The 44383-nt window shown below is 63.9% G+C and carries 44 protein-coding genes; 18 read left to right on the top strand and 26 right to left on the bottom strand.

The genetic code is table 11. The features are described from left to right. The 9 genes from WB785_RS09610 to WB785_RS09570 form a co-directional block, all read right to left on the bottom strand. A partial coding sequence (locus WB785_RS09610) for an acyltransferase family protein (protein WP_424078724.1) occupies positions 1-591 on the bottom strand: 591 nt, incomplete at its 3' end. A 279-nt stretch (positions 592-870) separates the two neighbouring features. Beyond that, positions 871-2031: an NDMA-dependent alcohol dehydrogenase gene (locus tag WB785_RS09605; RefSeq protein ID WP_424078719.1), complete on the bottom strand. Its 1161-nt coding sequence runs from the start codon at positions 2029-2031 to the stop codon at positions 871-873. Next, a complete protein-coding gene (locus WB785_RS09600; RefSeq protein WP_424078723.1) occupies positions 2031-3452 on the bottom strand; it encodes an aldehyde dehydrogenase family protein in 1422 nt (473 codons plus the stop codon). The genes WB785_RS09605 and WB785_RS09600 overlap by 1 nt, the downstream gene beginning before the upstream one ends. A 25-nt stretch (positions 3453-3477) precedes the next feature. After that, positions 3478-5184: a thiamine pyrophosphate-binding protein gene (locus WB785_RS09595; RefSeq protein WP_424078718.1), complete on the bottom strand. Its 1707-nt coding sequence runs from the start codon at positions 5182-5184 to the stop codon at positions 3478-3480. Positions 5185-5186: 2 nt separating this feature from the next. Then, entirely contained in the window at positions 5187-6431 is a 1245-nt protein-coding gene (locus WB785_RS09590; protein WP_424078717.1) for a CaiB/BaiF CoA transferase family protein, read from the bottom strand. After that, positions 6424-7359: an SDR family NAD(P)-dependent oxidoreductase gene (locus WB785_RS09585; RefSeq protein WP_424078716.1), complete on the bottom strand. Its 936-nt coding sequence runs from the start codon at positions 7357-7359 to the stop codon at positions 6424-6426. Before WB785_RS09585 ends, WB785_RS09590 begins: the two co-directional genes overlap by 8 nt. Further along, positions 7352-9208 (bottom strand): flavin-containing monooxygenase, encoded by a 1857-nt coding sequence (locus WB785_RS09580; protein WP_424078714.1) that lies wholly within the window; start codon positions 9206-9208, stop codon positions 7352-7354. Before WB785_RS09580 ends, WB785_RS09585 begins: the two co-directional genes overlap by 8 nt. Further along, positions 9205-10584 carry an aromatic ring-hydroxylating oxygenase subunit alpha gene (locus WB785_RS09575; protein ID WP_424078712.1) on the bottom strand — a complete coding sequence of 460 codons (1380 nt, stop codon included), beginning with the start codon at positions 10582-10584 and terminating at the stop codon, positions 9205-9207. Before WB785_RS09575 ends, WB785_RS09580 begins: the two co-directional genes overlap by 4 nt. Further along, positions 10584-11432 (bottom strand): SDR family NAD(P)-dependent oxidoreductase, encoded by an 849-nt coding sequence (locus WB785_RS09570; protein ID WP_424078711.1) that lies wholly within the window; start codon positions 11430-11432, stop codon positions 10584-10586. Before WB785_RS09570 ends, WB785_RS09575 begins: the two co-directional genes overlap by 1 nt. 156 nt (positions 11433-11588) lie before the next feature. On the opposite strand from WB785_RS09570, the gene WB785_RS09565 reads away from it, so the two are divergent. From WB785_RS09565 to WB785_RS09550, 4 genes are read left to right on the top strand one after another with little or no spacing between them, the layout of a single operon-like run. Further along, a complete protein-coding gene (locus tag WB785_RS09565) occupies positions 11589-13196 on the top strand; it encodes an SMP-30/gluconolactonase/LRE family protein (protein ID WP_424078710.1) in 1608 nt (535 codons plus the stop codon). After that, positions 13189-13929: a GntR family transcriptional regulator gene (locus WB785_RS09560; protein ID WP_424078709.1), complete on the top strand. Its 741-nt coding sequence runs from the start codon at positions 13189-13191 to the stop codon at positions 13927-13929. Before WB785_RS09565 ends, WB785_RS09560 begins: the two co-directional genes overlap by 8 nt. A gap of 13 nt (positions 13930-13942) precedes the next feature. Beyond that, positions 13943-15523: an AMP-binding protein gene (locus WB785_RS09555; protein ID WP_424078708.1), complete on the top strand. Its 1581-nt coding sequence runs from the start codon at positions 13943-13945 to the stop codon at positions 15521-15523. Between the two features lies 1 nt (position 15524). After that, positions 15525-16298 carry an SDR family NAD(P)-dependent oxidoreductase gene (locus WB785_RS09550; RefSeq protein WP_424078706.1) on the top strand — a complete coding sequence of 258 codons (774 nt, stop codon included), beginning with the start codon at positions 15525-15527 and terminating at the stop codon, positions 16296-16298. 16 nt (positions 16299-16314) lie between these two features. On the opposite strand, the gene WB785_RS09545 is transcribed toward WB785_RS09550, so the two are convergent. From WB785_RS09545 to WB785_RS09530, 4 genes are read right to left on the bottom strand one after another with little or no spacing between them, the layout of a single operon-like run. After that, entirely contained in the window at positions 16315-16779 is a 465-nt protein-coding gene (locus WB785_RS09545; RefSeq protein ID WP_424078704.1) for an SRPBCC family protein, read from the bottom strand. 11 nt (positions 16780-16790) lie between these two features. After that, the gene (locus WB785_RS09540; protein WP_424078703.1) at positions 16791-17522 is read right to left on the bottom strand and encodes an enoyl-CoA hydratase/isomerase family protein; all 732 of its coding nucleotides are present in this window, start codon (positions 17520-17522) and stop codon (positions 16791-16793) included. Continuing rightward, positions 17519-19159 carry an AMP-binding protein gene (locus tag WB785_RS09535; protein ID WP_424078702.1) on the bottom strand — a complete coding sequence of 547 codons (1641 nt, stop codon included), beginning with the start codon at positions 19157-19159 and terminating at the stop codon, positions 17519-17521. The genes WB785_RS09540 and WB785_RS09535 overlap by 4 nt, the downstream gene beginning before the upstream one ends. Continuing rightward, positions 19156-20859 (bottom strand): AMP-binding protein, encoded by a 1704-nt coding sequence (locus WB785_RS09530; RefSeq protein WP_424078701.1) that lies wholly within the window; start codon positions 20857-20859, stop codon positions 19156-19158. The genes WB785_RS09535 and WB785_RS09530 overlap by 4 nt, the downstream gene beginning before the upstream one ends. A 195-nt stretch (positions 20860-21054) precedes the next feature. On the opposite strand from WB785_RS09530, the gene WB785_RS09525 reads away from it, so the two are divergent. From WB785_RS09525 to WB785_RS09500, 6 genes are all read left to right on the top strand, one after another. Beyond that, on the top strand, positions 21055-22260 hold the full coding sequence (locus WB785_RS09525) for a DUF1214 domain-containing protein (RefSeq protein WP_424078721.1): 1206 nt from the start codon (positions 21055-21057) through the stop codon (positions 22258-22260). Next, a complete protein-coding gene (locus tag WB785_RS09520; protein ID WP_424078700.1) occupies positions 22257-23402 on the top strand; it encodes a sulfotransferase family protein in 1146 nt (381 codons plus the stop codon). Before WB785_RS09525 ends, WB785_RS09520 begins: the two co-directional genes overlap by 4 nt. Then, positions 23399-24055, top strand: coding sequence for a TetR/AcrR family transcriptional regulator (locus tag WB785_RS09515; RefSeq protein WP_424078698.1), 657 nt, complete (start codon positions 23399-23401; stop codon positions 24053-24055). The genes WB785_RS09520 and WB785_RS09515 overlap by 4 nt, the downstream gene beginning before the upstream one ends. 10 nt (positions 24056-24065) lie before the next feature. Continuing rightward, complete coding sequence (locus WB785_RS09510; protein ID WP_424078696.1) at positions 24066-24869, top strand: SDR family NAD(P)-dependent oxidoreductase; 804 nt, start codon at positions 24066-24068, stop codon at positions 24867-24869. 104 nt (positions 24870-24973) lie between these two features. Continuing rightward, entirely contained in the window at positions 24974-25762 is a 789-nt protein-coding gene (locus WB785_RS09505; RefSeq protein ID WP_424078695.1) for an enoyl-CoA hydratase/isomerase family protein, read from the top strand. Positions 25763-25779: 17 nt separating this feature from the next. After that, complete coding sequence (locus WB785_RS09500; RefSeq protein ID WP_424078694.1) at positions 25780-27078, top strand: acyl-CoA dehydrogenase family protein; 1299 nt, start codon at positions 25780-25782, stop codon at positions 27076-27078. 18 nt (positions 27079-27096) lie between these two features. Here WB785_RS09500 and WB785_RS09495 read toward each other — a convergent pair whose 3' ends face one another. Then, positions 27097-27882 (bottom strand): SDR family NAD(P)-dependent oxidoreductase, encoded by a 786-nt coding sequence (locus WB785_RS09495; protein WP_424078692.1) that lies wholly within the window; start codon positions 27880-27882, stop codon positions 27097-27099. A 366-nt stretch (positions 27883-28248) separates the two neighbouring features. Here WB785_RS09495 and WB785_RS09490 point away from each other — a divergent pair, with 366 nt between their 5' ends. Further along, a complete protein-coding gene (locus tag WB785_RS09490) occupies positions 28249-29967 on the top strand; it encodes a hypothetical protein (protein WP_424078691.1) in 1719 nt (572 codons plus the stop codon). 79 nt (positions 29968-30046) lie between these two features. Beyond that, positions 30047-30415: a nuclear transport factor 2 family protein gene (locus WB785_RS09485; RefSeq protein ID WP_424078689.1), complete on the top strand. Its 369-nt coding sequence runs from the start codon at positions 30047-30049 to the stop codon at positions 30413-30415. Between the two features lie 3 nt (positions 30416-30418). On the opposite strand, the gene WB785_RS09480 is transcribed toward WB785_RS09485, so the two are convergent. Genes WB785_RS09480 through WB785_RS09470 form a run of 3 tightly spaced genes read right to left on the bottom strand, consistent with a single transcriptional unit; the run spans position 30419 to position 32693 of the window. Beyond that, positions 30419-31240, bottom strand: coding sequence for an SDR family NAD(P)-dependent oxidoreductase (locus WB785_RS09480; protein WP_424078688.1), 822 nt, complete (start codon positions 31238-31240; stop codon positions 30419-30421). After that, a complete protein-coding gene (locus WB785_RS09475) occupies positions 31237-31653 on the bottom strand; it encodes a nuclear transport factor 2 family protein (protein WP_424078687.1) in 417 nt (138 codons plus the stop codon). The genes WB785_RS09480 and WB785_RS09475 overlap by 4 nt, the downstream gene beginning before the upstream one ends. Next, positions 31650-32693: a zinc-binding dehydrogenase gene (locus WB785_RS09470; protein WP_424078720.1), complete on the bottom strand. Its 1044-nt coding sequence runs from the start codon at positions 32691-32693 to the stop codon at positions 31650-31652. The genes WB785_RS09475 and WB785_RS09470 overlap by 4 nt, the downstream gene beginning before the upstream one ends. Positions 32694-32875: 182 nt before the next feature. Between WB785_RS09470 and WB785_RS09465 the strand changes: the two genes are divergently transcribed. The 4 genes from WB785_RS09465 to WB785_RS09450 all read left to right on the top strand — a co-directional run bounded on the left by WB785_RS09465 (position 32876) and on the right by WB785_RS09450 (position 35886). Continuing rightward, positions 32876-33784 carry an alpha/beta hydrolase gene (locus tag WB785_RS09465; protein ID WP_424078686.1) on the top strand — a complete coding sequence of 303 codons (909 nt, stop codon included), beginning with the start codon at positions 32876-32878 and terminating at the stop codon, positions 33782-33784. A 19-nt stretch (positions 33785-33803) separates the two neighbouring features. Beyond that, on the top strand, positions 33804-34226 hold the full coding sequence (locus WB785_RS09460; RefSeq protein ID WP_424078685.1) for a nuclear transport factor 2 family protein: 423 nt from the start codon (positions 33804-33806) through the stop codon (positions 34224-34226). 89 nt (positions 34227-34315) lie between these two features. Next, the gene (locus WB785_RS09455; protein ID WP_424078684.1) at positions 34316-35242 is read left to right on the top strand and encodes a class I SAM-dependent methyltransferase; all 927 of its coding nucleotides are present in this window, start codon (positions 34316-34318) and stop codon (positions 35240-35242) included. After that, the gene (locus WB785_RS09450; protein WP_424078683.1) at positions 35239-35886 is read left to right on the top strand and encodes a class I SAM-dependent methyltransferase; all 648 of its coding nucleotides are present in this window, start codon (positions 35239-35241) and stop codon (positions 35884-35886) included. The genes WB785_RS09455 and WB785_RS09450 overlap by 4 nt, the downstream gene beginning before the upstream one ends. Here WB785_RS09450 and WB785_RS09445 read toward each other — a convergent pair. Then, a complete protein-coding gene (locus WB785_RS09445; RefSeq protein WP_424078682.1) occupies positions 35839-36321 on the bottom strand; it encodes a DUF417 family protein in 483 nt (160 codons plus the stop codon). The two genes, WB785_RS09450 and WB785_RS09445, sit on opposite strands and share 48 nt — an antisense overlap. Before the next feature lie 170 nt (positions 36322-36491). Between WB785_RS09445 and WB785_RS09440 the strand changes: the two genes are divergently transcribed. Beyond that, positions 36492-37781: an amidohydrolase family protein gene (locus WB785_RS09440; protein WP_424078681.1), complete on the top strand. Its 1290-nt coding sequence runs from the start codon at positions 36492-36494 to the stop codon at positions 37779-37781. A 49-nt stretch (positions 37782-37830) separates the two neighbouring features. Here the strand turns inward: WB785_RS09440 and WB785_RS09435 are convergent, their stop codons facing one another. From WB785_RS09435 to WB785_RS09400, 8 genes are all read right to left on the bottom strand, one after another. Beyond that, positions 37831-38484, bottom strand: coding sequence for a nitroreductase family protein (locus tag WB785_RS09435; protein WP_424078680.1), 654 nt, complete (start codon positions 38482-38484; stop codon positions 37831-37833). Positions 38485-38534: 50 nt separating this feature from the next. After that, a complete protein-coding gene (locus WB785_RS09430) occupies positions 38535-38801 on the bottom strand; it encodes a hypothetical protein (protein ID WP_424078679.1) in 267 nt (88 codons plus the stop codon). 31 nt (positions 38802-38832) lie between these two features. Further along, the gene (locus WB785_RS09425; RefSeq protein WP_424078678.1) at positions 38833-39507 is read right to left on the bottom strand and encodes a DUF899 domain-containing protein; all 675 of its coding nucleotides are present in this window, start codon (positions 39505-39507) and stop codon (positions 38833-38835) included. A gap of 128 nt (positions 39508-39635) precedes the next feature. After that, positions 39636-40235: a TIGR03086 family metal-binding protein gene (locus WB785_RS09420; protein ID WP_424078677.1), complete on the bottom strand. Its 600-nt coding sequence runs from the start codon at positions 40233-40235 to the stop codon at positions 39636-39638. Positions 40236-40245: 10 nt separating this feature from the next. After that, positions 40246-41253, bottom strand: coding sequence for a sigma-70 family RNA polymerase sigma factor (locus WB785_RS09415; RefSeq protein WP_424078676.1), 1008 nt, complete (start codon positions 41251-41253; stop codon positions 40246-40248). A gap of 67 nt (positions 41254-41320) precedes the next feature. Then, positions 41321-42061, bottom strand: coding sequence for a DUF899 domain-containing protein (locus tag WB785_RS09410; RefSeq protein ID WP_424078675.1), 741 nt, complete (start codon positions 42059-42061; stop codon positions 41321-41323). Positions 42062-42109: 48 nt separating this feature from the next. Next, positions 42110-42856 carry an SDR family NAD(P)-dependent oxidoreductase gene (locus WB785_RS09405; RefSeq protein ID WP_424078674.1) on the bottom strand — a complete coding sequence of 249 codons (747 nt, stop codon included), beginning with the start codon at positions 42854-42856 and terminating at the stop codon, positions 42110-42112. Positions 42857-42873: 17 nt separating this feature from the next. Then, entirely contained in the window at positions 42874-43611 is a 738-nt protein-coding gene (locus WB785_RS09400; protein WP_424078673.1) for an SDR family NAD(P)-dependent oxidoreductase, read from the bottom strand. Between the two features lie 345 nt (positions 43612-43956). Here WB785_RS09400 and WB785_RS09395 point away from each other — a divergent pair. Further along, positions 43957-44383: hypothetical protein (locus WB785_RS09395; RefSeq protein ID WP_424078672.1), on the top strand; the 427-nt coding region annotated here is incomplete at its 3' end.

Below are 44383 nucleotides of genomic sequence, written 5' to 3'. Positions count from 1 at the left end.
CAACACCGCCAGGCGGACCCCGCCCAGCGTGGCCCACCGTTGCCGATGGCGTGCTCGCGCGGCCAACAGCACCGCCACCGCGACGAGCACGAGCGGCCAGATGATGTAGTACTGCTCTTCGACACCGAGCGACCATGCATGCTGCAATGGCGAAGGCGGAGCGCCCCGGGTGAAATAGTCGGTCTTGTCTGCGACAAACATCCAGTTGGCAACCCAGAAGAAGGCGGCGACGGCGTCATCGCGCAAGCCGGCGACGGCCTCGGGTGAAAAGAACTGCCGCCCAACCGCCACGGTCAGCACCATCAACACCAGTGCCGGGAGGAGCCGACGGGCCCGCCGAATCCAGAAGTCGCCCAGGTCAATACGGCCCCTACGGCCGAGTTCCTCAAGCAGTAGCGATGTGATCAGGAAACCGCTGAGCACAAAAAACACGTCGACGCCGAGGAATCCGCCCGCCATCCCGGGAATGCCGCCGTGACCGGCGAGCACCAGCGTGACGGCCACAGCGCGCACGCCATCCAGCGCGGGAATGCCGGGATGGCGCGACCGTCCATCACCGTCGTTACTAGTGGTGGAGGCCAGCCGACCCATATGCGGCGGAGCTACCCATCGACGCCGCCGAGCACAGCGAACCGGCGCGGGGTAAACCCCGGCCGGTCCCATACTCACCTCTTTAGTGCTCCGACCGCTCGCCTGGCCGGTGCTGTCGTTGCCGCCGATACGTCGCTGCCCCTCCCTGCTGATCAGGAGTCAGTTTAGGTGCGGTCAGACCGCATCAGGGGGAGGACACGACGCTGCGGCAGCCGAAATATGCTGCTACGCCGTGCCGTGGGCGAATTCCGATGGGCGGCGCCTGATGCCATTTCGGCTTTAGAGGCCGGCGAAATCGATGATCCCGCGAATGTTGCGTCCTTCGCGCAGGTCCGCGAACGCCTCGTTGATCTGGTCCAGCTGGTAGTGCCGGGTGACCAGCTCGTCGAGCTTCACAACGCCGGCCTGATACATCGACAACAGCTTTGGCACGCTAGTGCGCGGATTCAAGCCGCCGTAAAGAACTCCCTTGAGTTGCTTGGAAGAGAGCACCATCTCCTGCAGGATCAGCGGAACCAGGGGCTCACTGTACGGGGTGATGCCGGTGGCGACGCACGTCCCGCCCTTGCGAAGCAGTGTCATCGCCAACGCGATCAAGTCCACGTGCAGAACCCCAGGAGTCAATATGACGCGGTCGGCCATCACGCCCGCGGTGATGTCTTTCACCAGTGGTATCGCCTCCTCAGCGGAGGCGACGGCATGCGTGGCGCCGAAGATCTTGGCAGAATCCCGTTTGTACTCAACCGGATCCACCGCGACGATATAGGTTGCGCCGGCTGCACGCGCTCCTTGCAGGGCGTTCATTCCGACACCGCCGGTTCCGATGACGACGACGGTGTCGCCGGGCTCGGTGCCCGCCGAGACCGTCGCCGAGCCCCAGCCGGTGCTGACACCGCAGGAGACGAGTGAGGCGGCATGGAATGGGATCGCCTCGTCGATCTTGATCACAGACCTTTCCGTTAGCACCGCGTATTCCGCGAAAGTGCCGAGTTGCCCATAGGCCAAGAGGTTTTCGTTGCCGAGATGCCGGCGGCACGTTCCGTCGGTGGGCATCTCTCGCACGAACAGGCTCGCGCCGGAGTCGCAGATGTAGCTCTGCCCGTTGACACAAAACCGGCAATTCCCGCACGCGGGAATGAAGGACATCGCCACGTGATCCCCGGGCCGAACCGTCGTCACGCCCGGCCCGGTCTCTTCGACGACACCAGCACCCTCGTGACCACCGAGCAAAGGGAACCAGTCCGGTGCGGGCGTGCCGGTCGCGGCCAGCACCTCGGGGGTCGGCACCACGTCGCCGGTGATCAGATGGTCATCGGAGTGGCAAACGCCCGCAACGGCCATGCGCACCAGGACTTCACCGTCGCGTGGCGGGTCGAGCTCCACGTCGCGGATCTCCCAGTCCTCGCCGACGCCGCGCAGCACGGCGGCACGACACTTCATTAGGGCGCGTACCCCAAGGTGCTCTTCACCTCTAAATATTCGTGGAATCCGAATTCGCTCCACTCCCGACCATTGCCGCTGTGCTTGTAACCGCCGAACGCCGCGTTCATGTCGAAGGCATGGTTGATCGTCACCCAGCCTGCCCGGATCTTGCGGGCCACCTCACGCGCTTTGTCGAGGTCGGCACCGGACACATAACCGGCCAGGCCGTAGTCGGTGTCGTTGGCGATGTCCACGGCCTGATCGATATTGTCATAGCCCAGAATGCACAGCACGGGCCCGAAGATCTCCTCGCGCGCGATCGTCATGTCGTTGGTGACGTTGGCGAAGACGGTCGGCCTGACGTAGTAACCCTTGTCCAGCCCTGCTGGCCGGCCCGGACCACCCGCGACGACGGTCGCGCCTTCGTTGACCCCCTTCTGGATCAGGCGCTGCACCTTGTCGAACTGCGCCTTCGAGGCCACCGGCCCGATCGCCTCCCGATCGTCGGGGTCGCCCACCTTCACTTGCTCGGCGGTTTCCCGCGCGATGGTAATGGCCTCGGCCATACGCGAATTCGGAATGAGCATCCGCGACGGCGCGTTACAGCTCTGTCCTGAATTCGGCATCATGCTGACCACGCCGGCGCGGACGCTGTCAGCAAAGCCCGCATCGTCGAGGACGATGTTGGGGCTCTTGCCGCCGAGCTCCTGCGTCACCCGCTTCACCGTCGCAGCGGCATTCGTGGCCACGTCGACACCGGCGCGCGTGGAACCGGTAAACGAGACCATGTCGATGTCAGGATGGCTCGCCAAGGCCACACCGACGCCGGCACCGTCGCCATTGACGAGGTTGTAGACACCGGCCGGCACGCCAGCGGCATCCAGAATCTCGGTGAAAATGTAGGCCGAGAAGGGGGCCACCTCAGATGGTTTCAGGATCATCGTGCATCCCGTCGCCAACGCCGGGTATACCTTGACCGCGATCTGATTGAGCGGCCAGTTCCACGGCGTGATCAGCCCGCAGACGCCGATCGGCTCCTTGGCGATCAGTGTTGCCCCGTGCTGTTCGGAAAAGGGGAAGTTCTTCAGCACGTCGATCGCCGCCACCAGGTGACCGAGCCCGAGTTGGACCTGCGGGCCGGCTGCCAGCGAGGGTGGTGCGCCGATTTCCTCGTTGACCGCATCGGCGAGATCGCCTGCACGCTTCTGATATTCGGCGAGGATTGCCTCGAGCAGACCAAGACGCTGTTCGCGGCTGGTTTGTGACCAGTCGGCGAATGCGCGCCGTGCGGCGTTGACCGCCACGTCGACATCGGCGGCCGAGCCGAGCGAGATCTTCCCGGACACCTGCTCGGTTGCCGGATTCTCGACGTCAAAAGCATTGGGCCGCACCGGGTCGACCCAGCGGCCATCGATGTAGAACTTTAGGTAGTCGCGCATCACATTATCCTTTTCGAATCCATTGTTACTGGGTGCCTTCTGCATACCAAGTGCGGAATTCGTCATACTTGGGCATCTCCTCGGAATTGGCCTTCGGGTCGATGCAGACGTGCACGACGGCGGTCTTCCCGCTCGCGTAGGCCCGCCCGATCGCCGGGCCGATCTCGGCCTCCTTCTCGACGTACTCGCCGTGGCAGCCGAAGCCCTCGGCGACCTTGTCGAGGCGGACGTCTTTGCTCCAGTGCACGCCGGGCTGCGGCGACGGTTGGTCGAAGGTGCGCTTGTAGACGCCCACCTCCAGGCCCCACTGGTGGTCGACACCCACCACGCAAACCAGCGGAAGGTTCAGCCGCGCAGCGGTTTCCAACTCGGCGATGTGGAAAAGGAACGCCGAATCACTGGTCAGCAGCATCACAGGGCGTTTGCCGCCCTCGGCGACCGAGGCACCGACCGCATACGGCAGGCCCGTGCCGAGATGGCCGAAGTTCTGGTTCCAGATGACGTCGCGCGGTTTGGCCTGCGAGTACGTCCACTGGAAAATGACGGTTGCGCCGCCGTCGCGGACCATGATGCCCTCCTTCGGAAATGCTCGAGTGGCCTCGACGACGAACCGCGCCGGGTGTATCGGCGTCCGGCCGGTCGGCGCGTTCTCGGCGAGCTGCGCCAGCTCCGCCGCGTCCTCCTTGATCCAGCGGGCCAGGTCGTCCGACGGCGATCGCGGGCTGTCTTTCAGTGCCTCGACCAGTTGCGGCACGACCCCGCGAAGGTCGCCGACCAGGGGGATGTCGATGGGACGGTTGACACCGATGGCCACCGGATCCTGTTCGACCAGAATCCATTTGCGCTTGGCATCGTTCTCCGCCCAGTGGCGGGTCCTGCCGTAGTGGCTGGGCTCGCCGAGCTCCGTGCCGAGCGCGACGCACAGGTCGGACTTCACCACCGCCTCGACGGCCGCCGGCGAGAATCCGTAAGCGAAGGTGCGGTCCTCGAGACCGTCGATGAACGACGTGCCGCCAGAGGTCTGGATCACCGGGCACTGCATGAGGTCGGCCAACTTCTTGACCGCCGCACCGGTGCGCGAGGTGTGGACCGCGTGTCCGACCAACAGGATCGGGTCCTGCGCCGCGCGGATCAGCCTCGCCGCCTCGGCCACCTCGCGCTCGCCCGCGGTCTGGTTGACCAGCCGGTACCGGTTGGGCAGCAGCGGATCCGGGACGTCGAGCTCCTCGAGGATGACGTGCGACGGGTACTCGATGTAGGCCGGGCCGGGTGTGCCGGACATGGCCCGGCGGATCGCCTCGTGGATGATCTCGTCGGTCTGGTCGGCGTACTCGATGGATGCACTGTACTTGACGGACGCGGCGAAAAGCGGTTCCTGACGGACGAATTGGATGCGTCCGCGCCGCACCCGGCGCTCGGTGACGCGGGCGCGCTGGCCGCCGAGGAAAATTACCGGCGAGTTCTCCACTAGCGCGCACTGGATCGCGCCGGCGATGTTGGCCATTCCCGGGCCAAGTGTGCCGATGCAGAGGCCGGGGTTACCCGTCATGCGCGACACCGCCTCCGCCATGAATCCCGCGCTCAGTTCGTGATGCGGCGAGACCACGGACCAGCCGCGCGATTCCGCCTCCATGAACATGTGCACGAAGTTCGGGTCCGGGATGCCGAACAACGTGTTCACACCCTCGGCCTCGAACAAGTCAAGAATGCGCTTGTAGACGGGCACAGCCATCGTCAAAGTTCCTTTCCGTCGCGAACAGCCGCAAATTCGCCCGCTGGCAGCGGGTTTTCGGTGACCTTGCTGGCGGCACCTCCCGTTAGCCGGGGACGGCTCGCACCAAGTTCGGCGAGCACTTCTTCGGTATCGGCGCCGAGCTCCGGCGCCGGACCCGCAACGCGCCCCGGTGTCCGGGAGAACCATGTGGGTACCCCCGGGAAACGCACCGGTCCGTGCGGGGTGTCCAGAATCTCGAACATGCCGACGGCGTTGAGATGCGGATCGTCGAACAGCGCGCCGGGCGTATTCAGTGGCGCGGCGGGTATCTCGAGTTCGCGGAGCAGCGCTAACCACTCCTGGGTGGAGCGCTGTTTCAAGGTCTCGGCTACCAATCCGTAGACAGTGTCGATCTGGTCTGCGCGCTGTTCCAACGTCGAATACAGCTCACTGGCCCACGACGGCTGCACGGCGTTTATGAAAGCGTTCCAGTGCTTGTCGTTGTATATCAACGCGGCGATGTAACCATCACTGGTGCGATATGGGCGACGGTTCGGGGCGACCGTGCGCGGATACACCGCCGGCCCAAGGGGCGGATCGAACAGGGCGCCGTTGGCGTGTTCGACAAGCATGAACGAGGCCATAGTTTCGAACATGGCGACCTCGACTTCCTGCCCCTCCCCGCTACGCTCGCGGTGAAACAACGCCATGGTCGTCGCGTACAGCGCGGTCAGCCCGGCGACCTTGTCGGCCATGATGGTTCCGACGTAGTCGGCCTCACCGGTCAGTTGCTGTTGCACCGCCGGCAGGCCGCATTCTGCCTGGATCGTGTCGTCATAGGCGGGCCGGTCGCGATGGGGTCCGCGACGGCCGTACCCGTAGCAATTGGTGTAGATGATCGACGGGTTGATCGCGGCGACGTCGTCGTAGGCGAAACCGAGCTTGGCGATCGCTTTGGCGCGCATCGAGTGGATGAACACGTCCGCGGTCTCAACCAACCCGCGCAGCGCCTGCGTTCCGGCATCGGTTTGCAAGTCCAGCACGATGCTGCGCTTGCCGCGGTTGACGTTGACGAACACACCGCTCATGCCCGGCGCCGGGCCAACCGAGATGTAGCGGGTGTTATCGCCCTGTGGCGGCTCGACTTTGATCACGTCGGCACCCATGTCGGCCATGATCTGCGTGCAGTACGGCCCCATCACCATCGCGGTGAGGTCGATTACCCGGACACCGGCAAGCGGTCCCGTCCGCGTCGAGCTAGTCATGCAGTGCAGCTTGATCGCTGGAACGGTGCGCAAGTTCGAAGCTGTAGCGGATGTGCTGGCCGTGACCATCGGGCGCGACCGGAAAAACCAGCGGCGCCTCGATGTTTCGAATGCCATCCAGATAGGCGCCGACATCCTCGATCGTCCACGATGGCCGGCACACGCCCGGGCTTTCGGCAACGACCGCCCGGGCCACCCGACCCGCCAAGGCGATGAACATCTCCCCCGTCACCGAACAGGATTCGTGCGCAAGCCAACCCACCACGGGCGCAACCAGCTCCGGGCCCATCGGAGGGTAGGCCGAGGTGTCGATTCCGGCGGCCATTCGTGTCACCGCCGCCGGAACAATCACGTTGCTTCTCACGCCGACGTCGGCGCCTTCGAGGGCCGCCACATTGGCCAGCCCGATGATGCCAGCCTTGGCGGCCGCATAGTTGGCGACACCATGGTTGCCGTACAGGCCGCCGATCGACGACGTCAGCACGATTCGCCCGTAGCCGGCCCCGCCCATAATCGGAAAAGCCGGCCGCACAACGTTGAACGCGCCACGCAGGTGCACGTCGAGCACGGCGTCGAAATCTTCGTAGCTCATCTCCCGCAGTGAGCCGGGGCGGACGTTGCCGGCGTTGTGTATCAGGATGTCGAGGCGACCGTAGCTTTCGAGCGCGGTCTGGATAATCGCCTCGCCGCCTCCGCTGGTGGTGACCGACTCGGTACATGCGATGGCTTGCCCGCCGGCCGCCGTGATCTCATCGACCACCTGTCCAGCCGTCGCGGCATCCACCCCCTCGCCGGCAAGGCTGCTGCCCGGGTCGTTGACGACGACCTTCGCTCCGCGCGATGCCAGCAGTTGCGCGTATGCGCAACCTAGCCCTCGGCCGGCACCGGTCACGACCGCCACCCTGCCGTCGAATCTCAAGTCAGCCATTTGAGCTCTCAAGCACCAGACCGTGTAGGTCGCCTTTAGCACGCCATTCCTTGAGCAAGTCGTCGAACGCGTAGAAACCGGCGGAGTAGGGCTCCCCGAGAAACGAGCGGATGCCCTCTCCTCCTCCGCCGCCCTCGTTGTTGTAATAGCCTGGCGTGCAGGTCACTTCGAATGCCGAGTTGTCGATCGCGAGTTCCCGGATCGTGGTGACCCAGTTGTCCTGACCCTCCTGACTCGGTTCGACGGTAGTCGCACCACGCCTGATCGCTTCGGAAATGATGTAGGCGATGTGTTCCGCCTGCTGCTCGAACATCGCCGTGGTGTTGGCCGAAACGCCGCCCTGGAGGAAGCCGGTGTGGAACTGGTTGGGGAAGCCACGAGTGGTCATGCCGTGCAGCGTCTTGTAGTTGTCGCGCCAGTGATCGAAGAGCGACAGGCCGTCGCGGCCTTCGATCGCTTCCATCGCGTAGCGGCGGCTGATCTCGGTGGAGATCTCGAAGCCGCTGGCGAAGATCACGCAATCGACCTCGTATTCAACGCCGTTGGCGACGATGCCGTTCTCCGTGAGCCTTTCCACGCCCTTGGACTTCGACACGTCGATCAGCGTGACGTTGGGATTATTGAAGGTCGGCAGGTATTCGTCACTCGAGCACGGCCGCTTGCAGAGGAACCGGTAATACGGCTTGAGCGCTTCGGCGGTATCGGGGTCCTCGACGACGTCGGCGATCAGGCGCCGAAGCCGCTCCATGATCTTGTAGTCTTCCTCTTCGCGGATCGCCATGATCTGCTCGATGCCCAGTGACGCGGGGTCGTCGCAGGCGGCGATCCGCGCAGTCATGTTGCGTCCCAGCTCAGTCCAGAAGTCGCAAACCTGATCTGCCGCATCGAACACCACGCCCTCGAACGGCGACCATCGATGGAAATTGCGCTTGCGCTCCGCCTGCCACCCGGGTTTCAGGGACTTCACCCATTCCGGATTCGTAGGTTCGTTTCCTCGCTCGTCCACCGATGATGGTGTCCGTTGGAACACGTAGAGATGCTGGGCATCCCGACCCAGGTGGGGAACCAGCTGAACACCGGTCGCCCCAGTGCCGACGAGGGCGACCCGCTTATCGGCGAGCCTGCGCAGGCGACCGTTGGCGTCGCCGCCGGTGTAGTCGTAGTCCCAGCGCGCCGAGTGGAAGACGTGGCCCGTGAAATCCTTGAGGCCCGGGATCCCGGGCAGCTTCGGCCGGTTGTATGACCCCTGCGTCATCACCACGAAGCGGGCGCGGATGTCGTCACCGCGATTCGTCTGCAGCCGCCAGCGTTTGATCGAGTCGTCCCAGCGCACCGTGCGCACCTGGGTAGAGAAGATCGCCCCGTCGTACAGTCCGAAATGTTTGGCGATGCGGCGGCAGTGCTCGTAGATCTCCGCACCATCGGCGAACTTCTTGCTCGGCATGAAGTCGAGCTCTTCGAGCATCGGGATGTAGCAGTACGCGTCATTGTCACACTGGATTCCGGGGAAGCGATTCCAATACCAGACCCCGCCGAAGTCCCCGCCCATCTCGACGACGTGTACATCGTCGACGCCGGACTTCTTGAGGTAGGCGCCCGCCAGCAGACCGGCGATGCCACCGCCGAGAACTGCCACCTCGATGTTCTCGTCGATCGGCGTGCGTGGCGTCACCGGCGTGTGGGGATCGACCTCGGAAAATTCCGCGAAGTCGTCCTTGAGCTCCAGGTACTGCTTGGAGCCCTCCGGACGCAGCCGCTTATCGCGCTCGTGCAGGTACTTGTCCCGAAGCGCGTCGATGTCGATGTCTTGTGGGGTCTCGGTCGGCCCACAGGTGTCGAAATTCGTCATCGAATCTCTTTCGGCTCACCGGTACCCATGTATTTCGACAATTGGTAATGCAGGTTGACGGTGCTGCGTTCGCGGTACGGGTTCGGCTTGGTGCCGGGGAAGGCCAGGGACTTCATGCCCTGTTGTACGGCGGCCATGTTGGAAAAGTCCTGTGGCAACACCGAGCGCCACCGGGGGTCGCCGACCGGTGTGTACTCCCACTCCGTCTGCGGCTCTTGACCTTTTGGGTACAACTCGAACACCGACACCTCGAAGATGCACCTGTCGGGGTTATAGCTGGGGTCCGGCCGGGCGCCGTAGCACAGCGCAACCGTCAGACCCTGACCGATCTGGAAGTTCGGGAAGATCTGCCATGCGGTGCCCGCCTGCCCGAGGATGTCGGGCGGAATCGTCGGCCAGATCACGCCGCGGGCCTCGTCGTCGCGGCGCGCGGACGCGAGCCAGTGCTCGAGAACCTTGTCGGCCGGTGTGTCCTCGGGCAGCTCGTCGACCAGCCGTTTGGCGGCGTTCACCAGCGTCTCGGTGGTGGAGGTGTTCGTTTCCTCCATCGTGTAGATCTGCATCTCCGCGGTCGACACACGGGGATCGGCACCGGTGCCGAGGCGGATCTTGGACTTGGTGGCCTCCAGATCGTCCGGGGCGTCGTAGCCGATGTTGCTGTGTTTGCCCTGCGCCTTGGCCCAGCCCTTGAACTCGCCGAACTTGTTGAACTCCGGATGGGTTGTGTAGACGTGGTAGGTCTCGTTGAACGCCTCCAGCGCGACCTTCCAGTTGCAATCGAAGGACAGCCACTTGCGCCATTTGCAGCGCATGTTCTCCAGACCGAACGGGTCGAGAATCTTCGCGGCCGGAAACAGGTAATCGGCCAGCGGCTCGCAGTCGGGATCCATGTTGATCCACAACCAACCGCCCCACGTGTCGACCTTGACCGGCCGAAGGTGGGTGTTCTCGGGCGTCAGCGCACCCTGCCAGTCCTGTTGCTCGCGGATGTGGGTGCACACCCCGTCCAGGCCGTAGGTCCAGCCGTGGAACCCGCAGACGAACGACTTACGGGCGCGGCCGCGAGCGTTCTTCGCGCCCTCGGGCGTGTCGATCAGCCGGCGGCCGCGGTGCATGCAGACGTTGTGGTGGGCGTGAAATTCGTTGTCCCCGCTACGCACCACGATGATCGAGTCGTCGAGAATGTCGTAGGTCAGGTAACTGCCCACCTCGGGCAGCTCTTCGACGCGGCCAACCTGCTGCCAGACTTTCCGCCACAGCTTGTCACGCTCGGCGCGGGCGTAGGCCTCGCTGATATACGCCTCGACGCCGATCGTCATCGGTTCCGAAAGTTGCTCGGCTGCTACTGGATTCACATCTTTGGCCAGATCCGTCATCACATCCTCCTTATCGCCGCGCGGAAGGATTCGTCTTTGAGAAACAACGAGGTGTTGTCTGCATCCAAATGTGTCCATTTGAGATCGAGGCCCCCGTCAACCAGAAGCGTTTGGCCGGTGATGTAGCTGGACAGGTCCGACAGCAGGAACAGGATTGCGCCGGCGATTTCCTCGGGACGGCCGCGCCGACCCATCGCGATGGCCCGACGATCGCGCTCGGTGTCTTCATCGACGTAGGTGCGCGAGGCCGGCGTCGCGGTAATCCCCGGCGCCACCGCATTGACCCGAATCTCGTCGACGGCCAGTTCTACGGCCATGGTGCGGGTCATTGCCGCGACCGCTGCTTTCGCTGTGCCGTAGGCGATGTGGAACGGCGCGGTGTTCATGCCACTGATCGATGAGATCGAGACGATCGACCCGCGACGTTTGCGCGCCTTCAGTTCCGCGGCCATGGCCTGGCTCATGAAGAACGCGGTTTCCAGGTTTTGGGTGAATAGGTCACGCCAGTCGCTGCGGGCTACCCGGGTCGACGGCATCCAGGTCGACGGCGCGGCCCCACCGGCCACGTTGACCAGCCCGTGCAGGTCGCCGTCGGCCCGCGTCGCCTGCTCCATCGCGGCGGCCACCCCGTCGTCGGTCGAGACGTCGGCTGCCACCGGGACGATCGAGAGCCCCGCCTCGATCAGCGGCCCAACATGGTCGTCGAGATTTCCCGAGCATCGGCTCACTGCGATCACCGTCGCACCCGCCTCGGCGGCCATGCGGGTCACCGTGGTGCCGATGCCGCCGCCGCCAGCGCCGGCTACCACCACCACACGGTGGTCCAGGTTGAGCAGGTTATCGGCCACTGTCGCTTTTGTCCGGACAAAATAGGCAGATGTGCATAATTGAGAATATGATTCTCTGCAAATGGCTAGGCGTCAAGGGGTGCTGGCCCAGCCACTACAGGCTATTGTCTGGACCACGCTCGGTTGCTAACGTCACCGGCTGAAAGGTCATCACCGATGTTGCTGCAAGAAGGGCGTTCCGGTACCGGAATCTCGCCGAGCCTCGCCGAAGGTTGGTGCATGGAGCGGTTGACGCCGCCGAGTCGGCTGTTCGGCGCCAACGGCCTACGGACCGGACCCGACGGTCGGATCTACATCGCGCAGGTGACCGGCAGCCAGATCAGTGCCCTCGACATCGATACCGGCCGGCTGGAAACCATCAGCGCCAAAGGCGGCGACATCATCGCGCCCGACGACGTGGCGTTCGACCCGCACGGCACCCTCTACGCCACCGAGGTCATGGACGGTCGAGTCAGCGCGCGCGGCACCGACGGCCGGACCCGGGTGCTACGCGACGATGTCCCCTCCGCCAACGGGATCACCGTCTACCACGGCCGGTTGTTTATCGGCGAGTGTCGGGAAGCCGGGCGTCTGCTCGAGCTTGACTTGGGCGGTGGCCCGCCGCGGGTGCTGCTGGAGAATGTCCCGTCCCCCAACGCAATGGAGGTCGGCCCGGACGGATTGCTGTACTTCCCGGTGATGGGCGCTAACGAAATCTGGCGCATCGGCCTCGACGGCGGCGCGCCCGAGATAGTCGCCACCGGCCTCGGTGTGCCCGATTCGGTGAAGTTCGACTCGACGGGCCACATCGTTTCGACCCAGGTGCACAGCGGCCAGGTGTTGCGCATCGACCCGCGCACCGGCGAGCAGACAGTGCTGGCCGATCTGAGCCCCGGGCTGGACAACTCGACCTTCGTGGGAGATCGGCTGTTCGTCTCGAATTTCACCGGCGAGATCACCGAAATCCTGGACGGCGGAAGAACTTCCACCGTGTTACCGGGCGGGTTGAACTGGCCGCTGGATCTGGCCGTCGGCGCCGACGGCAATCTCTACATCGCCGACGGCACCTACTTCTACGTTCTGCTGCCCGATCGCACACTGCAGACCGTGGGCATGCTGTTCACCCCGGGTTATCCGGGTTTCCTGCGTGGTCTGGCTCCAACCGGTCCTGGCGAGTTCGTCGTCACCACCTCGGGTGGTCAAGTGTCGCGCTACCGGCCCGCCAGCTGCGAAACCGAGGTGCTGGCAGATGGATTCGACCAGCTCTACGGGGTGGGGCTGGCTGCTGACGGTGCCGTCATCGCCACCGAACTCGGGACCGGACGGGTGTTAGCACTGCGCGCCGGGCGCACCGAGGTGATCGCTGCGGACCTGGATGATCCGATCGGGGTGGCGTTTGCGCCCGACGGCACCTGCCTGGTCTCCGAAGCAGGCGCCGGGCGAGTAGTCGGGCTTACCGGATCCGGCGTTAAAACCGTGGTGGACGACTTACGAAGGCCACAAGGCATTCTGGTGCGCGGGCACCAGTTGTATGTCGTCGACGCCGACGCCAAGGCGTTGATCGTCGTTGACCTGAACGACGCAACCCGGCGCACCATCGCCTCCGGCTTGCCGGTCGGCGCGCCGCATGGCGTGTCACCGAAGCCGCTGAAGGGAATGCCGCCGTTTTCCGGGCCGCAGGGACCGTTCGCCGGCATCGCCGCCGGGCCCGAGGGCACGCTCTACGTTTCAGCCGACGCGGAGGGTAGCGTGCTCGCCATCCGGCAGGCCGATGGCGATGGCTGACGACCGGGTAACCGACCACCGCTACCTGCAGGTCGCCCGAGCTCTGCGGAAAGAGATCGTAGACGGGGTGTATCCGGTGGGATCGCAACTGCCCACCGAACACCAATTGTGCGAACGGTTTTCGGTCAGCCGCTATACCATCCGCGAAGCGTTGCGACGGCTGCGCGACGACAACCTCGTCGCCTCACGGCCGCGGGCCGGCACACTCGTGGTTCCGCGGCCGTCGTCGGACTCCTATGTTCAGGATGTCGTCTCGATCAACGATCTGCTGGCCTTTGCCACCGGCGCTCAATTCGCGATCGAATCCACGGGGATGGTCTGCATCGACGACGAGCTGGCCAGCCGAACCGGGCTTAGCGCCGGCGAAGAATGGTTGGCCGTTCGCGGTTTTCGCCAGATCGAGGATGCGACGTATCCGGTGTGCCGAACCGAGTACTACATCAACCGGGCGTTTGCCGGTGTGGGCAGACTGTTGCAACGTCATAGCGGTCCGATATTCCCGCTGATCGAAGACCTCTTCGGGTTGAGCATCGTCGAGGTGCGGCAGGAGATCGCCGCTGTGCTGATCTCGCCGGTACTCGCCGCTGAACTCAGCGTCGAGCCCGGCAGCCCTGGCCTCGAAGTTCACCGCACCTACGCCACATCCGACGGTGAGGTTGCCCAGGTGACGATCAATACCCATCCCGCCGCCCGTTTTCGTCACTCGATGACGATGCGACGGGTCCGCGGCTAGGCTCAGATCGGCAATGCCAAGCAATGTGACCGGGAAATTGATCGGTGGACGACGGGTCCGCTGGGACGACGACCGCGCCGCCGACGCCTATGCCCGCGGGTGGTGGGTGCATAGCACCCTTGCTGACTCGCTGATCGAGGCCGCGCAGCGCACACCGAAGCGAACTGTTCTGATCGACGGTGCTTGCGAAGTCGACTGCCGAAGCCTCTACGAACAATCGTCGGCGCTGGCGCAGGCGCTGCTGACCCGCATGGCGCCCGGCAGCGTGGTGTCGATGATGCTGCCGAATTGGCATGAGGCCGCGATCATTTACCTGGCGGCGACCATAGCCGGAATGGTGGTGAACCCGATCCTGCCGTCACTGCGAGATCGCGAGCTGCTGTTCATTCTGAATGACGCGGACACCCGGATGATTTTCGTGCCCCCCGTTATCGGACGGTACGATTACGCGGCGATGCTGGATCGGGTAGCCAGCCAGCTGGATTCACCGCCCGAGGTTTTCGAGGTCCGCGGCGGTACACCACTGCCTGCGGCGAACTCGTCGCTGGGGCAGCTGCCGATGCTCGATCCCGATGCGGTGCGCATGATTCTCTACACATCGGGAACCACCGGCCGTCCGAAAGGGGTACTGCACAGCCATAACTCGATGCACGCGCTGATCTGCCAGATCCGCGATCATTGGCAGGTGCAGCCCGGTGACCGGTTTCTGGTGCCGTCACCGATCGCGCATATCGGCGGCTCCATCTACGCATTCGAGTGCCCGCTGTTACTGGGCACATCCGCGGTGCTGATGGAACGCTGGACCGCCGACGATGCGGTCGATCTCATCGAGGCGAAACACTGCACCCACATCGCGGGAGCGACACCCTTTCTGGAGCAGATGCTCACCGCCGCCGAACGTGCCGGTACCCGACTGCCGGATTTGAAACTGTTCATATGTGGGGGCGCGTCGGTGTCACCGTCGTTGATCCGCAGAGCGGCGGAGTATTTCGAGCGCGCGACGGTCAGCCGGGTGTACGGCTCGACCGAAGTCCCGGTGACGACGGTCGGCGCTCCGCTCGACCCAGACCATGCCGCGGACACCGATGGACGGGCGGGATTCGCGCATATCGACCTCCGTGGTGGCGAGATTCATGCGTGCGGCCCGCAGATGCTGATCGGTTACCTGCACGCCGATGACGAGGTCGAATCCTTCGACGAAGATGGCTATTTCCGCACGGGCGATCTCGCCCGCTGGGTTGATGACGACTACCTCGTCGTCACCGGGCGAGGCAAAGACGTCATCATCCGAAACGGCGAGAACATCGCGCCGAAAGAAATCGAGGACATCCTCGTCGACCATCCCGGCATCGCGGAGGTCGCCGTCGTCGGTCTGCCTGATGCCCGCACCGGGGAGCGTGCGTGTGCCGTGATCGTGCCGACAGATCAGCCCCGGCCCGACGTCGCGAGCCTGCGCAATTTCCTGCACGACCATGGGGTTGCGACATTCAAAGCGCCCGAGCAAGTGGTTATCTGGGAGCAACTCCCGCGAAATGACGCCGGCAAGGTGCTCAAGCACCAGATCCAGGCGACCCTGACGAAGACGGACGGATGACATGCAGGTAGCGATAGTAACCGGGGCAACGGGCGGTATCGGCTTTGGCTGCGCGACAAAGCTTTCCGAAATGGGAATGGCGGTGCTGGCCACCGGCCGCAATGAACAGCGGCTGGCCGAGTTGGCTGAGGCCATTGGCGCTTCCGATCGCATCGCGACCGTTGCGGTCGACTTGACCGACGACGACGCACCCAGCCGCATCGTCGAAACCGCGGTCGAACGTTGGGGTCGCATCGACTTCCTGATCAACAACGCCGGCGTCGGAAATCCCACGCCCCTACACGGAACCGACGACGAGACACTGGATTACTTCCTCAATGTGATGTTGCGCGCGCCATTCCGGCTAGCGCGTGACGTGTTGCCGCACATGCAGCCCGGCTCGGCGATCATCAATATCACCTCGACGTTCGCGGTCGTCGGCGGTCTGCAGGGCGGCCCGTACTCCGCGGCCAAAGGTGGCCTAACCGCGCTGACCACCCACATCGCCTGTCAATACGGATCGCACGGAATACGCTGCAACGCCGTGGCTCCCGGCGTGATCCAGACTGCGATGACCGAAGAACGGTTGCAGGATCCGCGATTTCGGCGGATCAACACCGAGATGACCCCCCACCAACGATTGGGCACGGTCGACGACGTTGCGAGCACCGTCGCATTCCTTTGCTCGCCCGGCGGCAGTTTCATCAACGGGCAAACCATCGTGGTCGACGGCGGCTGGAGTTCCACGAAATACCTGTCGAAGTTCGCGCTGACCTCGGAGTGGACGGCCCGGTGAACTTGTTCGCCACTTTTCACGGTAGCGACTGAAAGTGGTTACGGATGCCCGACAGCATCGCGGTGTGCGCGTTGACCGCCTCGCGCCGGGTCATCGCGGCCAGCGGGCGGGGAGCCGCGATTCGTAGCCGCTCGGTGAGACACGTCCCGGCTTCGGTCGGCTCGAACGTCACCGTGCCACGTAACCGCACCCGGGGGAACTGGCGCGCCTCGGTGCGCACATCTCCGCGCATCGGGACCTCGACCCGAGCGCAGTAGCTCACCCGCAGCGCAAACATCGCCACCGGGATGCGGTCGCGCACCCGATAGGTCTGGACGTAACCGTCCGCAGTCTCATTCCGAGATAGGGTTTGCACCGAAACGACCAGCGGGTGCACAACTTTGATGTTGTCCAGGTCCACGTAGAAGTCTCGCACCGCATCCGGCGCCGCCGGTATCTCTTCGGTCAGCGTGTGCGAGGTGTGGGTGATCCAGAAGCTCACAGTCGGCCAACTTAGCGGTTGCGGGCCAGCGCTTCGACAAATGCGCCGATACGGTTGCGCGTTTCTTCGGTCATCCAACTATCCCGAACCTTCGTGTCGATTTTCGTGCCGGCATCGATCGCGTCGCGTGCCGGTTGGTGCAGGTGTTGTTTGGTGGCGGCGTAGACGGCCGGGGAGTACTGACCGAGTTCGCGGGCGGTCACGATCGCCTGCGGAATCAGCTCGTCAGTCGAGACGACGCCGTCGATCCATCCTTGCGACAAGGCGGTGTCCGGGTCGATCATCTTGGCCTGCAGCGTTGCCCGGGCCACCGACGCCCCCATCACGAAGCGGCATATCTCGAGTGCGGCGACCGGGAACGGGACGCCGACGGCAAGCTCGGTCAGCCCGATCGTCCCGGCGGACATCAGCCGCATATCGGCGCACATGGCGAAGACGCACCCACCGGCGACCGCATGCCCGTTGACCGCGGCGATCACCGGTGCGGGGTGGTCGAAGACCGCGAGAAAGGCCTCGGAAAGCGCGGTTACAAAGCGCTTGGCATATTCGGCGCCGCCATCGACGATCGCGCGCAGGTCGACACCCGCCAAGAAACACCGTCCGGCGCCGGTGATCACGACGGGCCCCTCGACGCTTCGCATAGAGGCGATGATCGCCTCGAGCAGGTCCAGGTCGAGCGCGTTGACCGGCGGATGGTCGAATCGGATCACCGCCACACCGTCGGTCACCTCTGTGCTGGTCACGTATCCTCCACTCTGTCATGGGCTTTGGTCCCGAACAACCGCGCGCTTTCCGCACGCATCTCGACTTTGCGAACCTTGCCGGTCACAGTCATCGGAAACTCGTCGACGACGTGCACGTAGCGCGGGATCTTATAGTGCGCCACCTTTCCGGTCGCGAAGACGCGGACGGCATCCGCGTCGAGCGGGGGCTGCCCGGGCTTCATCCGGAGCCAGGCACAGATCTCTTCGCCGTAGTCGGGGTCGGGGACGCCGACGACCTGTGCTTCGTCGACGTCGGAATGGGTGATGAGGAATTCTTCGATCTCCCGCGGATAGATGTTCTCTCCGCCGCGGATGATCACGTCGCTTCGCCGCCCAACAATGGCGCAGTACCCGTCGTCCCGCATGACGGCAAGGTCTCCGGTATGCATCCACCCGTCGGCATCGACCACCTCACGGGTTTGGGCGTCGTCACGCCAATAGCCGAGCATCACCGAGTAGCCGCGGGTGCAGAATTCGCCGGGTCTCCCCCGTTCCACCGCATCGCCGGTGTCGGGATCGATGATCTTGATCTCCACATGCGGGTGCGCCCGCCCGATCGTCGCGGTTCGGTGCTCCAGGTCGTCATCGATCAGCGTCTGGCACGAGGCGGGCGATGTCTCGGTCATGCCGTAGGCAATCGCCACCTCAGCCATATTCATCTCGGCGACACAACGTTTCATCACCTCGACCGGACACACCGATCCGGCCATCATGCCGGTACGTAGCGACGACAGATCGGTGTCGGCGAAGTCAGGGTGTCCGAGCATGGCGATGAACATGGTCGGCACGCCGTACAGGCCTGTGCAGCGTTCCGTCTGCACCGCCGCCAGGGTGCGCTCGGCATCAAAGCCCGGTGACGGGATGACGATCGTGGCCCCGTGGGTGGTGCAGCCCAAGTTGCCCAGCACCATACCGAAGCAGTGGTAGAACGGCACCGGGATGCACAACCGATCGGCGGGCCCCAACTTGAGCAGCTCGGTGGCGAAGAACCCATTGTTGAGGATATTGCGATGCGACAAAGTCGCACCCTTCGGAAAACCCGTAGTGCCTGAGGTGTATTGGATGTTGATGGGCTCGCGGTTGTCTAGCACTGCCATCCGCGATCGCAGTGCGTCCGCCGACACCAGCCCGGCGCGGTCGCGCAGGTTGATCCAGTCGCCGGTGTCGAGGAATACGACGTCGCACAGCTCGGCGGCGGCCGGGCGCACCTCTTCGACCATGGCGCGGTAATCCGAACTCTTGAAAGCCGTCGCCACGATAAGCGTGCGGACGCCCGACTGACTCAGGACATACCCAAGCTCGTGTGTACGGTAGGCGGGGTTGATGTTGACGAGAATCGCGCCGATTTTCGCCGTCGCATACTGCGTCATGATCCACTCGGCACAGTTGGGTGACCACACGCCGACCCGGTCGCCGTGCTGCACCCCCAGCGACATCAAACCCCTCGCGATCAAATCGATCTCGGTGTTGAGTTCGGCGTAGGTCCAACGCCGCTCACCAATAACGTCCACCAACGCCTCGACGCCGGGGTGGGTCGCAACGGTTCGCTCGAAGTTGTCCCCGATCGTCTCCTCGAGCAGCGGTGGGCTGATCGGGCCCGCGTCATAGGATTTCACCGTTCAGCCACCAGGTCTTCGTATCGGTACTCCGAAGTCAGCGGTGTGCCAACGACATGCGCGCGCTCTTCCCGGCGCCGCAGATCCACTCGGCGGATCTTGCCGGAGATCGTCTTCGGCAGATCGTAGAACTCAACTCGCCGCACTCTCAGATGCGCCGCCACGCGGTCACGCACGAACTCCATGATCGCCCTGGCTGTCTCGGCATTCGCCGGCCAGTCGGCGGCCAATGCAATGTAGGCCTTGGGAATGGCCAGCCGGGTGTCGTCGGGCTGTGGCACGACGGCGGCTTCCGCGATCGCGGGATGTTCGATGAGCACGCTTTCCAACTCGAATGGCGACACTTTGTAGCCCGATGACTTGAACACGTCGTCGGTGCGGCCGATGTAGGTGATCGTCCCGTCGTCGTCGCGCCGCGCGATGTCGCCGGTGTGGTAGTAGCCGCCGGCCATCGCGGCGGCGTTACGTTCCGGATCCTGGAGGTATCCGGTCATCAGGTTGACCGGATGGGGGCCCAGGTCAAGGCAGATCTCACCCTCGGGTCCGGGTGCACCGCTGACCGGGTCGACGAGCACAATCGGCACACCGGGCAGCGGGCGGCCCATCGAGCCGGGCTTGACCGGCCGGCCCGGAAGGTTGCCGACCAACAGCGTGGTCTCGGTCTGCCCATAGCCGTCGCGGATGGTCAGCCCCCACGCGCGTTCGACCTGGGCGATGACGTCGGGATTGAGCGGCTCGCCGGCGGCCACGATCTCGCGCAGCGTCTCGGGCCTGGCGCCAAGGTCGGCCTGAATCAGCATGCGCCACAGCGTCGGTGGCGCGCAGAACGTCGTGACCCCGGCGCGGCGGAGGTGGCTCAGCAGGGCGGCAGCAGCCAATCGCCGGTAGTTGTACACCAAGATCGTCGCCTCGGCGATCCACGGTGCGAACAGGCAACTCCAGGCGTGCTTGGCCCATCCCGGCGAGCTGATCGCCAAGTGCACGTCGCCCGGTCGGACGCCGATCCATGCCATCGTCGACAGATGCCCGACCGGGTAGCTGATCTGAGACTGCGCGACCAGCTTGGGCTTGCTTGTGGTACCGGAAGTGAAGTAGATCAGCATCGGATCGTTCACCGTGGTTCGCGCGGTGAACGGCCTCCCTGCCACGACATCGTCGGCCTCCGAATAGCTTTGCCAGCCCGCCGTCTCGGCGCCGATCACAACACGGCGGTAGCCGCCGCCGACATGATCGAACTTCGGGGCGTCCGCAGCATTGGCGATCACCGCCCGCGCTTCGCCTCGGACGACGCGGTCGGCAAGCTCTGATGGTCCCAGCGCACCGGTCGCCGGCATCACCACCGCCCCGAGCTTGGCGACAGCGAGCGTGGATTCCCATAGCTCAATCTGGTTGCCCAGCATCAGGACGACGCGATCACCCTTGCCGACACCGAGATGCTCTAGCCACGTCGCCACCTGATCGGACCGCTGGGCCATCGCGGCGAAGCTGACACTCTGCTCGGTGCCGTCGTCCTCGACGATCCGCAGCGCGGTGCGGTCAGCAGAGGACGGGTCGCGGGCGACGACGTCGAACCAGTCGGTGGCCCAATTGAAGGCCCCGACCAGATGCGGCCACTCGAATGTGCTCGCGAGCCTGTCGTCGTCGATGATGGCGAAGACCCGGTCACGCGCTGCGCGGTAGCGCTCCGTGTTGCTCGCCATGGGAGTTAGCATTCACCGCCCGGCGGGATTTCTCAGCAGGTTGCGGGCCCATAGTCATAGCGGCCATTGACAGTCGCGCTGGTCCGATGTCATTGTTGTCGAGTATTAAATGAAAATACTGTTTTCAGATAACTGGTTCGTTGTGGTCGTTCAGGCGGTGGAAGTGGTGACGATGTGAGCGCTGCGCAGCGGCCGATGGCGTGGTTGCCACACTCGATTGCGGAGGCGGCCGCCGAGACACCGGCAAGCGGCGACGTCGACGTGGCTGCGGCGTGGTCGCATCTGATGAGCCGACTCGACACTGCAGCACAGATCGTCGAATCCGATCCCGCAAGCCGAAATCCGGTCGACCTCGCGGCGGGGATGCGGCACCTGCTGGTGCTGCTCGCCGCCGGTATCGACGTGGCGCTGCGATTCGACCCTGATCCGATTCTGCGGGTCCAGCGTGCAAGCACTAACGACGTCATCACCTGGGGAATGGAGTGTCCGGACTGTCTGTACACCGGTGCCACGCTGCGCGGCGGTGAGAGCTATCGACTGTTCGGTAACCGCGGCACCGCCCGATATGTGGGGCTGCAGACGATGGACGGCATCGCCTCGACCGCGAATGCATTGGTCGACGAGCTCGACGCCGACGACGATGGCAACTTCGTGGTGGTCTTGTCCGCCGAGGAGCACGACGGGAACTGGATGCGGATCGAGGGGCCCAGCCCGACATTGACGGTGCGGCACTTCTTCTATGACTGGGATACCGAGACGCCGTCGTCGTTGCGGATCGAGCGGATCGGCGATCCGATGGGTCGCAACGTCCCCGCCGTCGAACGAGACACCGTGGTGTCGCGGCAGCTGGTCGCGCTCGGTGACTTCGTTCACGACAATCTCGAGTTCTTTCTGCAGTTCGGCGCGGCCGCGCCACCGAACGGGTTTTTACCTCCGATCGATCGCACCGCGATGGGTGCGGCCGCCGAAAACAAACCGGTCATCGGGCGTTGGGAACTAGGCCCAGATGAAGCGTTGATCCTCGAAGTCGCACCGCCGCAAGGGGTTTACTGGAGCTATTCGCTCGGCAATCCGTGGTGGGAAACGATTCACTACGGCCGTCATCAGTCCAGCCTGAACGGACATCAGGCCGTCATGGACTCCGACGGACTAGTTCGAGTGGTGATGTGTGCGCGCGATCCCGGGGTGGCGAATTGGCTTGACACCGCAGGATTCAGCAACGGCGCGATGATTCTGCGCTGCGTGCGCACCGCCACAGCGCCCACGCCAGACGCGCGGGTTGTGGCGTTCGACGAGATCGCATCGGCGTTGCCTGCCGACACGTCGCGGATCACCGCCGACGAACGGGCAGCGGTCCTTGAGCGCCGCCGGCGCGCAGTGCACGAAAGGTTCGCTCTGTGATGTTTTCAGCTGACGAGCTTGAGGACGGTGCTCGCGCCGCGACGGGTCTGCACGACTTCGGGTCGCGCTATTACCGGGAGGGCCTCGAACGCACGGTTGATGCGTTGAACACCGAAGCCGAGCTTTCCGAGATGGGCGGAATTATCCAACACGCCACGATCAGCAACGCACTGATCCAGCGCTTGAAGGTCGAGGACACTTACGCGCAGCACCCTGAGATCGACGACGAGGTGGTGGGCGGACCGGTCTTCGTCATTGGGCTACCGCGGACCGGGACCACGGCGCTGAGTCAACTGGTGGCTGCTGATCCCCAGTTTCGGTCGTTGCGGATGTGGGAATCGCAGGCGCCGACGCCACCGCCAGAGGCCGCAACCCAACACACCGATCCACGTATCGCGCAGGCCGAAGAAAGCCTGCGGATGCTCAACGACATGTTCCCGCTGATGAAGACACTCCACAACTCCGAGGCGACGGCGGCAACCGAATGCCAGGACCTGATGGGCATGAGCTTTCGCACCTTTCACTTCGACGGCGCTGTCCGGGTCCCGAGTTACCTTGCGTGGCTGATGCAATGCGATATGCGCGAGACCTACCTGTTTCATCGTCGGGTCCTCAAACTGCTGCAGTGGCATTGCCCGCCGACGCTGTGGCATCTCAAGACTCCGGTGCACATGTTCGCCCTCGACGCCCTCGTCGAGGCGTATCCGAACGCGAAATTCCTGTGGAGCCACCGTGATCCCGCCAAAGTCATCGGCTCGGTGTGCAGCCTCATTCGGTACGTGCGCAGCTGGAGCAGCGACCGCGACGACCCGAAGGAGCTGGGCGCAGAGCAGCTCGACAGCTGGGCGGAGGCTACTCGTCGGGCGATGGCCTTCCGCAAACGGGTTGGTAACAGCCGGTTTTCCGATGTCGCCTTCGCCGACTTGCAGCACGATCCAGTGGGCACGTTGCAAGCCAGCTATGCATCTTTGGGCTTGCCTTTTACCGATGCAACCGCGCGTTCCGTCGAGCAGTGGGCCGATCAGCACCAACCCGGGTCACGGGGCGCACACGACTATGACTTGGCGGATTATGGGCTAACGCCCGAGGGTGTTCGCGAGCGGTTCGCGGACTACCTGCGCGCCTATGACGCGACCGCATGAGCGGCCCACGTACTCGGCAGCGGAGCAAGCTTGCGCCAAACGCCGATGTGCGCCGCGTAATCGTGGCAGCGGCATCAGAAACACTGCGTGCACAAGGCGTGCGGGGACTTAGCGTCGCCGCTGTCCTCGAGCGCGCCGAGCTGAGCACCCGTGCGTTCTACCGACATTTCGAATCGAAGGACGAGGTGGTCGCCGCGGTCTTTCTTGAGATGGCCCGCGTCGAAATGCGCAGACTCAGAAGAACAATGGCGAAGGCCGCCAACCCTGTCGAGGCGGTTGCCGCATGGATCGACGGGCGCCTCGACCTGGCGTTCGACGAGAACATCAAATCCGATCTGCGCCGGCTGTCTTTGGAGGCACAGTCACAGATGTTCGCCGCTCCTGAGCTGATCCAGCCAGCATACGAGGAGATGCTCAAGCCTCTCATCGAGCAACTGCACCGCGGACTGAACCTTGGCTTGTTCCACGACATCGACCCGGTGACCGACGCACAATCGATTCAGGGTGCGGTGTGGGCGAGCACTGAACGGCAATGGGCCGCAGGCGACTGCCAACGCGGAGAGGTCCGCCAACGTGCTCTCCGTTTCTGCTTGCGCGGACTAGCGGTGGCAGACGAAACGATCGCTGACATCGCCGCGCGCGACCGATTGTAGGGAGTGGCAAATGGATCTGGGTTTGGCCGGGTCGACAGCCGTCGTCACTGGCGGCAGCAAGGGCATGGGGCTAGCGATCGCTCAAACCCTGGCGACCGAAGGGGCCAGTGTCGCCGTGATGGCCAGAGGCAGGGCGGCTCTTGACGCCGCGGTTGAATCGCTGTCAAGGGCAGGTGCACCTGACGCCGTCGGGATCAGCGTGGACATGACCGATGCCGCGTCCATCGCCAGCGGCTTTTCCGAAGTGTCCGATCGCTGGGGGAAGCTGAACAGCCTGGTTCATACCATCGGCCCAGGCGACGGCTACTTCGAGCAGATGGACGACACCGAATGGGACGCCGCGTTCACGCTTGGCACCATGTCGGGCGTGCGTTCTATCCGCGCGGCGCTGCCGATGCTGCGTGCCGCAGACTGGGCCCGCATTGTGACGCTGTCCGCGCATTCCATTCAACGGCAGAACCCACGTATCGTCGCCTACACCGCATCGAAGGCGGCGCTTTCCAGCATCACCAAGAACCTGTCGAAAAGCCTTGCTAGAGAACGAATTCTGATGAACTGTGTTTGTCCGGGAACCATTGTCACCGCGAGCTTCACCGAGCAACTCAAGGACGTTCTTGCCGCCGACGGTCTCGACGCCACCAACCCACACGATGTGATGACTTGGATCGATCACAACTTCCATCAGCCGTGCGATCTCGGGCGCGCGGGGCTTCCCGAGGAGATTGCCTCGATCACCACCTACCTGGTCTCACGGCGCAACGGGTATGTCACCGGCGCGACAGTGAATGTCGACGGAGGCTCGGACTTCATCTAGACCCGATTGCGTGAGCGTGCGGCGGAAGAATAGCATTCTCCTCAACCGCGAATTTGCGTCTCTTCGAGGCGCGGCGGCTCGGGCTGGCGGCGAAGGGCGCTCGATTGACGGCGAATAAAACTTTGAGCGTGCAGACACCGCACGCCGGTGTGGCGGTGTTGCAGCTCAACCGACCCGAGCGGCTCAACGCGATCAACGAGGTCATGGTCGGCGAGCTCAAGCAGACCTTGGCCGCCATCGCCGCCGACCCATCCGTCAAGGCTGTGGTGCTGACCGGCGCCGGGCGCGGGTTCTGCTCCGGCATCGACATGCGGGACTTCGGTCCGGGTATACCGGAGCCCACAGCTCCCGCTATCGACCGCCTCCGCTTCCAAGAGACGATGGCCGCACTGCCGCAGGCGATTCGTGACATTCCGCAACCGGTGATCGCCGCAGTCAACGGTCCCTGCGTGGGCGCGGGCTTGGCGCTGTGCCTAGCCGCCGACATCAGGATCTGCTCGACCGCAGCGACATTCGGCAACGCAGCAATCCTGCTGGGTCTGTCCGGCGCCGAGATGGGAATGAGCTACTTTTTGCCGCGCGTCGTCGGTGCCAGTGTCGCCGCTGACTGGATGCTGACCGGCCGCACGGTCTCTGCCGAGGAAGCCGACCGGCGAGGGTTGGTCAGCGAGCTGGTCCAAACCGGGCGGCTGTTCGACCGCGCGCTCGAACTCGCCTCGCACATAACGCAACTCGCTCCGCTCGGCGTCCAGCTGACCAAGCGTGCGGTGCAAGTCAACACCGACGCGGCGGGGCTGGACGCGGCGCTGGAACTCGAGAACCGCAACCAAGTGCTCAGCCACGCCACCGAGGACGCGGCTGCCCGCAGGCAGACGTGGTCATCAAACAGTTAAGTAGCGAAAGGAAGACAGTGGCCTGGGATTTCTCGACTGACCCTGAATGGGCCGCGCAACTTGTCTGGGTCGACGAGTTCGTACGCGCCGAATGCGAGCCAATCGATCTGATTGTCAAGGAATCCCACGATCTGGGCGACCCGGTGCGGCAAGCGCTGATTCCGCCGCTGCAGCAGATCGTGAAAGAGCGTGGGTTGTGGGCGACTCACCTGGGTCCGCATCTGGGCGGACCGGGACACGGCCAGGTGCAATTGGCGTTGCTCAACGAGATCCTGGGCCGGTCGGAATGTGCGCCGATCGTGTTCGGCTCGCAGGCACCGGATTCCGGCAACAGCGAGATCTTGGCTCACTATGGCACGCCGGAACTCAAGGCGCGTTATCTTGAGCCGCTGCTGGACAACCGGATCGTGTCGTGCTTCTCGATGACCGAGCCGCAAGGTGGCGCGGACCCGAAAGTGTTCACCACCACCGCGGTGCAGGACGGTGATCATTGGGTGATCAACGGCGAGAAGTGGTTTTCGTCCTTCGCGTCGATCGCATCCTTCTTGATCGTGATGGCGGTGACGGATCCGGATGCGCCGCCCTACCAACGCCACTCGATGTTCGTCGTGCCCGGTGAAACGCCCGGTATCAACGTGTTACGCGACGTCGGCCTCGGCTACCAGCCTCTCGCCGGCGGGGGACGCGAGGGTTATGTGCGGTACGACAATGTCCGGGTTCCCGCCGACCACATGCTGGGGCCACGGGGCGGCGCCTTCGTCGTCGCTCAGACCCGACTCGGCGGTGGCCGCATTCATCACGCGATGCGCACGGTCGGCCTGGTCCGTCGGATATTCGACATGCTGTGCGAGCGTGCGGTTTCCCGGCACACCCAGGGTGACATGTTGGGCGAAAAGCAGCTGGTCCAACAGATGGTCGCCGACTCGTGGATGGAGATCGAAGCGTTCCGGCTGCTGACCTTGCAGACAGCGTGGAAGATCGACCAGCACAACGACTACAAGGCTGTTCGCGCCGACATCTCAGCGGTCAAGGCAATGATGCAGAAGGTACTGCACGACGTGTCGGCCCGTGCGCTGCAGCTGCACGGATCGCTTGGTGTCACGCACGAGATGCCGTTCGTCCAGCACATGGTGGAGTCCTTCGTTTTGGGACTGGCTGACGGGCCGACCGAGGTGCATAAAGTGACTCTGGCGCGGCTGTTGCTCAAAGACCACAAGCCCGCACCCGACCTCTTCCCGTCGGAGCACTTGCTGCGTCTGCGCGAGGCGGCCGAGGCGAAGTTCGCCGACAAGCTCGCCGGCCTTCCGCGCGGCTAATGGGCAATTGCGGCTCGCTTAGCGCAACCACCCGATCTCTCGCAGGAACGGCTGCGTGTGAGCGATCCGGCCGGTCATCGATTTGGGATCGCCGGTGCACAGCGTCAGCGCAGTCTGCGTGATGAGCTCGATGTCCTCGGTGTCGGTCTTAGCCAGATCGAGCGTGCCGGCGCCAGGGGTGGCAACAGGATTGGAAGGGGCGGCGGCGTTGACGGCGATGCCATCGGTATAGAGTTCGGCCGCAAGGCTTTTGGTGAGCCGGTTCAGCGCCGCTTTGACGGTGCCGTAGACCCCGAATCCCGCGCTGCAGTCGAACTCCGAGAATGGCGGACCGTCGGGCAGATCGCCGCCTAGCGAAGTTATGTTGAGCACCCACCCTCGGCCGCGTTCGCGCATTGCGGGGATGGCTAGTTGGGTGAGATGCATGGGCGCCAACACATGCATTTCAATCATGAGACGCGCACGCCGTTCTGGGAACTCGTCGAGCGGACGGAGAAACGTAACGGCTGCGTTGTTGACCAAGATGTCTGGGGCACCGCCACGTTCGACCATTTCGGCGAAGAGTCGCTCGCGATCCTCAGTCTTCGACAGATCGGCCTGGATAGCGATCGCCGACCCGCCGGCGGCGGTGATCTCCTCAAGCGTTTGCCGAAGCGACCCATCGTATTTGGCATCGGGTTCCATGGTGCGGGCGGTGAGTCCGACCGTAGCGCCCTCGGTGGCCAATCGCTGAGCTATCGCCTTCCCCAGCCCGCGGCTGGCGCCCGTCACCAGCGCGACCTTGCCGGCACAGGCTCCTGTCACGTCCACCCGCCTCCTCGCCGCCGAGAACGGCTTCTCCATTTCAGAGAATGCGGTTATCCGCTCGCTGGAGTATAGGCACCACGTCGCGGCCGACTGCACTGCTTCGACGGCTGAGTTCTCTCTGAGCGCCCGGCCGGATTGTCTCAGGCACGTACTGGACCTACGTCTAACAAACCTGCAGCTAGAGCGGTTATTTGTACCCTGCCCTAGGCCTGTGAGCTGGCCTGACGCTCGCTGATCGGCAAACCTGTCAGTCCGCTGGGAACCTGAGATTTCTCCAAAAAATGTATTGACTGTCAATATTACTTCTGAGTAATGTCCTGCCTCGTTACTCACGGGTAATGGACACACGTAGAAGGAGAAACTATGAACCGTCGCTTGATACTTGCTGGTTTAGCGGCCACTGGCGGGCTGGTGACCTCGGCGTTTTTGCAGGTGGCAGTCGCCGCCGCCGACACCGCCGGTCCGGACGCGTTCACCATCGGTGACTTCACTTTCGATCCCATCAACGCCAGCGGAGTCGAGGGCTTTGACCCCGTCCCACCCCTGGTCGGCGCACCGCCGTTGCTGGAAATCGGCGGCGGGACGCCGCTCGGCATCCTCGAAATTGCCCCGCAAAACTTCGACGTGTTCGACCCCACAAGCGGCGCCGACCTGGGCAGCATTGGCACAGGCGAGACCGTGACGGACCTTTTCGGTCTGATCAACTCCGAGTTCACCGTCGAAAGCGTGACCCCGGCCGACGGCGGAAGCACTTCGGACCTGCCGGCAGTGGGATCGGTGTATGACGCACTCAACCTGGGCAATGGGTACGAGAACATCTACACCGCGATCCCCGGCGCCAACGGCGCGCCGGACACCGTCACCGACATGCTGATCACGCCGAACGGCGACATCAACCTGGACTCGCTGTTCGGCAGCTTCGACGCCGCAGCCCCGCTCAACCCGGGCGACGCCTTCACCGGTTTGGAGGCCGGCGACAGCAGCATCGGTCCGGACGCTTTCAGCATCGGCGGCTTCACCTTCGACCCCGGACCCAACGGCTTTGACACAATCCCCGCACTCACCGCTTCGCCGCCGCTTTTGGACATCGGCGGCGGGACGCTCGAGGGCACCTTCTTCGATTTCCAAAACCTCGACGTCTACAGCGGAACCGGCTCTGCCGCAACCGAAGTCGGGACGATCAGGACCGGCGAAAACGTGACGGACCTGTTGGGCCTTACCAACACGGAGCTGGTGGTCCAAAGCGCCACCCCGACTGGGGATGCAACTGCCGCGGACTTGCCGACAGTCGGTTCGGTCTACGACGCCTTCAACTTCGGCAACGGGTATGAAAATGTCTACACCGATATCGTCAGCGCAACCGGCGGCGCCAACACCGTCAGCGATGAGTTGGTGACGCCGTTCGGCAACATCAACCTGGACTCGCTGTTCGGCGGCATCGACGCCGCGGCACCGCTCAGTCCTGGCGACGCGTTCACCGGTTTGCAGGCCGGCGACAGCAGCATCGGTGCCGACGCTTTCAGCATCGGTGGCACTACCTTCGACCCCACGCTTGCGGCCGGAGGCGAGGGCTTCGACCCCGTCGCCCAACTCACTGCTGCCCCACCGTTCTTGCAGATCGGCGGTGGTGCGCTCAACCTTGGCCCTGGCTTCGGGTCGGTACCGCTTGCGGCGCAGGACTTCAACGTTTACGACGGCACCGAAACGGGCGCCACTGAGGTCGGAAACATCAACACCAGTGAGGCGGTGACCAACCTGCTCGGCCTGACCAACACGGAGTTCACGGTCGACAGTGTCACCGGCACATCCACGGATCTGCCGACGGTGGGTTCGGTCTACGACGTCTTTAACATCGGAGACGGGATCGAGAACGTCTACACCGCGATCCCGGGCGTGGATGGCGCTGCCGACACCGTCACCGACACCCTGGTGACGCCGTGGGGCGACCTCAACCTGGACTCGCTGTTCGGCGCTATCGATGCGGTCGTGCCGCTGGATCCGGGCGACGCCTTCACCGCCGGTCTTGACGCGGCGTCTGCTGCAGCCACCGCGATCGACCCGCTGTCGTTCCTCGGCTTGTGAGGCTCGGCTGAGCTGACCGGCAAAGACCAAACATCCCAGGCCCTAGCGGCCTGGGATGTTTGGCGCTTACCGTTGCGTCATGGGTCAAACGATTGAGGCCGGGGCGGTAGAGCGCTATCTGGCGTGCCTGGCAGTCAACGATTGGGAAGGCCTGGCGGCCACCATCGCCGACGAGGACTTAATCCGGGAAGGCCCGTATTGCGACGTCGTCGAAGGCAAGCAGCCGTATCTGAAGTTCCTCCAGGGCGTATTCGCGTCGCTGAGTGGTTACCGATTGGACGTGAAGAGAATCTCACATTCCTCGGATCGGGTGTGCTACGTCGAGCTGAGCGAGACCTTCGACATCGACGGCGTCCCCACCGAATACCCCGAATGCCTCGTGTTCGAGCAGAATCCGGATGGACTGATCAACCGGGTCGGCGTGTTCATCAAACAAATCAATGCGTGATACTCAGTCACTGCCACCGCCCATGACCGCGGCTTGGCCTTGGATCATAAAGTTGACCGCTTCGTTGCGTGTCACCGAGGACAGCATCTGCACCGCGGCTCGCATCATGTCACCGACCATCAAAGTCGGCCCGTTGCTGAGGTTTTCGAATGCTTCGCTGATGACCTGGTCGACACGTGCGGCGTCTGGCGGTGCCTGGTCTTCGGAGCTGAGCACCCCGCGGCTGTGTTCGAGGCGGCGCAGTGCGGGTGTGTCGGTCTTGCCCAGGATCAGACCGAGCACGTCGACACCCTTGTCGTGCAATTCGCTCCACAGGGCCTCGGCGAAGACCATGTCGAACGCCTTGGTGGCACCATAGGCGACCATGTTCGGCCCACCGGCGAGCCCGGCACCCGAGCCAAACAGCACGATGCCGCCGCCGCCCCGCTGCACCATTGCCGGTGCGAAGTGATGACACAGCTGCATCGGCACCATGCAGTTGCGGTGCACCATCGCTTCGGCGGCGGTTATCGGGTTGGCCAGGAACGGCTCGAAGTTGGGATCGGCTCCTGCACAGTAGGCCAGGAAGCCGATATCCAGCTCGTCGGTGGCACCCGCCACGACGGACGCCGCATCGCGCTCAGCGAGATCGACTGCCAGCGTGCGGGTTTCGACACCGGTGCGGGCAGCGATCCGGGCGGCCACCTCGTCGAGCACAGCCTGGCGTCGCGCCACCAACACCACATTGACTCCGCGCTCGGCGAGGCCCTCGGCGAAGGCGGCGCCCACACCGTCGGACGCGCCGGCCACCAGGGCCCACGGCCCGTACTTAGCCGCGAACGTCATGTTGACTCACCCACGGTTGCAACTCGTACCACGGTGAAGCGGCGGCGGGCGATGCGCCATCCGGTATCGGTGCGGACCAGTTCGTCGTCGTAGTAACCGATTCCGTTCACACCGGACTTGTTGTCGCCCATCATGATCAGCGCATCGACATAGGTGCGCGCCTGGGCCGAGTCGCCGTCGACGGTGATCACTTGATTTGTCATGCGGTGCAAGGTGTGGCCTGCTAGCGCGTGCGTCTTGTCCATGAAGTCGGTAACCGCCTCTACACCCTTCCACGCACCGATTTCGCCGTAATCGAGTTCGCAGTCGTCGGTGAACACAGTGCGGAACAATGGCCAGTCGCGCCGGTCGATCCCGGTGGCATAGCGCGTCAGGACATCGGTGATGTCCTGACGGTCTTCTCTTTCGGTCACAAGACGTCTCCGTTCGGGTGGACGACGATTCGAGGCGGGCCGTCGGAGGCTCGGGCCAAGTCCAGGGCGTCGGGCACCTCATCGAGACTAATGACGGCCCCGACGCTCGGGAGCGGATCGAGTCGCCCGGAAGCGATCGCGTCGAGGGTGCCGTACCAGTCCTGCGGGTGCGGTCCGCCGCCGAACTGGATGGTGAGACCCTGACGGGTCGCATCGGTGACGTTCAGCGAATCACCGGTGTACCAGCCGCCGGCGCAGTAGATCCGAGTGCCCATGTCGACGGATTCCACGATCTTCTGGATCAGACCCTCGGCGCCAACGCATTCGAACACGACCAGCGAACCCCACAGCCCACGCTCGGCGCGTAGCTGGCGCCACACGCCGAACGGAGATGTTGCGGCCGGGTCGACCGCGATGTGCGCCCCGAAGCGGTTGCACGCCAGTTCACGGCGTTCGGAGTTGTAGTCCGACACGATGATCGGGTCGATGCCCCGATTGGCCAGCGCGACGACGGCCGACAGCCCGATCGCGCCGGCACCGATGACCACCGGCACTTCCCCCGGTTCCATCTTCGCGGAGCGCACATAGAACTCACCGACCGCGAACGCGTCGGTCAGGGCGGCGGCGTCGCTTGATATGCCGCCGTCGACCGACTTGGCCAACGTCTCGGCGACGACCACCAACTCGCCGAAACTGCCCTGCGCCTCCGGATGCTGACCGATGATCCGCGCGCCATCGGCGCCACCGTTGACCAGACGGATGGGGATGGACGTCACCCGGCTGCCGACCGGAAACTGTTCTGTGCAGCCGGGTCCGTGTCCGACGACTTCGCCGACAAACTCGTGGCCAAGCACGATGTCGCGGCTTTCGTCGTAGAGCGAGCGGCCGGTGGGGTCATTGACTCCCATCTCCGGGTGATCCATGAAATGCACATCCGAGGCGCAGATCGCGGTGCTCAGTGTTCGCAGCAGCAGCTCGCCGCGACCGGGAACAGGATCGGCGATCTCACGGACGTCGAGGCGCCCACCGCGCAACACCACCGCACGCACCCGGCAGACCCCTTTGTGATGGCTGTTCTCGACTATTCGAGATAGCATCTCGATAATCTGAGCTTCACAGTAGGAACCGCGCGGGAAGGAAGTCAAGACATTCCGCAGGCCTTGACGCGCAAGCAAATCGACGCCATCGGACGGCGGGTGGCGCAGGCCGCTGGACGAGGCCAATGACTGACAAGCGGACCGTCTGGCTCGACGTCGGCGAGGTGGTCGGTGAGCCGGCGTCGCTCGCCGCGACCTACTATCCTGCCGTCACACCTAATCCAATTGTGTTGGTGTGCCTGCCCGGCGGGACATACAACCGCGTCTACTGGCACTTGGATGTCGCGGACCACCCGGGCTACAACTTCGCCGAGTACGCCGTCGAGCACGGCTACGCCGTCGTCGCAATCGATCCGCTGGGCACCGGCGAAAGCAGCAAGCCGGCCCGCGATGTCGGATTGCAAGACATTGCCGCGGTACTGACGTGTGCGCTGACCGAGCTCCCCGAAATCACCGGCAGCACAGCATCTCCCATCGCCGTGGCGCATTCCCTAGGCGGTTACCTCGCCATCTTGCAACAGGCCGTTCACGCCAGTTACGCTGGAATGGCGCTTCTAGGCTGCACCAATCAACACGTCGCGCCGCTCAAGCTCGACCCGGATTTCATCGCCGCGGCCGCCACACCGCAGGGCCGTAAGGCACTGGCCGATCAATTCGCGAGCATGATCCCCGAGCAATACACGCAGGCCCCCCGCGACTGGCAGCAAAGCTGGTTCCATCTACCCGATGTCCCTCCGACAGTTGTCGAGACAGATACCCGTATGACGAGGTCCGTTGTGCCGCGCTGCTTTTCGGCAGGCGCAATTCCGGGTGTGGTGAGCGAGCAGGCAGCGCTGGTGGATGTACCGGTTCTGCTCGGCTACGGCGAAGTCGATGTGTCGCCCGACCCCAGCGCTGAGGCGCAGTTCTTCGCCCGCAGTACCGATATCACCACGGTGGTTGTTCCCGGCAGCGGGCACTGCCACAACATGGCCTCAACCCGTCACCTGCTCTGGCAACAACTGCTGGAGTGGGCCGGGCGCATCGGTCACTAATCGACGAGGAGCATCTCGGATGGACCTACGGAGGCTCAGCGACGAACTCGAGATCACCGCGCTGCTCAATAGGTACGACCGCGCCGTCGACACTAAGGACTGGGATTTGTATCGATCCGTCTTCACCGACGATGCGCACATCGACTACTCGTCGGGGGGAGCCATCGCCGGCAGCCGCGAACAAGTGGCCGACTGGCTGGCACAAGGATTCGCCGCGCTTCCAATGTCGATGCACTACATCACCAACATCGAAAGTGAGATCGACGGCGACACCGCACAGGTGCGCGCGATGTTCTACAACCCCATGCAACTGCCGGGGATGACCGACCTTAGTTACTGCGGTGGGTACTACCACCATGAATTGGTCCGCACCGACAGCGGCTGGCGCAGCCGCAGCCTGCGGGAAGAGACCGTCTGGTTCTTGAACTCCCCCGGCTCCTGAGCGTCGGCCGACCACCAGACTTGTTAAATGAGCTAAATACTCGTTATACTAACTAAGTAACCTTGATCTGAAACTTTTAGGAGCACCCAATGCCGCGCACCGAAAACGACACCTGGGACCTCGCGACCAGCGTGGGAGCGACAGCGACGATGGTTGCCGCCGCCCGGGCGATCGCCACCAGGGCCGACAACCCGCTGATCGACGACCGGTTCGCCGAGCCGCTGGTCCGGGCCGTCGGGGTGGATTTCCTGACGAGGTGGGCCGCCGGAGATCTGGCCGCCGCCGACATCGACGACGACGAATCCAGCTGGAAGCTCCAGCAGATGCCCGACGCGATGGCCGCCCGTACCCGGTTTTTCGACGCGTTCTTCAAAGAGGCGACGCAGGCCGGCATCCGCCAAGCGGTGATCCTCGCATCCGGCCTTGACGCTCGCGCCTACCGATTGGACTGGCCCGCCGGTATGACGGTGTTTGAGGTCGACCAGCCTCAGGTTATTGCTTTCAAGACCAACACACTGGCCGATCTGGGCGTCGAGCCAAGCGCCGATCGCCGTGCCGTCGCGATCGACCTTCGAAACGATTGGCCCGCCGCGTTGATCGAGGCGGGTTTCGACCACACGCAACCCACCGCATGGATCGCCGAGGGCCTGCTCGGTTATCTACCGCCCGAAGCGCAAGACCGCCTGCTGGACAACATCTCCGCGCTCAGTGCAGCCGGTAGCCGCCTGGCCACCGAGGCGATCCCGGACATGTCGGAGGTCGACCATGAGCAGGCGCGGGAGACGATGCGCAAGGCCACCGAGAAATGGCGTGCGCACGGTTTCGACCTCGAGTTCTCCGAACTCGGGTATGAGGGCGATCGCAACGACGTCTCTGCCTATCTAGACACATTGGGTTGGCGCTCGACCGGAACGCCGATGAGTCAACTGCTGGCCGAGTTGGGGCTTCCGCCGATGCTGCAGGGCAACGACTCGGTGTCGATGGCCGACACGGTCTACTACACCTCGGTCAAGTGACCAGGCCGGCTGTGGCAGCGCAGCGTCGCGGTTTCAACGACGCCGTCACGCGGTTCTGGAGCTTCGCGGCGCCGGCCTACAACCTGCCGTTTCTGCAGCAGTGGGTATATCGGCCGGCGCACGACGAGGTGGTCGCGCAGCTGCGCGCGCACTCCTCAGCGCGGATAGCTGATATCGCCTGTGGCACAGGGATTCTGGCGGATCGGATTGAAAGCGAGCTACACCCCGGACAAGTCTACGGCGTGGACATGTCCGACGGCATGCTGAAGGCGGCACGCGCCCGCTCGGCCGGTGTGCAGTGGTTGCGTGGCCCCGCCGAGCAGCTTCCGTTTGAGGACGGCGCGCTGGACGCGGTCGTGACGACGTCGGCGTTTCATTTCTTCGACCAACCCGCAGCATTGCGCGAATTCCACCGCGTGCTGTCATCCGGCGGGCTGGCGGCAGTCTCTACTCTCAGTGCGCGGCAACTCTTTCCGCAGGGACCCGCAACCAGCAAGTGGAAGCCGGCGCATCACCCGTCACCCACCGAGATGTGGCGCTTGTTTGAGGGCGCGGGCTTCACCATCTCGGAGCAGCACCGGGTGCGGCGGCCACTGCTAACCCGAGCGATCTCGGATTTGATCACGGTCGGCATCAAAGGCTGATGCTGCCCGGTGTGCTTGCAGGGCCTCGCCGAGCGTCCAGATTGCAACGCCCAGCAGCACAACGTCTTTGAGCAGGAACTGGCCGGGCAGCTCGGACAGCACTGGAACTGGTCCGACGAACCGGGTAGCCACGCCCGGCGTGGTGAACAGAAAGCTCAGCGTCCCGCTGAACAGCACGATCGCCATCGCACTGCCGATCGCCGATAGCCGCGCCGATAGTGGGCGAAGACAGATCAGGATCGCGGCCGTGATCTCCATGGTTCCCAAGCCCCACGCGACGGTGTTGGCGCTGAGGACGTCATAGAGCCAGCTCATCAAGGGGCTGTGTTCGATCAAGGTCCGGGCTCCGAACTTGATGTACTTGCCGAAGCCAATCCACGCCAGTGTTAGGGCCAGTCCATACCGGCTGACTGCTTGGCCGATGGAACCCAGCATGGCCAGCCAATTGTCAGTCGGCCTCGTCGTCGTCGACAAATTCACTCCTCCACTTCGAATCACGGGCGGCACCACCGTTTCCGATGACGGGTGGCGCTTCGGTTCGGTTCAACTGCAACGCAAAGCGTGTTCTGGCTATGCTGTCGCCCATACGGTAAAGGGGTACAGGCATGAACAAAGACGACATGATCCTGATTAGCGTGGACGACCACATCGTTGAGCCCCCGGACATGTTCAAGAACCACTTGCCGAACAAGTACTTGGATGAGGCGCCGCGGTTGGTGCACAACCCCGATGGGAGTGACACCTGGCAGTTCCGCGATGTCGTGATCCCCAACGTCGCCCTCAACTCAGTAGCCGGCCGCCCCAAAGAGGAGTACGGGCTCGAACCGCAGGGACTCGATGAGATCCGGCCGGGCTGCTACAACGTTGACGAGCGGATCAAGGATATGAACGCCGGGGGCATGCTGGGGTCGGTTTCCTTCCCGACCTTCCCGGGCTTCGCGGGTCGCCTGTTTGTGACCGAAGATCGGGAATTCAGTTTGGCGTTGTTGCAGGCCTACAACGATTGGCATGTGGAGGAGTGGTGCGGTGCCTATCCGGCGCGGTTCATTCCGATGTGTCTGCCGGTGATCTGGGACCCCGAGGCCTGCGCTAAGGAGGTGCGCCGCAATGCCGAGCGCGACGTGCACGCGCTGACGTTCACCGAAAACCCCGCTGCCATGGGCTACCCGAGCTTTCACGACGAGCACTGGACGCCGTTGTGGCAGGCATTGGTGGATACCGACACCGTGATGAATGTGCACATCGGCTCTTCGGGCCGGCTGGCCATCACCGCCCCGGACGCGCCGATGGACGTGATGATCACCTTGCAGCCGATGAACATCGTGCAAGCCGCCGCCGATCTGTTGTGGTCGGCGCCGATCAAGAAATATCCCGGCCTCAAGATCGCCCTTTCTGAGGGCGGTACTGGCTGGATCCCCTACTTTCTGGAGCGCGCCGATCGCACCTATGAGATGCATTCGACGTGGACCGGGCAGGACTTCAACGGCAAACTGCCGTCGGAGGTGTTCCGCGAGCACTTCTTGACCTGTTTCATCTCCGACCATGTCGGGGTCGCGTTGCGCAATGAGATCGGCATCGACAACATCTGCTGGGAGGCCGACTACCCGCACTCAGATTCCATGTGGCCTGGGGCACCCGAACAGCTGCACGAGGTGCTGGCCCGCAACAGCGTGCCCGACAACGAGATCAACAAGATGACCTACCAGAACGCCATGCGCTGGTATCACTTTGATCCGTTCACTCACATCACCCGCGAACAAGCCACCGTGGGCGCACTGCGCAAAGCCGCTGAAGGCCACGACGTCTCCATCCACGCGATGTCGCAGCGCACAAAGGACCCCAGCCTTGGAGCCTCGGCGTTGCAGGCGCAACTGGACAGGTCTAACAAGCCTTAATTGCGGGTGAAGCCCGTATTCTCCGCAGTGCCACAGCCGTTTTCGCGTGTCAGGTCTCGCCCCCGACAAACTCGGGCGCCGACTCGTCCCAGCGGTCGACGTTCACCACCTCGGTCAGTGGTCGGCGACGCACCGGTCCATGCCTGCCTTTGGGCCAGCCCACCACGATGTGGCCGGCGACCATCCAATCGTCGGGCATGCCAACGGCGTCCCGAAGCAGTTGTTCGCCACCGTAAGCACCCCAGCTGGTAAGGCAAGCGCCCAGACCCTGGGCACGAGCAGCCAACAAGAAATTCTGCATCGCCGGAAAGATCGACCCACCGAGCAGCAGCTCGGAAGCCGTCGGAAAATGCTTCTGCGCGAACAGAACTGACGTGAATTGGCCGGCCCGATCGTGCAGCTCGTAGGTCGCACGGTTGGTACGGGCGCGGCGGCTGTGGTCGTCCTGGGCCGGCCGACTCATCCCGTAGACGGGCTCGATGACCTCCAACGCGTGAGCCGCCGCCTTGGCCACCACAGCCCGCTGCTCGGCTGACCGCAGCACGATGAAACGCCAGGCCTGAGCGTTCGCTCCGGACGGCGCCCACATCGCGGCCTGCAGACAACGCGTCAGCGTGGCCTCGTCGACCGGCTCGTCGGTAAAACGCCGGATTGTGCGCGCGGTCGACATCACCTCCCAGACGTCACTGGTCGCTCCCGGCATGCCGGCTCCCTTCTGGTGTCACTCCCGGAAGAAAACCTACTGCCGTCGCGTCAGCGCACACACCGGCCAGGCGGCAGCGTCGTCAGCACCGGCCACAGCACGCTCGCTTCACCCAGCGCGGCAAGCTGATAGTTGGTGCCGGCAGGTAACTGCAATTGCTGTTCCAACTGCTCTTGGATGCGCTGCACGCCGTCGGGATGGAAAAACGACCACACCAACCCAACCGTCAGGTATGCGCCCGCGAGCCACACAGCAACCTCGGTCAGCCCGCCGACGCTCACCTGATAGCTCAATACTCGACGGAGCACTGTCAACACAGCCGCACCCCGCTTCCCGTCGGCGCCAATGTTAATCGGTATCCTCGCCGTATCCGTCGTTCCAGTCCCACCATTCGTACGGCGCGGTTTGCGGGTAGCCCTCCGGCGAATCCTCCCAATTCTCCTGGCGCCCAAGCGCGGTCATATCGAGGTAGGTCCAGGTACTCTCGAACGCCTCATCGCCGCGGTTGTTGATGAAGTAGGTGCGAAACACCTGGTCGCCGTCGTGGATGAACGCGTTCGTGCCATGCCATTCGTCCACGCCGAAGTCGGCGTCGAAACTGTCGGTGATCGTGTACCACGGCACCGTCCAACCCATCCGCTCCTTGATGCGCTGGAGGTCGGTCTGCGGGGCGCGCGAGGCGAACGCCAGCGTGGTGTCGCGGGCGTTCAGGTGGGCAAGGTGGGGAACATGGTCGGCGATCATCGAGCAGCCGACGCAGCCATGCTCGGGCCAGCCTTCTGTGCCGGGTTCAATGAAGGCGCGGTAGACGATCAGCTGGCGGCGACCCTGAAAGAGGCCCAGCAGGTCGACCTTGCCGTCAGGTCCCTCGAAGGCGTATTCCTTGTCCACGGGCAACCACGGCATCCGCCGACGCTGCGCTGCCAGCGCGTCACGCGCGCGGGTCAACTCCTTCTCCTTCACCAGCAGTTGCTGGTGCGCGGTTGCCCACTCGGCCGCTGACACGATCGGCGGTGTTTGCATTGCAATCTCCCTGCGAGTTTCGGTGCGATCAGGCCAGCGGTGAAAGGCCCGCGGCACTAAGCATGTATGCGAGGTGGTCCCGGTGTCCGCCGGTTGCTAGTTCCACGACGGATTCGCCGGCTTGTTCATCATTTTGCGGCCGGGACCTCGTGAAAAAGTGCTCGTCGACCGAAGAGCGCGATCAGCTGATCGCCGGGCGTCGCTGTGGTCGACACTTCAACAGGTTTGGCGAACACATGCTCAGCCAACCCGGCCTCGGCAAGTGGCGGAGCCACTCCGAGCAGAGCCGAAGCGAGATCGGCGGGAACGGGGTGGTGCGTTCTGCAGGCCTGGGCGATATCCCAGGCATGCAGCACCATCTCGATCGCTGCCACGTAGATCACGGTTTTGGCAGGAAGAATTCGGCCCCAGATTTCGCACCACCTGCCGGTGGTCGGTAGCGACGTCGCCGCAAGCAGCAGGTCGATAATCCCGATTCGAAGCGCGGCAACAGGATTCGTTTGAGGCCGTGGGCCAGCGTCGGTGTCGACATCTGTATCCAACTGTCGCACAGCAAGCATGTCGGTGAACTGCTCCAACGACGTGTGTATATGGCGTAACAGGTGGCGCAGATCCCAGTCCTGGCACGGTGTCGCTGCCGAGAGGTCGGTGCCGCGGATCAAAAGAATGCTCTGGAACAGATACCGGGTGGCGCCGCCCAGCACGGACAGCTCATCGGTCGCGGGCATGGGCCTGACCTCACGTCAAGAGTGCGGTTGGATGAGTCGGCGGCTGCGGAAACGTCTGGGGCAGACCGAACCTTGCAACCAGTGACGGATCATTAAACGCGACGATGCGCGCGATGCGCCCGCCGACGAGGGACAGCACGTCCATGCCGTGGGCGTGGAATGCGCCGTCAGGCGCGCGCTTGTACATCGCGAATGCCGGAGCGCCATTGGCGCGGGTATAGGTCAGCCGCCACTGGTCCGCAGTGCGCAGCACTACTCGGGCCATGAATTCACATACCGCATCACGTCCGGTGAACCACGTTGGGATCGGTGGCATTTCCAGCTCGACATCGGTCCGAAGTAGCTCGGCCAGTGTGTCGACGTCGGCGTGCTCGAATGCGGCCATATAGCGTTCGAGCAATTCGCGCACCCCAGGTTCGGTAGGCTCGCCGAGTTCGTCGAGCATTGGACGGGCCTGCTCAAGTTGTGTACGAGCACGTTGCAATGCGCTGTTGACCGATGCGGTAGAGGTTTCCAGCATTTCGGCGACTTCTCTGGCCTGCCACCCCAGCACGTCGCGTAGCACCAGAACCGCACGCTGCAAGGGCGATAAGTGCTGCAGCGCAGCGACAAACGCCAGCCGGACGCTGTTGCGCAGCGACACGACCAAAGCCGGATCGTCGGTAGCACCGTATAGCAGCCGATCGGGGGCCGGCTGTAGCCATGGGATGTCGGACTCCGCCGCTGCGAGCGTGGCTGCCGCACTCTCGGCCGGCGCGGTCAGGCCGGAGGGAAGCGGGCGACGCTTCCGGGTTTGCAACGCGGTTAGGTAGGTATTCGTTGCAATCTTGTACAGCCACAACCGCACTGAGGACCGTCCCTCAAATCCCTCGAAATACCGCCACGCCCGCAGGTACGTGTCTTGGACGAGATCTTCACATTCGTCAACGGATCCGAGCATTCGATAGCAATACGCCATCAGCTCGGGTCGATACTGTTCGGTGAGTTGCCCGAATTCATCGGCACTAGCGACGGGCATTGCTCAGGTAGCGCCCGTTTGGAGTATCGACATGATCGTTCCTCCTTTAGGTTGACGACGCTGCGAGCTAGTTCCTGCGCGGCGGCCGGGGGTCGTTGGGGTTGCGTTCACCCGAATCGGGGTCTTCCCACCACTGCGACACCGGATAGCCGTATGAGTCGTGCCAGTTCCACCACGCGTACGCCGGGGTCTGCGGGTAACCATCCGGGGAATCTTCCCAGTCCTCTTGGCGTCCAAGGGCGGTCATGTCGAGATAGCTCCAGGTGTTCCCCAGCGCCTCATCGCCACGGCTGTTGATGAAGTAGGTGCGAAACACCTGCTCATGATCACGGATGAATGCATTGGTGCCGTGCCACTCGTCCACCTCGAAGTCGCTGTCGAAGTCGTCGGTCAGCGTGTACCAGGGCATCTGCCAGCCCATCTGGGCCTTCAGCCGCGTGATGTCGGCCTGGCTGGCGCGGGACGCGAACACCAGGGTGGTATTGCGGGCATTTAGATGAGCCACGTTGCCAATATGGTCGGCGATCATCGAGCAGCCGCGGCAGGCATGCTCTGGCCAGCCGTCCACTCCGGGCTCGAAGAACGCACGGTAGATAATCAACTGGCGCCGACCGTGGAACAGGTCCTGCAGGCTCGCCCTGCCGTCGGGTCCGTCGAACTCGTAGGGCTTGTCTACCGCCAGCCAGGGCATCCGCCGGCGCTGGGCGGCCAGCGCGTCGCGGGCGCGAAGCAGTTCTTTTTCCTTCGCGAGCAGCTGTTGGCGGGCGGCCTGCCATTCCTGCGCGGAGACGATCGGGGGTGTGTCCATGTTGATGTTCGCCTTTCCTGTTGTGGTTCAACGATGTTGGAAGCGCGATCAGCCGAGCTTCTGCAGCCCGGCACCGCTCAGCATGTAGCCGGGTGCAACGGTGGCAGCGTCGGCCCCCAGCAGCTCCACGACGGCGGCGCCGGCGACCTCGGGGGTGAGGGGTTCACCGAACTGCTTGACGTATTCCTCCTCCAATTGACCGTTGCGGGCCGCGTACGCCCGCACTGCCGGACGACCGAGGTCGGTCAACGGGGTGATCCGGGGCATCAGGGCGGTGAATGTGATGCCTAGATCGGCGCGGTTGGCCTCGTCTTGTGCGTAGCCGGTGATGAAACGCTGGGTTGCCTTGGCGCCGGCATACCCGCCGGAAAGTGGTGAGCCGGCCAACGCGGCACCGCTGCTGAAGACCACCACCCTGCTTTGCGGCCGCAGCGGCTTGAGCAGGGCCTCACGTAGCCAATGGAACGCAATGCGCACGTCGGTGTTCCAGTTGGCCGAGAACGTCTCCCAGGTGTGCTGCTGCAGTGGACGCACCAGCGGGCTTGCCCCAGCCACCAGAATGAGTGCCTCAGGATCGTATTGGTCGAGAAGGCCGCCTGGCGCTGAAGCGTCAGCCGCATCTGCGACGACGGAACGGATGGTGCCGGGGCAGCTGGGCGGCTCAGGAAATGTGATTGGGCTGCGGGCCAACGCGATTACCGAGGCACCCGCGTCGGCCAGGGTCGTCGCGACCCCGCGGCCCAGGCCGCGGCTTGCGCCGACTACGAGGATGGTCTTGCCGGATAAGTCGTTCATGATGTCCTCCGATGGTCCTATTTCCCCGCCGTTACCGGCGGAGCTTGTGCGATCAGTTCGGCGTACTGCCGCTCCAGCGCCTTGGCCGCGCCATTGGCCCAGCTCCGAGCAATGGATTGCGACATCTGATCGGGGAAGATGTCCTCCTCGTCGCGTTCCACCGCGTCGAAGACAGCTGCCGCAATGGACTGCGGTGTTGCCTTCGGTATCTCGAGGCCTCGCGTCATATCCGTGTCCACTGGGCCGGTGAAAACCGCGTGGACTCGCACATCCTGGGGAGCTAGGAACGCACGCAGGGATTGCGTGAGATTGAGCGCAGCCGCCTTTGAGATCGAGTACGCCGGAATGAGCGGCAACGGCGCCAATGCGTTGATCGACAGGTTGTTGACGACCGCTCCGCGGGAACGGATCAGCGCTGGCAGGAAGGCCTGTGTCACAGCGTGCGTACCGAAGAGGTTGACGGCGAGGTGGCGTTCGAGCATCGAGGGATCACTCAGATCGTCATAGAGCGCGATGCCCGCATTGTTGATGAGCACGTCAAGGGCGTCGACATCGCCGGCCGCCGATTGAATCTGAGCGGCGTTAGTGACGTCCAGCTCGAGCGGCACCACCCTTGCATCGGCGTGCGAGAAGCGGTGACGCGTGCCCGCGTACACCCGCCGGGCCCCTCTGCCTAAGGCTTCTTCTACAAGGGCCCGACCGATGCCGCGATTGGCACCGGTGATCAGGACTGCTTTGTCTGCAACTGTTCCCATGAGAATGTCCCTCTCTAAATAGAAAAGCCCCCCGCGGTGGGCGGGAGGCTTTTGCCGAACGAGTGGTTCGAGTCCGATCGGACTGCATATATAGACAAGGTTCGGGACCGAAACTCATCGCGACGAGCGCCCCAAAATGATCGGCCGGCGCGAAGCGGGATCGCCGCGATCGCCATTTTCTTGATCCGGCGTTGTTTTCGGCGTTTGGTCTGCCCCCAATCCGGTGATCCGAGTTCGGAGATAGCTGCGTCACCCGTCGCCGCGCGGTCGCTAAGTGACCTCCGTGTGGACAGTTTGCGAAGACGTCGTAAGTATGGGCGCGGTAGGCATGTTGAAGGGTGCGTAATGAAGGTTCCGGGTGTAGCCGCCCTCGTCGGCGGTATTACCGGCGGAGCAGTGGATATGTTGCAAGCCGGGGTGAACGGCGTGGCAACTGCCGCGGGTGCGGTGCAGCTGCTGGCCGGCCCGGTGGTGAATTCAGTCAGTCAATCGACCGCCCGCGTCTTGGGGACGAGCAGTTCGTCCAATGACACGCCGGACGGCGCCGAGGCGACCGTGCGTTGGCACAGCGGGCGGCGCGTGCACCTGGACCTGGATCCGTTGTTGCCGTTCCCGCGCTGGCACGAGCACGCGGCGATGGTCGAAGAGCCGGTCCGCGAGGTTCCCGGTGTGGCCGCGGCTCACGTCGAGGGCTCATTGGGCCGACTGGTAATCGAACTCGAGGATGCCGCCGACAGCGACGCGGTCTTGGACCGGGTGCGCGACGTGGTGG

Origin of the sequence: Mycobacterium sp., assembly GCF_049585075.1 — a bacterium.
Taxonomy (GTDB): Bacteria; Actinomycetota; Actinomycetes; order Mycobacteriales; family Mycobacteriaceae; genus Mycobacterium.
Note: the sequence above shows the minus strand (reverse complement) of the source record. Positions and strands in the feature narration are given on the sequence as shown.

Bases quoted from the DNA above. Each gene is read 5' to 3' on its own strand.
- WB785_RS09605 (WP_424078719.1), bottom strand. From the start codon at position 2,031: ATGAAGTGTCGTGCCGCCGTGCTGCGCGGCGTCGGCGAGGACTGGGAG.
- WB785_RS09600 (WP_424078723.1), bottom strand. From the start codon at position 3,452: ATGCGCGACTACCTAAAGTTCTACATCGATGGCCGCTGGGTCGACCCG.
- WB785_RS09595 (WP_424078718.1), bottom strand. From the start codon at position 5,184: ATGGCTGTGCCCGTCTACAAGCGCATTCTTGACTTGTTCGAGGCCGAG.
- WB785_RS09590 (WP_424078717.1), bottom strand. From the start codon at position 6,431: ATGACTAGCTCGACGCGGACGGGACCGCTTGCCGGTGTCCGGGTAATC.
- WB785_RS09585 (WP_424078716.1), bottom strand. From the start codon at position 7,359: ATGGCTGACTTGAGATTCGACGGCAGGGTGGCGGTCGTGACCGGTGCC.
- WB785_RS09580 (WP_424078714.1), bottom strand. From the start codon at position 9,208: ATGACGAATTTCGACACCTGTGGGCCGACCGAGACCCCACAAGACATC.
- WB785_RS09575 (WP_424078712.1), bottom strand. From the start codon at position 10,584: ATGACGGATCTGGCCAAAGATGTGAATCCAGTAGCAGCCGAGCAACTT.
- WB785_RS09565 (WP_424078710.1), top strand. From the start codon at position 11,589: ATGTTGCTGCAAGAAGGGCGTTCCGGTACCGGAATCTCGCCGAGCCTC.
- WB785_RS09560 (WP_424078709.1), top strand. From the start codon at position 13,189: ATGGCTGACGACCGGGTAACCGACCACCGCTACCTGCAGGTCGCCCGA.
- WB785_RS09555 (WP_424078708.1), top strand. From the start codon at position 13,943: ATGCCAAGCAATGTGACCGGGAAATTGATCGGTGGACGACGGGTCCGC.
- WB785_RS09550 (WP_424078706.1), top strand. From the start codon at position 15,525: ATGCAGGTAGCGATAGTAACCGGGGCAACGGGCGGTATCGGCTTTGGC.
- WB785_RS09530 (WP_424078701.1), bottom strand. From the start codon at position 20,859: ATGGCGAGCAACACGGAGCGCTACCGCGCAGCGCGTGACCGGGTCTTC.
- WB785_RS09525 (WP_424078721.1), top strand. From the start codon at position 21,055: ATGGCGTGGTTGCCACACTCGATTGCGGAGGCGGCCGCCGAGACACCG.
- WB785_RS09515 (WP_424078698.1), top strand. From the start codon at position 23,399: ATGAGCGGCCCACGTACTCGGCAGCGGAGCAAGCTTGCGCCAAACGCC.
- WB785_RS09510 (WP_424078696.1), top strand. From the start codon at position 24,066: ATGGATCTGGGTTTGGCCGGGTCGACAGCCGTCGTCACTGGCGGCAGC.
- WB785_RS09490 (WP_424078691.1), top strand. From the start codon at position 28,249: ATGAACCGTCGCTTGATACTTGCTGGTTTAGCGGCCACTGGCGGGCTG.
- WB785_RS09485 (WP_424078689.1), top strand. From the start codon at position 30,047: ATGGGTCAAACGATTGAGGCCGGGGCGGTAGAGCGCTATCTGGCGTGC.
- WB785_RS09480 (WP_424078688.1), bottom strand. From the start codon at position 31,240: ATGACGTTCGCGGCTAAGTACGGGCCGTGGGCCCTGGTGGCCGGCGCG.
- WB785_RS09465 (WP_424078686.1), top strand. From the start codon at position 32,876: ATGACTGACAAGCGGACCGTCTGGCTCGACGTCGGCGAGGTGGTCGGT.
- WB785_RS09460 (WP_424078685.1), top strand. From the start codon at position 33,804: ATGGACCTACGGAGGCTCAGCGACGAACTCGAGATCACCGCGCTGCTC.
- WB785_RS09455 (WP_424078684.1), top strand. From the start codon at position 34,316: ATGCCGCGCACCGAAAACGACACCTGGGACCTCGCGACCAGCGTGGGA.
- WB785_RS09445 (WP_424078682.1), bottom strand. From the start codon at position 36,321: ATGCTGGGTTCCATCGGCCAAGCAGTCAGCCGGTATGGACTGGCCCTA.
- WB785_RS09440 (WP_424078681.1), top strand. From the start codon at position 36,492: ATGAACAAAGACGACATGATCCTGATTAGCGTGGACGACCACATCGTT.
- WB785_RS09435 (WP_424078680.1), bottom strand. From the start codon at position 38,484: ATGCCGGGAGCGACCAGTGACGTCTGGGAGGTGATGTCGACCGCGCGC.
- WB785_RS09425 (WP_424078678.1), bottom strand. From the start codon at position 39,507: ATGCAAACACCGCCGATCGTGTCAGCGGCCGAGTGGGCAACCGCGCAC.
- WB785_RS09420 (WP_424078677.1), bottom strand. From the start codon at position 40,235: ATGCCCGCGACCGATGAGCTGTCCGTGCTGGGCGGCGCCACCCGGTAT.
- WB785_RS09415 (WP_424078676.1), bottom strand. From the start codon at position 41,253: ATGCCCGTCGCTAGTGCCGATGAATTCGGGCAACTCACCGAACAGTAT.
- WB785_RS09410 (WP_424078675.1), bottom strand. From the start codon at position 42,061: ATGGACACACCCCCGATCGTCTCCGCGCAGGAATGGCAGGCCGCCCGC.
- WB785_RS09405 (WP_424078674.1), bottom strand. From the start codon at position 42,856: ATGAACGACTTATCCGGCAAGACCATCCTCGTAGTCGGCGCAAGCCGC.
- WB785_RS09400 (WP_424078673.1), bottom strand. From the start codon at position 43,611: ATGGGAACAGTTGCAGACAAAGCAGTCCTGATCACCGGTGCCAATCGC.